The 57,671-nt window shown below is 76.7% G+C and carries 6 protein-coding genes and 1 pseudogene (1 of these 7 running past the window's edge); all 7 read right to left on the bottom strand.

Features of this window, described 5'->3' with window-relative positions:
• Positions 1-585: the start of an acyltransferase domain-containing protein gene (locus AB0F56_RS32410; RefSeq protein ID WP_362016280.1), read on the bottom strand. Its footprint begins 630 nt before the window's first position; only the first 585 of its 1,215 coding nucleotides appear in the window; the start codon lies at positions 583-585; its stop codon lies off the left edge, out of view.
• 30 nt (positions 586-615) lie between these two features.
• Positions 616-5,157 carry an SDR family NAD(P)-dependent oxidoreductase gene (locus tag AB0F56_RS32405; protein WP_362016277.1) on the bottom strand — a complete coding sequence of 1,514 codons (4,542 nt, stop codon included), beginning with the start codon at positions 5,155-5,157 and terminating at the stop codon, positions 616-618.
• 4 nt (positions 5,158-5,161) lie between these two features.
• Positions 5,162-6,328, bottom strand: coding sequence for a zinc-binding alcohol dehydrogenase family protein (locus AB0F56_RS32400; protein WP_362016274.1), 1,167 nt, complete (start codon positions 6,326-6,328; stop codon positions 5,162-5,164).
• Positions 6,329-6,419: 91 nt separating this feature from the next.
• A complete protein-coding gene (locus AB0F56_RS32395) occupies positions 6,420-16,547 on the bottom strand; it encodes a type I polyketide synthase (protein ID WP_362016271.1) in 10,128 nt (3,375 codons plus the stop codon).
• A gap of 120 nt (positions 16,548-16,667) precedes the next feature.
• Positions 16,668-41,897 (bottom strand): annotated as a pseudogene (locus AB0F56_RS32390) (type I polyketide synthase); the annotation flags it as partial.
• Between the two features lie 13 nt (positions 41,898-41,910).
• Positions 41,911-52,782: a type I polyketide synthase gene (locus AB0F56_RS32385; protein WP_362016268.1), complete on the bottom strand. Its 10,872-nt coding sequence runs from the start codon at positions 52,780-52,782 to the stop codon at positions 41,911-41,913.
• Between the two features lie 2 nt (positions 52,783-52,784).
• Positions 52,785-57,542, bottom strand: coding sequence for an SDR family NAD(P)-dependent oxidoreductase (locus AB0F56_RS32380; protein ID WP_362016332.1), 4,758 nt, complete (start codon positions 57,540-57,542; stop codon positions 52,785-52,787).
• Positions 57,543-57,671: the final 129 nt, after the last annotated feature.

Raw genomic sequence — 57,671 nt, 5'->3', positions numbered from 1 at the left:
GCGGGGCTCGCCCTCGGCGAGCCGGGCGGCCGCCGCCGCGGGCAGGCCGACGGCGGCGAAGACCACGTCCGGCACGGGCGAGGTGCCCATGTCGCCGGCCATCGCCTCGAAGGCCCGCGCGGGGAACGTGCCCGCGGCGAACAGGGCGCTCCACTCCCCCGCGCTGTGGCCGGCCACGGCGTCGGGGGTGATGCCGACGCGGCGCAGCGCGGTGTCGAGGACCCGGTTCAGCCGCAGCGCGGCCTGGGTGCGCGCGCCGAGGGAGTCGTCGTCGGCGGTCGTCGGTTCGGCGGGCAGGCCGAACCAGCCCCGGACGTCGTCGGGGGCCGGACCGGTACGGGCGTCGAGGCCGGGGAAGAGGAACACGACGCCGCCCCCGAGCCCGGGGCCCGGGGTGAACCAGAGGTCGTTGCCGCCGCGCCAGGGCTCGCCCCGGGCGACGAGCAGGGCCGCCTGCTCCACGCGCTCGGGCGTGGGGTCGAACACGGCGACGCGGCAGGGGCCGGTGCCGGCGGGGCGGCCTGAGCGCAGCGCGTCGAGCAGCTCGGCGGGCGTGCGCGCGGCGGCGAGGAGCACGTCCGTCACGGTCGCCCCCGAAACGCCGGGAGGAGTACGTCAGTCAAGGTCGCCCCCGAACGCGGTGGGGTCGCCCACGGCGTGCAGCACCTGGAGGTCGCGGCCGAACGCCAGCTCGCGCAGGAAGGCCTCCACGCCCTCGTCCGGGTCGATCAGGCCGATGCCGCTCCGCACGTACGCGCGCTCCAGCTCGGGGGTGACCATGCCGCCCGCGTCGGCGGCCCACGGGCCCCAGTCCAGGGCGAGCACCCGGTCGGCGACCCGCCCCGACCACTGGCGGGCCAGGGTGTCCAGGGCGTCGTTGGCGGCGGCGTAGTCGCTCTGGCCCCGGTTGCCCAGGACGCCCGCGATGCTGCCGAACAGCACCAGATGACGCAGCCCGGGCCGCAGGTGCTCGGCCAGCGTGCGGGCGCCGGTGACCTTGGTCCCGAAGACCTCGGCGAACGACTCCGGAGACTTGTCGGGCAGCGTCTGGTCGCGGACGACCCCCGCCGCGTGCACCACGGTGTCGAGGCGTCCGTGCCGGGCGTACACGTCGTCGAGGACGGCGCGCAGCCGCTCCGGGTCCGTCACGTCAGCACGGTGATGGCGCACCGACGCGGCCGTCCCGGCGAGGGCGTCCAGAGAGAGTCGGACCTCGCGGGAGGCTCCGTACGCGCGCACCTCGCGCTCGATGTCGGCCGGGGTGCGCCCGCCCTCGGCGATCAGACGGGTACGCAGGGCGGCCTCGTCCAGGGCGGCGTCGGCGGCGGGTTCGCTGCGGCCGATCAACTCGATGTGGCAGCCGGTGCGTTCGGCCAGGGCGGCCGCGAGGCGGGCGGTGATGCCACGGGCGCCGCCCGTCAGCAGGACGACGCTGTCGCGGTCCAGTCCGAGGTCCGCGGCCGTGACGCGCGCGGGCGGCGCGGAGGACAGTTCGGCGGCGGTGGTGCGCCAGAGGGCGCGGCGGCCTTCGAGGTGACCGACGGACGGCTGGGGCGCGTCGAGTTCGTCCGCCAGCGCCCGCGCCGCCTCGGCGGGCGAGCGGCCACCGGGCAGGTCGACCGCGACCACGGCGAGGCCGGGGTACTCGCGGGAGAGCGCACGGGCGAAGCCGTGCAGGCCCGCGCCCGCGGGTCCTTCGTCGTGGCAGGTGGCGAGGAGCAGGGTGCGTACGCCCGCCAGGACCGCCGCGCGCACGGCGGCGAAGCGGGCGGGCAGGACGGGGTCGCCGCCGTCGAGCGCGTCGAGACTCAGGAAGGTGTCGCAGTCGGCCGGGTCGTCCACGACCTCGGCGCCGCGCTCCTTCAGTAACAGGGCCAGTTCGGCGGCGACCTCGCCGCCTCCGCTGATCGCGGCGCGCTCGACCCGCCACTCCCCCGGAACGAGCGGCGTCGGCACGAGCTCGACCACGTGGCGAAGGGTGCGGGCGTCGGCGCGGGTGCCGGTGTCGCCGTCGGTACGGGCGGCCAGCCAGTCGGTCATCTCCCGGATGGTGCGCAGGTCGGAGAGGGCGCCCACGGAGTCGGCGTGCGGGGTGCCGCCGAGAAGGGTGGCGGCTATCTCCGTGCGCTTGAGCGAGTCGATGCCGAGCGCGGCCTCCAGGTCCAGGTCCTGGTCGAGCATGTCGGCCGGGTACCCGGTGCGCCGCGCGATCAGTTCCAGGACGGTCGGCGCGGAGGCCGACTCGGTGGGGGGCTTCACCACCGCGGGAGCAGGAGCGGGTGCGGGAGCGGGTGCGGGAGCGGGTGCGGGAGTGCTCGTGGTGGCTTCGCCGCCGAGGTAGCGGAGCATGACCTCCTGCTGGGCGGCGACGATGCGCTGGGTGCCCCGCAGGAACTCGATGACGGTCTCGTCCCGTTCGCCACCCGTGGTGGTGAGCGCGACAGGCGGTTCGACGGGCCGCAGGCCGCCGGGGACGGGCTCGCCGTCCGCCGTACGGACCAGGTGGCCGTCCACCGTCCACCGCACCGGAGCCGATGGTTCCGGCGCCTCTGTACGGTCCCCTGTCAGCGCCTCCGGCCGCACCGGTACCCCGCGCACGGCGAGGGCGGCGAGGGTGCCGAGCAGGTGGGGCAGGCCGGGGCGGCCGGGCGCCTCCACGGACAGGGCCGTGTGCGGGCGGTCGCCGAGGACGGCGCCGACCAGGCGGGTCAGGACCGTGCCCGGCCCGGCCTCCACGAAGACGCGGGCCCCGGCGGCGTACATCCGCTCGATCTGTTCAGCGAACCGGACGGGCCTCGCGAGGGCGCCGGCCAGCAGCGCCCGTGCGGCGTCCGGTTCGGCCGGGTACGGCTCGGCGGTGGCCCCGGACCACACGGGCACCTCGGGCGCGCGGAACTCCTGGGCCGCCAGCGCCTCGGCGAACGCCTCGACGGCGGGCTCCATCCGGGGGCTGTGGAACGCGGCGGCGACCGGCAGCCGCTTGGCCGTGAGCCCTGCGGTACGGAGCGCGGTGACGGCGGCGTCGATCCCGGCTGCGGACCCGGCGAGCACCACCTGGTCCGGAGCGTTGTGGTTGGCGAGGACCACGTCCTCGGCCAGGCCGTGCTCGGTGAGCAGGGCGGCGACCGCGTCGGCGGGCGCGGCGACGGCGGCCATCGCGCCCGCGTCCGTACCGGCGGCGGCGTGCATGGCCTGGGCGCGGGCGCCGCTCAGCGGCAGCACGGCGTCCTCGGGAAGCACGCCCGCGGCGGCGAGGGCGACGAGCTCGCCGTAGCTGTGACCGCCGAGGAGGTCGGCCTCGACGCCGCAGGCGCGCAGCAGGTCGAGCGCGGCCAGGCCGCCGATGCCGAGGGCGGGTTGCGCGAGTCGGGTGTCGACCAGGCGCGGGGCGTCACCGTCGAAGACGCCGGACGGGAACACCGCGTCGGCCAGGGCCGGATCGGCGCTCAGGAACCGGTGCAGGCGGGGAGAGGCCAGGAACAGGTCGGCGAGCATCCCCGGCCGCTGGCTGCCCTGCCCGGGGACGAGCAGCGCGACGGGCCGGCGGGTGCCGTCGCCGACGTGGACGCCGTGCTCGGGCGCGTCCTGGAGGCGCAGCGCCAGGTCGATCTGTTCGCGGAGGCCGGCCGCGTCCTCGGCGACGATCGCGACCCGTGTCGGGCCGGTCCCGGTGACGGCGGCCAGGTCGCGGAGCGCGGCGCCGTCGGCGTGCCGGTCGGCGAGTGCGCCCAGGGAGGCGCGTACCTCGTCCTCGGTGCCCCGGAACCGCAGCAGCCGGGGCTGCGAGGCGGCGGGCGCGGGGGCGTTCGTGCGCGGCTCGGCGGCGGCGACGACCGCGTGGTAGTTGACGCCGCCGAACCCGAACGCGCTGACCCCCGCGACCCGTTCGGTGTCGGTCCACGGGCGGGCGGCGGTGTCGAAGGCGAAGGGGCTGGTCGCGGCGGACCAGGCGGCGTTGGGGGCCTTCACGTGCCGCGTCGGCGGCCGTACGCCGGTGTGCACGGCGAGCACCGCCTTGATCAGTCCGGCCATGCCCGCCGCGCACTTGGCGTGGCCGATGAGCGACTTCACCGAACCCAGAGAGCACGCGCCGGGTTCGGCGCCGGCCTCGCCGAACACGCCCGTGAGCGTCTCCAGTTCGGTCCGGTCGCCCAGGACCGTGCCGGTGCCGTGCGCCTCCACGAGGCCGACCTCGCGCGGCGAGATCCCGGCGGTGGCGTAGGCGCGCTCCAGCGCGCGCCGCTGGCCCTCGGGGCGGGGCGCGGTCAGGCCGAGCCCGCGCCCGTCGCTGGCCGCGCCGACGCCCTTGACCACGGCGTAGACGCGGTCGCCGTCCCGCTCGGCGTCCTCGAGACGCTTCAGGACGAGGCAGGCCACGCCCTCGGCGAGCACGATGCCGTCGGCGGACGCGTCGAAGGGACGGCAGCGTCCCGTCGGCGAGAGCGCCTTCACCGAGCCGAACATCAGGTAGTCGTGCAGGCCGTTGTGCGTGTCGACGGCCCCGCACAGGACCATGTCGCTGGTGCCCGCGAGGAGTTCCTTGCAGGCCTGGTCGAGCGCGGCGAGCGAGGACGCGCACGCGGCGTCGACGGTGTAGTTCGGTCCGCCGAGGTCCAGGCGGTTGGCGACCCGTCCCGCGATCACGTTGGCCAGCGTGCCGGGGAACGAGTCTTCGGTGAGGTGCGGCAGCCGCGCGTCGAGCTCGGCGGGCAGCTCGTCGAGGTGCAGCGGCAGCAGGGACCGCATCGCGTACGCGGAGGCGAGGTCGGCGCCCGCCTCCGCGGCGAAGACGACGGACGTCGCCTCCCGGTCGAAGGGCCGGTCGGCGTAGCCCGCGTCCGCGAGGGCCCGGGTGGCGGTCTCCAGGGCGAGGAGCTGGGCGGGCTCGATGGCGCCGAGCGAGGCCGGCGGCACGCCGTGGCTCAGCGCGTCGAAGGGCAGGGGTGGCAGGAACCCGCCCCACTTCGACGGCGACCGCTCCCCCGACGGGGCCTCGGCGCCCGCCCAGTGGCGATCGGTCGGCCAGCGCTCCGCGTCGACCTCGGTGACCGAGTCGACGCCGGCGACGACGTTCGCCCAGTACTGGGCGAGGTCGGGCGCGCCGGGGAAGGCGCAGGCCATGCCGACGACCGCGACGTCGAAGGATCGGGCGCTCATCGGGTCAGTTCCTCCCGGCGACGGAGAACAACGGGAAGTACCCGTCGAGGTCGTCGCGGCTGTAGGCCTCGGCCAGTTCGGGTATCCGGTCGAACGGCGTGACCGGTCCGTCGGCGATGTCGGGCAGCCAGCCCGTCTCCTGCATCACGTCCCGGATGCGGGCGCCGTCCTGGAACCGCCACGCGTGCGTGTGGACGTGGATGTGCCGGGTGATGCACTCGGTGGCGCGCAGGTTCCACAGCCGCATGCCGGTCTTCCAGCCCACGGTGGACACCACGCCCTCGCGGGCCAGGCTCTTCAGCGTGGCGCGGTGGAGGCCGCCGCCGAGGTTGTCCAGGAAGACCGAGACGCCGAGGCCGCCGGAGAGTTCGCCGACGATCTCCAGGAACCGTGCCTCGGAGGCGCGGTAGCGGTCCATCGCGCCGGGCTCGCCGGACTCCTTGGCCCAGGTGTAGTCCAGGTCCGGGAACTCCCGGCGGTCGACCGGGATCGCCCCCGAGGCGGCGATGTCCTTGAGCCTGCTGTCCCGGCCGGACACCATCGCCGTACGGAATCCCTCGCGGCGGGCCAGTTCCAGTTCGGCGTAGACCACGCCGCCGCCCCAGCCGAGCACGAGCGGCTGCTCGTCCCAGGCGTCGTCGACCTGGCTCCGCCAGCAGCGGCTGGTGACCCGCCAGTTGTCCCAGGCGGTGAAGTAGCGCGCGAACGGAGCCCAGCGCTCCACGGGGTACCGGCCGTCCTCGGGCAGCGGTACGAGCCGGTCGGCGGGCACGACCATGCGCTCGGCGAGCAGGCCGGGCGAACCGGGCGCGTCGTAGGCGGAGATGGTCTCCGCGTAGCCGTTGCGGTCGATCCGGCCGAACGGGATCCACAGGCAGTCCTGGCCCTCGCGCAGGCCGCGCACGGCGGATCCGGCGGAGAGCACGCGCACCACGCCGCAGGTGCCGACGGTGATCCGCTCCTCGCCGCGCTGGCGGACGATGTCGACGGGGGTGCGGGCGAGGGCGTGCTCCATGTTCGCCTCCCAGCAGCCCACGAGGGGCTCGACGAGCACCTCGTGCTCGCCCGGCGACGCGATCGGAACGCGGGTGAGGGTCAACTCACCGCGCACCGGCCCCTTCGAACGGTCCTCCGGGCCGGCGGGCAGAACCCATGCCTTGACTGTCTCCATCAACTCCCCCAGATGTGGGTGTATTTTGCCGTCGTCCCAAGCCGTCCCGCGTCTGAGGTCGACGCTATCAGGACAGCGGTCTTGTTGATCATCAACGGTTCCACCTCGCCACGAGGCCCTCCAACAGCTCCGCGATCCGGGCCCGTTCGGGGCCGTCGGCGGGCAGTCGGGTGATGGCCTCGTCGAGTTGACCGAGCTCTTCCAAGACGAGGACGGCCGTCGCGGCGTCCTCGTCGGCGAACTCCGCCGGTGCCTCGCCGTCGGCCGGTGCCAGTTCGGCGAGCAGGTACCGGGCCAGCTCGGCCGGGGTCGGGTGGTCGAACACCAGCGTCGGCGGCAGCCGCAGTCCGGTGACGGCGGCGATCCGGTTGCGCAGCTTCAGCGCGGCCAGCGAGTCGAACCCCTGCTCGAGGAAGCGGTGGTGGACCTGGACGTCGTCGCCGCTCGGGTGGCTGAGCACCAGCGCGGCCTCGGCGCGGACCAGATCCAGCAGGAGCGCCTCCTGCTCCACGCGCGGGCGGCCGGCGAGATCGCGTCCCAGGGTGGGCGCGGCCGCGGTCGCCGCCTGCGCGGCGGCCCGGCGTGCGGGTACGCCCGAGAGCGCGCGCAGCATCGGGGGCAGTTCGTCGGCGGCGGCCCGCAACGACCGCAGGTCCAGCGCGCTCGCCGCGACGAAGGGCTCGTCGCCCCGGCACGCCGCGTCGAAGAGCGCGAGGCCGCGCGCCTCGGTCAGCGGCACCATGCCGTTGATGACGGCCGTCTCGTCCGGGGCGACCTCGTGGCCGCTCTTGGTGGCGCGCTCGGCCCACCAGCCCCAGGCCACGGACGTCGCCGTCAGACCGTGGGCCCTGCGGTGCCGGGCCAGGGCGTCGAGGAAGGCGTTGCCCGCCGCGTAGTTGCCCTGGCCGAGGCCGCCGAGCGTGCCCGCCATCGAAGAGAACAGGACGAACGCGGCCAGGTCGAGGTGGCGGGTCAGCTCGTGCAGATGCCAGGCGGCGTCGGCCTTCGGGCGCAGCGCCGTGTCCATCCGCTCGGGGGTGAGCGCGGCGACGACGCCGTCGTCGAGGACCGAGGCGCTGTGCACGACGGCGGTCAGCGGGTGCTCGTCCGGGATCGCCGCGAGCAGCTCCGCGAGCGCCTTGCGGTCGGCGACGTCGCACGCCGCGTGGGTGACCCGGGCGCCGAGCGTGCCGAGCTCCTCGCTCAGCTCGCCCGCGCCGGGTGCGTCCTGACCGCGCCGGGAGGCCAGCACGAGGTGCCGGACGCCGTGTTCGGTCACCAGGTGGCGGGCGACCAGCGCGCCGAGGTCGCCGGACGCTCCGGTGACCAGGACGGTGCCGGCCGGGTCCCACGGCGCGGGTCCTTCCGGTTCGGCGAGGCGGGCGAGGCGCGGCACCAGGGCCGCGCCGCCGCGCAGCGCCAGCTGGGGCTCCCCGGCGGCCGACGCGGCGGGCAGCGCCCGCCACGACTCGGGCTCGCCGTCGGTGTCGACCAGGACGAACCGGTCGGGGTGCTCCGACTGGGCCGAGCGCACCAGGCCCCATGCGGCGGCGCCCGCGAGATCGGACGCCCGGTCGGCCGCCGCGCCGCGGGTGAGCACGACGAGCGGGACGGCGGCGAACCGGTCGTCGGCCAGCCACGCCTGGACGGCCGCAAGCGTGGCGTGCGCGACGGAACGCGCCTCGGCGGGCACGTCGCCCTCACCGCCCACGGCGGTGACCAGGACGGCGTCGGGGATCTCGCGCAGGGCCGCCGGGTCGACCGCGCCGTCCACGGTGTGCCCGAGGCCGCGCAACTCCTGGGCGGCGCCCAGCGGATCGGCACCGAGGACGGCCCACCGGCCGGGCTTCGCCCCGGCGTCGGTCGCGGCCAGCGGTACCCAGTCCATGCGGAACAGCGCGTCGCGGCCGATCCGCGCGGAGGCGGTGCGGTCCGCCACGGCGCCGAGCCGGACCGCGTCGACCGTGAGCACCGGGTCGCCCGCGGGGTCGGCCAGGGTGAGGGCCACGGTGTCCGGGCCCGTGCGCTCGGCGCGTACCCGCACGGCCCGCGCGCCGGTCGCGTGCAGGCGCACGCCCGACCAGGCGACGGGCGCCCGGTCGGTGTCGAGGACGGTGTGCAGGGCGGCGTCGAGGAGCACGGGGTGCAGGGCGAAGCCGTCGGCCCGTCCGGCGGCGTCGGCGTCGAGCGCCACGTCGGCGAACACGTCGTCGCCGCGCCGCCACGCGGCCCGTACGGCACGCCAGGCCGGGGCGGGACCGACGCCGACGGCGTCGAGTTCGGCGTAGAGGTCGTCGACGGGCTCGGCGCCCGTCGGCGGCCAGGGGGTCAGTGCGGCGCCGGGCGCGGTGTGGGCCACGAGCGTGCCTTCGGCGTGGCGCACCCAGGCGCCGTCGGTCCGGGCGTGCACGCCGACCGATCGGGTGCCCTCTCCGTCGGGCTCGCCGACGCGCACCTGCACGGTGACGCCGCCTTCCGCGAGCGCGAGCGGAGCGTACGCGGTCAGTTCGCCGATGCCCGCGCTGCCGACCCGGTCGGCGGCGGCGAGGACGAGATCGACGAGGACCGCCCCCGGCACCTCGCCGGGCAGCCACGGGTGTGCCGCGGCGGAGAGCCTGCCGGTGAGGACGAGCCCGCCGCCCGCGAGGTCGACCTCGGCGCCGAGCAGCGGGTGCCCGGCCGAGGCCAGTCCGGCCGCCGTCATGTCGCCGGTGCCCACCGAGGGCTCCAGCCAGTGCCGGGCACGCTGGAACGCGTACGTCGGCAGCTCGACCGTGGCCGCGCCGGTGCCCTCGAAGACGGGCCGCCAGTCGACGGTGGCGCCCGCCGTGTGGGCCTCGGCGGCGGCGCGCAGGAACTGCTCGCGGCCGCCCTCGTCCCGGCGCAGGGTGCCGAGCGCGGCGGCTCCGACGCCCGCGTCCTCCAGCGTCTGCTGGAGGGCCACGGTGAACATCGGGTGCCCGCTGACCTCCAGGAACGGTCCGTGGCCCTGCTCGGCCATGGCGCGCACGGCCTGCTCGAACTCCACGGTCCTGCGCGCGTTCTCGTACCAGTAGTGCGCGTCGAGACCCGCGGTGTCGAGCAGGCCACCGGTCACCGTGGAGTAGAACGGGATCGCCGACGAGCGGGGGGAGGTCGGCGCCAGCGTCTCGACGAGGTGGTCGCGCAGCACGTCCACGTGCGCGGTGTGGCCCGCGCCGACGATCTGCCGGACGCGGCGCACGCGGACGCCCTCGCCCTCGAGTCCGGTGAGCAGTTCCTCCAGCGCGTCGAGGTCGCCCGCGACGGTGACGGAGCGGGGGTCGTTGACCGCCGCGATGTCGAGGCGCGTCCCCCACGGCTCGAGGCGCCGGAGCGCCTCCGCCTTGGGCAGCGCGACGGCCGCCATGCCGCCGGTGCCCGCCAGGGTCAGCCACGCCTTGCCGCGGGTGGCGACGATCCGGGCCGCGTCCCGCAGGGACAGGGCGCCCGCCACGTAAGCGGCGGCGATCTCGCCCTGGCTGTGGCCGACCACCGCCGACGGGTGCACGCCGTGCGCGCGCCACAGCGCGGCGAGCGACACCATCATCGTGAACAGCGCGGGTTGTACGACGTCCACGCGGTGCAGCGGCGGCGCGCCCTCGACGTCGTGGAGCACGTCGAGGAGGTCCCATTCCACGAACTCGGCGAACGCGTCGGCGCAGGCGTGCACGCTCTCCCGGAAGACCGGGAACTCCTCCAGGAGTCCCTTGGCCATGCCGGGCCACTGGGCGCCGTGGCCGGGGAAGACGAACGCGACCCGGTCGGCGCCCGCGGCGGCGCCCTGCGCCGCCGCCGGGTGGGCGGTGGCACCGGCGACGGCGTCGAGGCCGCTCAGCAGCTCGGCCGTGTCGGCGCCGAGCACGACGGCCCGGTGGTCGAAGGCGGCGCGGCCGGCCGCGAGCGACCAGCCGACGTCCGCGGGGCGGACGTCGGGAACGGCCGCGACATGGTCACGCAGCCGCGCCGCCTGGGCGCGGAGGGCGGCTTCGGTACGACCGTGCAGCGGCCACACCACGACCGGCGCGGGCGCGTCGGCAAGGGGCTCCGGCGCCTCCGCGACAGCCGGAGCGTCCGCCTCCGGCGCCTGCGCCACGGGCGCGTCCCCCTCGGGCGCCTGTTCGATGATCACATGGGCGTTCGTGCCGGACAGGCCGAACGACGAGATGCCCGCGCGGCGCGGGCGGTCCACGGCGGGCCACTCCATCGGCTCGGTGAGCAGCGAGACGGCCCCGGTCGTCCAGTCGACCTGTGCGGTGGGCGCGTCGACGTGCAGGGTCTTCGGCAGCAGTCCGTGGCGGATGGCCTGCACCATCTTGATGACGCCCGCGGCGCCCGAAGCCGCCTGCGTGTGGCCGACGTTGGACTTCACCGAGCCGAGCCGGAGCGGCTCGGTGCGGTCGCGGCCGTACGTGGCCAGCAGCGCCTGGGCCTCGATCGGGTCGCCGAGCCGGGTGCCGGTGCCGTGCGCCTCCACGGCGTCCACGTCGGAGGGACGCAGACCGGCGTCGCCCAACGCGGCGGTGATCACGCGCTGTTGGGCCGGTCCGCTGGGCGCGGTGAGTCCGTTGGAGGCGCCGTCCTGATTGATGGCGGAGCCGCGGACGAGGGCGAGGACGCGGTGGCCCTGGGCGCGGGCCCGGGACAGCCGCTCGACCAGCACGAGGCCGACGCCCTCCGCCAGGCCGGTGCCGTCCGCCGCGTCGGCGAAGGCCTTGCAGCGGCCGTCGCCGGACAGTCCGCGCTGCGCGGAGAAGCCGATCAGCGCGGCCGGGCTGGACATCACGGCGACGCCGCCGGCGAGGGCGAGGTCGCTCTCGCCCCGGCGCACGGACTGGCAGGCCAGGTGGAGCGCGACCAACGACGACGAGCAGGCGGTGTCGACCGTGACGGCCGGCCCCTCCAGGCCGAGGGTGTAGGAGATCCGGCCGGACACCACGCTCGGGACGTTGCCGGTGAGCAGCTGCCCGTCGGAGCCGCCGGCACCCGGACCGCGACTGGACGCGTAGTCACCGACGTTGGCGCCGGCGAACACGCCCGTACGGCTGCCGCGCAGGCCGGCCGGGTCGATGCCGGCGTGCTCGAACGCCTCCCACGCCGCTTCGAGGAGGAGGCGCTGCTGCGGGTCGGTGGCGCGGGCCTCCAGCGGGGAGATCCCGAAGAACGCGGCGTCGAACTCCGCGAGGCCGGGCAGGAAGCCGCCGTTGCGCACATAGCTGCGGCCCCGGGCGTCCGGGTCGGAGTCGTAGAGCGCGTCGAGGTCCCAGCCCCGGTCGGTGGGCAGGTCGCCCACCGCGTCCCCTTCCGCCACCACGAGCCGCCACAGGTCGTCCGGCGACTCGACGCCGCCCGGGTACCGGCAGCTGAGGCCGACGATGGCGATCGGGTCGTCGTCGTCCTCGGCCCGTGCGGTGACGACGGGCGCGGACGTCGCGACGGCTCCGAAGGCCTCGGCGAGCAGGTGCTCGGCGAGCGCGGCGGGCGACGGGTGGTCGAAGACCAGGGTCGCGGGGAGCGTCAGACCGGTGGCCGCGCCGATCCTGTTGCGCAGTTCGACGGCGGTGATGGAGTCGAAGCCGACGTCGCGGAACGCCCGGTCGGCGGGGAGCGCCGACGGCGAGGCGTGGCCGAGGACGGCGGCCGCGTGGTCACGGACCAGTTCGGTCACGGCCCGCGTGCGCTCCCCTTCGGGCAGCGCGGCGAGCCGTTCGCGCAGGGCCGAGGCCGTACCGGTGTCGACGACGGCGTCGCGCAGCAGGGCCGCGGCCTCCGGTACGCCCTCCAGGAGGGGCCTGCGCCGTGCGGAGCAGAACACCGGCACGAAACGGGTCCAGTCCACGTCGGCGAGCGCGACGGTGGTCTCGTCGTGGTCGAGCACCTGCGCCAGGCCCGCGACGGCCAGGTCGGGGTCGAGGAAGGGCAGGCCCTGCCTGCGGACGCGCTCCGGGTCGACGCCCTCGCGGATGCCGTCCCAGTCGTTGACGGCGGCCCAGATGCCCCAGGCGACCGAGGTCGCGGCCAGGCCCCGGGCCCTGCGGTCCTCGGCGAGCGCGTCGAGGTAGGCGTTCGCGGCGGCGTAGGGGGCGTGTTCGCCGCTGCCCCACAGGCCGGCGATGGACGAGAAGAGGACGAAGGCGTCGAGGTCGGCGTCGGCCCCGAAGAGCTCGTCGAGGTGGCGGGCGCCGAGCACCTTGGCGGCCACCTCGTCGGCGAACTCGCCCACCGGGATGTCGGCCAGCGGGCGCAGCTCCAGCGCGGTGGCGGCGTGCAGGACGCTGCGTACCGGCGTACCGGCCCGGGCCAGTCCTGCGACCAGCGCGGCGAGTTGGCCGCGGTCGGCGACGTCGCAGGCCGGGAACTCCAGGGCCGTGCCGGACCCGGCGAGTTCGGCGGTCAGTTCCGCCGCGACCGGGGCGGCCGCGCCGCGCCGGCTGGGCAGCACGACGCGCTCGGCGCCGTGGGCGGCCAGCCAGCGCACCAGGTGCGGCCCGAGCGCGCCGGTGCCGCCGGTGAGCAGCACGGTGCCGGTGGGCCGCCACCGGCGGGGGGCGGGGGTGGCGCCGAGCGGTGCGCGGGAGAGGCGGCGCACGGAGAGGCCGGTGTCGCGCAGCGCCACCTGGTCCTCGGCGCCCGCGTCGCCCGCGAGGACGGCGGCGAGCCGGCCGGCCGCGCGGTCGTCCAGTGCGGCGGGCAGGTCGACGAGGCCGCCCCAGCGGTCGGGGTGCTCCAGGGCGACGACGCGGCCGAGGCCCCATGTCTGGGCCTGCGCGGGCGCGGTGACGCGCTCGGCGGGGCCGGCCGCGATCGCGCCGCTGGTGGCACACCAGAGCGGGGCGTCGACGCCCGCGTCGCCGAGGGCCTGCACGAGCGCGACCGTCAGGGCCAGGCCCACCGGCAGCGCGGGGTGTTCGGGGTGCGGCTCGTCGTGGAGGGCCAGCAGGGACAGCACGCCGGCGGGGCGGACGTCGGCCGGGCAGGCGTCCGCGAGGCGGGCGGCGAGCCCGTCGCGTCCGGTGTCGCCGTCGGCGAGCGTGAGGGTCGTGACGTCGGCACCCCGGGCGGCGAGCACGCGGGCGCAGTCGGCGGGCAGCGGGCCCGTGTGGCCCTCGGGTACGACGAGCAGCCACGGTCCGGTCAGGCGCGCGTCGTCGGGGACGGTGCCGCGCTCCCACTCCACCGCGTACCGCCAGGTGTCGACGGTCGACCGTTCGTGCCGGTCCCGGTGCCACTGGGACAGTGCGGGCACGACGGCGCTGAGCGGTTCGTCCGTGTCGACGCCGAGCGCGCGGGACAGCGCCTCGAGGTCGGCGCGGTCCACGACGTCCCAGAACCCGGCCTCCCACGGGTCGGCGCCCGCCGCCGCGGCCACGGCGGCGCGGCGCTGCGGCGTGAGCCAGAACCGCTCGCGCTGGAAGGCGTACGTGGGCAGGTCGACGCGGCGCGGGGCGTACGGGGCCAGTTCGGCCGCCCAGTCGACGGGCGTGCCGAGCACGGCGGCCTCGGCGAGGGCCGTACGGAACCGGCTCAGGTCGCCCTTGTCGCGGCGGAGGGTGGCCACCGAGGCGACGGGGACGTCGAGGGCGTCGGCCGTCTGCTGCACGCCGACGGTGAGCACCGGGTGCGGCCCGGCCTCGATGAAGACGCGGTAGCCGTCCTGGATCGCCCGGCGGGTGGCCTCCTCGAAGCGGACCTGCTCGCGGAGGTTGCGGTACCAGTAGTCGGCGTCGAGCCCGGTGGTGTCGAGGGGTTCGCCGGTGAGGGTGGAGAGGAAGGCGACCTCGGTGCGGCGCGGCGTGATGCCGGCCAGGTCGGCGGCGAGACGCTCGCGGATCTCCTCGACCTGCGGCGAGTGCGAGGCGTAGTCGACGGGGACGCGGCGCACCCGGACGCCCTCGGCCTCCCACGCGGCCTGGGCCGCGTCGAGGGCGGCCACCGCGCCGGAGACGACCACCGCGGAGGGGCCGTTGACGGCGGCCACGCCCAGACCGGGCCACTGGGCGAGCCGGGCCCGCACCTCGGCCTCCGGCAGCGGTACGGACAGCATCCCGCCCCGGCCCGCGAGCGCCAGCAGGGCCTTCGCCCGCAGCGCGACGACCTTCGCGCCGTCCTCCAGGGACAGTGCGCCCGCGACGCAGGCGGCGGCGATCTCGCCCTGCGAGTGGCCCAGGACCGCGTCGGGCCGTACGCCCGCCGTACGCCACAGTTCGGCCAGGCTCACCATGACGGCCCAGAGCACGGGCTGGACGACGTCGACGCGTTCCAGCGCCTCCGGCGAGCGGACCGCCTCGTCGAGCGACCAGTCCGTGTACGGGGCGAGCGCGCGGCCGCACTCGGCCCAGCGGGCCGCGAAGGCGGGCGAGGAGTCGAGCAACGGCACGGCCATGCCGGCCCATTGGGCGCCCTGGCCGGGGAAGACGAAAGCGGTCCGCCGGACGCCGACCCCCGCGGTGCCGGTGACGACGGCCGGGCCGGGCCGCCGCTCGGCGAGCGCGGTGAGCCCTTCGAGCAGCCCGTCGCGGTCGTCGGCGACGACGACCGCGCGGCTGGGCAGGGCGGTACGGCCGGTGGCGGCGCTGTACGCGACGTCCACCGGGGCCAGGTCGGGACGGTCCACGAGGTGCGCGGCAAGGCGTCGGGCCTGCGCGCGCAGCGCGGGCTCCGTCGCGCCCGACAACACGACCGGGATCGCGACGGGTTCGGTCCGGTCCTCGGCGGGCACGGTGGGCGCGGTGGCCTCCGCACGTGCGGCGGGGACGGTGGCCGACGCGGGTGCGGACGGGGCGGGGGCCGGAACCACGGCGGTGGGTGCGGCCGGTGCCTGTTCCAGGACGATGTGGGCGTTGGTGCCGCTGATGCCGAACGACGACACCGCCGCCCGGCGCGGCCTGCCGACCTCGGGCCACGGGCGGGCCTCGCGCAGCGGCTCGACGGCGCCGGAGGCCCAGTCGACCTGCGGGGACAGCTCCGTGAGGTGCACGGTGCCGGGCAGTACGCCGTGGCGAAGGGCCATGACGGCCTTGATGATCCCGGCGACGCCGGCGGCGGCCTGGGTGTGGCCGATGTTGGACTTCACCGAACCGAGCCACAGCGGCTCGTCCCGGTCCTGGCCGTAGGTCGCCAGCAGCGCCTGCGCCTCGATCGGGTCGCCGAGGGCGGTACCGGTGCCGTGGCCCTCCACGAAGTCGACGTCGGCCGGGTCGAGCCGGGCGTCGGCGAGGGCCTGGCGGATGACCCGCTGCTGTGCGGGCCCGTTGGGTGTGGTGAGGCCGCTGCTGGCGCCGTCCTGGTTCACCGCCGAGCCGCGCAGGACCGCGAGGACCGGGTGGCCGAGCCGCTCGGCGTCGGCGAGCCGTTCGACGAGCAGCATGCCCGCGCCCTCGGACCAGCCGACGCCGTCGGCCTGGGCGGAGTAGGGCTTGCAACGGCCGTCGGCGGCGAGGCCTCGCTGCCGGGAGAAGTCGACGAAGACGGCCGGGGTGGACAGCACGGTCGCGCCGCCCGCGAGGGCCATCGTGCACTCGCCCGCGCGCAGCGCCCGTACGGCGGAGTGCAGTGCCACCAGGGACGACGAGCACGCCGTGTCGAGCGTGACGGCCGGGCCCTCCAGGCCCAGGACGTAGGCGACGCGACCGGAGGCGATGCTGCCGGCGGTCCCGAGGCCGAGGTAGCCCTCGACCCCCTCGGGCAGCGGGTCCGCGCCCGTGCCGTAGTCGTGGTACATGACGCCCGCGTACACGCCGGTACGGCTGCCGCGCAGCGACGCCGGGTCGATGCCGGCCCGCTCGATCGCCTCCCACGCGGTCTCCAGGAGCAGGCGCTGCTGCGGGTCCATCGCGAGGGCCTCGCGCGGCGAGATGCCGAAGAAGGACGGGTCGAACTCGCCCGCGTCGTGCACGAAGCCGCCCTCGCGGGCGTGCGAGGTGCCGGGCCGGTCGGGGTCGTCGGCGAAGAGCGCGCCGAGGTCCCAGCCGCGGTCGGTGGGGAAGCCCGCCACCGCGTCGCGGCCCTCGGCCACGAGCCGCCACAGGTCGTCGGGGGAGGCCGTGCCGCCGGGGTAGCGGCACGCCATGCCGACGATCGCGATGGGCTCGTGGCCCCGGTCCTCGGCCTCGCGCAGGCGCTGCTTCGTGCGGCGGAGGTCGGTGGTGAGCCGCTTCAGCGTTTCCAGGACCTTCTGGTCGCCGCTCTGTTCGTTGGACAACGCTTCTGCTCCTCGTACCCTGCGGTCTGTGCGGTTCGTACGGTCTGTGCCGTGTGGACGGTCGGGGCCGTGTGTGCGGTCCGTGCCGTGTGTGCGGTCCGTGCGGTCGTGCTCGGTCATCTAGAGGTCCCTCAGCTCCTGGTCGGCGAGGTCGAGCAGCTCGTCGAGGCTGACCTCGTCCAACGCGTCGTCGCCGTGCGCGTCGTCGACCGTGTCGCCGCCGTCGTCCTCCAGCGTCCGCAGCAGCGCGCGCAGCCGGGACCGCACCGCGTCGCGGAGCTCCAGGTCGGCGGCCAACTCGGCGGACGCTCCCTCCAGTTCGGCGAGGGTGCTGGTGCGCAGCGAGGACACGGTGACCCGGCCGGGGGTGAGACCGGCCATCAGGTGCGCCGCGAGCGCGGTGGGGGTCGGGTGGTCGAAGATCGTCGTGGCGGGCAGCCGCAGCCCGGCCGCGGCGCTGAGACGGTTGCGCAGCTCGACCGACATCAGTGAGTCGAAGCCGAGTTGCTGGAAGCCGCGGCCCGGGTCGACGCCCTCGGGCGCCGCGTGGCCGAGCACGTCGGCGGTGTGCCGCAGCACGGCGTCGAGCGCCGCCCGCTCCCGCTCGGCGGCGGGCAGCGCGGCGAGCGTCCGCATGAGCGGCTCGGCGGTCTCGGTCACCGGCCGCGCGGGCGCGGGGACCAGGGACCGCAGCACCGGCGGCAGTTCCGCCGCTCGGGCCCGCATCCCCGGCAGGTCGAGGCGTGCGGCGAGCGTGACCGGAGCCCCGCCCCGCGCGACGTCGAACAGGGCCGGGCCCTGCGCGGCGTCGAGCGGCAGCATGCCCGCCCGGGCCGCCCTGCGCGTGTCGACCTGCCCCGCCATGCCCTCGGCCCACGGGCCCCACGCGATCGAGGTCGCGGACAGGCCCTCGGCCCGCCTGAGCCCCGCGAGGGCGTCGAGGAAGGCGTTGGCGGCGGCGTAGTTGCCCTGGCCGGGCCCGCCGAGCAGGCCCGCGGCGGACGAGAACAGCACGAACGCGTCCAGGTCGCGGGTCAGTTCGTGCAGGTGCCAGGCGGCGTCGGCCTTGGGCCGCAGCACCGTGTCGAGCCGGTCCGGGGTGAGCGACTCCACCACACCGTCGTCGAGCACGCCCGCGGCGTGCACCACGGCCGTCACGGGGTGCTCGGGCTCGACGCCCGAGAGCAGGGCGGCCAGGGCCGCCCGGTCGCCGACGTCGCACGCCGCGAACTCGGCGACGGCGCCCGACTCGGCCAGCTCCCGGGCCAGTTCCGGGTGCTGCCCGGACCGGCTGACCAGCAGCAGCCTGCGTACGCCGTGTTCGGCCACGAGGTGGCGGGCCACCAGCGCGCCCAGCGCACCGGTCGCGCCGGTCACGAGGACCGTGCCGCGCGTGCCCAGCGGCGCGGCCGGCTCGGTGGTGGCGGAGCGGACCAGGCGGGCCGCCCGCACGCCGCCGGCGCGGACCACGAGCTGGGGCTCTGCCGTCGCCAGGGCGGCGGGCAGGGCCGCGAGCGACGCCGGGGCGTCGTCGGTGTCGACCAGGACGATCCGGCCCGGGTGTTCGGACTGCGCGGCGCGGACCAGGCCCCAGGCGGCCGCTGCCGCCAGGTCTGGCCGCTCGCCGTCCTCGGCGGCCACGGCGCCGCGGGTGAGGACGACCAGGCGCGCGTCGGTGGCGCGCTCGCCCGTCACCCACGACCGCACCAGCTCCAGCGTGTCGCCGAGGACGTCCCGTACGGCCGACGGCACGTCACCGGAGCTCTTCGCCGGCAGCGGGGCGACCACCACGGCCACGCCCTCGCCCACGGAGTCGAGGTCCTGATGCTCCTCGACGTCGGCCACCGGGCGCAGCGCGTCGGACATACCGTGCTCGTCCCCGCCGAGCAGCGCCCAGCGGCCCGGGGTGGCGCCGGTGGCGGCGACGGGCACCCAGTCGAGGTCGAACAGCGCGTCGGCCGCGGTGGGCCCGGCGCGCAGGTCGTCCGGGCCGAGCGGCCGCAGGCGCAGCGACTCGACGGTGACCACCGGGTGGCCGTCGTGGTCCCAGGCGTGCAGGGACACCTCGTCCGCGCCGACCGGTGCGAGCCGTACCCGCACCGAGCGGGCGCCCGTGGCGTGCACGGTGACGTCGGTCCAGGAGAACGGCACGCCCTGGGCGCGCAGTTCACCGGCGCCGACCGCGTGGAGCGCCGCGTCCAGGAGCGCCGGATGCACTCCGAAGCCCGCCGGTTCGGCCAGGTCCGGCAGCTCGACCTCGGCGAACACCTCGGCCGTCGCGTCCGTACCGCGCCGCCAGAGGGCGCGCAGGCCGCGGAAGACCGGTCCGTAGCCGAACCCGGCCGTGGCCAGGTCGTCGTAGACGCTGTGGGTCGGCATCGGCTCGGCGCCTGCCGGCGGCCACTCCCCCGCGCCCGGGGCGGGCGCGGGGGCGCTCGCCGCGAGGACGCCGGTCGCGTACCTGGTCCACTCCTGCGCGCCGTCGGCGCGACCGGACACCGTGACCGGCCGCTCGCCGTCGGCGGGAGCGCCGACCTGGACCTGCACGAGCACCGAGCCGTCCGCCGGCAGCACCAGGGGTGCGGCCAGGGTCAGTTCGCGCACCCGGGGCGAGCCGACGTGTCCGCCCGCCGCGACGGCCAGCTCGACGAAGGCGGTCCCGGGCAGCAGGACGCTGCCGAGCACGGCGTGGTCGGCCAGCCAGGGGTGGGTCGCCGCGCCGAGGCGGGCGGTGAGCGTCACGCCGTCGGGGGACTCCACGACGGCACCCAGCATCGGATGGTCCGCGACGGCGAGCCCGGCGGCGGAGAGGTCGCCGACGCGCGGCGCGGACTCCAGCCAGTAGCGCGTGCGCCGGAAGGCGGTCGTGGGCAGTTCGACGCGCCGGGCGCCGAGGCCCGCGAAGAACGCCGCCCAGTCCACGTCGGCGCCCCGGTGGTGCAGGGTGCCGAGCGCGGTGACCGCGGCGGGCACCTCGGGACGTCCGGCGCGCAGCACGGGTACGGCGGCGGCGGTGTCGGGCAGCAGTTGGGCGGCCATCGCGGTGAGCACGGCGTCGGGGCCGAGCTCCACCAGGGTGTCCACGCCGGCCGCGTCGAGGGCGCGCACGCCGTCGGCGAAGCGCACGGCGTCCCGCACGTGCCGCACCCAGTAGGCGGGGGTGGCGAACTCCTCGCCGGCGACCTCACCGGTGACGGTGGACACCACGGGGATGCGCGGCTGCCGGAACCCGACGGAGGCGAGGACCTCCGCGAACTCCGCGACCATCGGCTCCATCAGCGGCGAGTGGAACGCGTGGCTCACCTTCAGCCGCCGTGTCCTGCGCCCCCGTTCGGCCCAGAGCGCGGCCGTGGCGAGGACGGCGTCCTCGGCGCCGGAGACGACGACCGAGGCCGGGCCGTTGACCGCGGCGACGACCGCCCCGGTCACCAGCTCGGCGGCGACCTCGGCCTCGGGTGCCTCGATCGCGGCCATCGCGCCGCCGGCGGGAAGCGCGGCCATCAGGCGGCCCCGCGCGGCGACGACGGTCACCGCGTCGCGCAGCGACCACACGCCCGCCAGGTGGGCGGCGGCCAGCTCGCCGACCGAGTGGCCGAGCAGGAAGTCCGGCGCCACGCCCCAGGAGCCGAGCAGCCGCGCGAGGGCGACCTCGAGCGCGAAGAGCGCGGGCTGGGCGTACGCGGTGTCGTCCAGCCCCTCGCCGGAGGCGACGACCTGCCGCAGGGGCCGTTCGAGCTGGGCGTCGAACTCCGCGCACACCTCGGCGTAGGCCTCGGCGAACACCGGGTACGCCGCGGCCAGTTCCTCGCCCGAGCCCGCGCGCTGGGCGCCCTGGCCGGTCAGCAGGAACGCCGTACGGCCGGTGCCCTGCCCGGTGGCAGGACCGCCCCGCGCGGCCAGGCCCGCGAGCAGCTCGGCGCGGGTGCTCGCCACGACCGTGGCCCCGCGTCCGAGGCGTCCCCGGCCGGTGGCGGCGGAGTAGGCGATGTCGAGCGGGGTGAGCGCCGGATCGGCGGTCAGCGCGGCGGCGAGCCGGTCGGCCTGCAGGCGCAGCCCCTCGTCCGTGCGCGCCGACAGCGTCACGGGGACGACGGCGGTCGGCTCCACGGCCGACCCGTCGGTGGACCCCTCCGTGGGGGTCTGGTTGGGCTCTTCGGCGGGCCGCGGCCGCGGCTCGCCCTGTTCGAGCACCACGTGGGCGTTGGTGCCGCTGAGGCCGAAGGACGACACCGCCGCGCGGCGGGGTCCTTCGCCCTCGGGCCACTCCCGGGCCTCGGTCAACAGCTCCACCGCGCCCGCAGACCAGTCCACGTGCGTCGACGGCTCGTCGACGTGCAGGGTCTTGGGCAGCACGCCGTGCCGCATGGCCTGGACCATCTTGATCACGCCGGCCACGCCGGCGGCGGCCTGGGTGTGCCCGAGGTTGGACTTCACCGAGCCCAGCCACAGCGGCCGGTCCCGTTCCTGGCCGTACGTGGCGAGCAGGGCCTCGGCCTCGATCGGATCGCCCAGCGACGTGCCGGTGCCGTGGCCCTCGACGGCGTCCACGTCGGAAGGCCGCAGGCCGGCCTCGGCCAGCGCGCTGCGGATGACCCGCTGCTGCGAAGGGCCGTTCGGTGCCGTCAGACCGTTGGACGCACCGTCCTGGTTGACCGCCGAGCCGCGTACGACGGCGAGGACGGGGTGGCCGTTGCGGCGCGCGTCGGAGAGCCGCTCGACGAGCAGCATGCCCGCGCCCTCGGCCCAGCCGGTGCCGTCGGCGCCGGTGGAGTAGGACTTGCAGCGGCCGTCGGCGGCGAGGCCGCGCTGCCGGGAGAAGTCGACGAACACGCCAGGGGTCGCCATCACGGTGACACCGCCCGCGAGCGCGAGGTCGCTCTCGCCCGAGCGCAGCGACTGGATGGCCCAGTGCAGCGCGACCAGCGAGGAGGAGCACGCCGTGTCGACCGTCACCGCGGGCCCTTCCAGGCCCAGGGTGTAGGCGACGCGGCCCGAGGCGACGCTGCCCGAGTTGCCGGTGCCGAGGTAGCCCTCGACGCCCGCCGGCAGCGTGCCCACCCCGGCCACGTAGTCGTGGTACATCACTCCCGCGTACACGCCGGTACGGCTGCCGCGCAGCGACGCCGGGTCGATGCCGGCCCGCTCCACGGCCTCCCAGGAGGTCTCCAGGAGCAGCCGCTGCTGCGGGTCCATCGCCAGGGCTTCGCGCGGCGAGATGCCGAAGAAACCGGCGTCGAACTCGCCCGCGTCGTGCAGGAAGCCGCCCTCGCGGGTGTGGCTGCTGCCGGGCCGGTCGGGGTCGTCGGCGAAGAGCGTCGCGAGGTCCCAGCCGCGGTCGGCGGGGAATCCGGACACGGTGTCGACGCCCGCGGCGACCGTGGCCCACAGCTCGTCGGGCGACGCGATGCCACCGGGGTAGCGGCACGCCATGCCGACGATCGCGATCGGCTCGTCGGCCGGGGCGAGCGGTGCCGCGATCCGTTCGACGGGCGGCGTGGTGCCGAGGAGGCGTTCCAGGAGGTGCGCCGCCAGGGCCGCCGGGGTCGGGTAGTCGAACACGGCGGTGGTGCCGAGCCGCAGGCCGAGCGCGGCGCCGAGCCGGTTGCGCAGCTCCACGGCGGTCAGCGAGTCGAACCCGAGGTCGAGGAAGGCGCGGTCGGCGGCGACCGCCGTCGCGGACGCGTGGCCGAGGACCGCCGCCACGTGCTCGCGTACGAGGTCGACGGCGGCGCGCTCCCGCTCCGCCTGGGACAGACCGGCGAACCGGTCGGCCCCCGCGCCGGCCCCCGCGCTCGCGGCCCGGCGGGCGGGCTGCCCGACGAGGCCGCGCAGGAGCGGCGGGAGCGCGTCGCCGGCCGCCCGCAGCGCGGGAAGGTCCCAGAGCGCGGCCACGGACAGGGCGTCGCCGCCGTGGACGGCGGCGTCGAACAGGGCCGTACCGTCCTCGGCGCCGAGCGGCCGCATGCCCGCGCGGCCGACGCGGCGCACATCGGCGTCGCCGAGGCCCGCGGTCATGCCGCCGCGCGCCTCCCACAGTCCGTACGCGAGGGCCACGCCGGGCAGGCCCTGGGCGCGGCGCCGGGCGGCGAGGGTGTCGAGGAAGGCGTTGGCGGCGGCGTAGTTGCCCTGGCCGGGGGCGCCGAGGACGCCGGCGGCCGAGGAGAACAGCACGAACGCGGTCAGGTCGAGGCCCGCCGTCAGTTCGTGCAGGTTCCAGGCGGCGTCGACCTTGGGCCGGAGGACCGTCCGTACCCGCTCGGGGGTCAGCGACTCCACGGTCGCGTCGTCGAGGACGCCCGCCGCGTGCACCACTCCGGTGAGCGGCGGCTCGATGCCCGCGAGCAGGTCGGCGAGGGCGTCCCGGTCGGCGGCGTCGCAGGACACGACCCGGGCCGTGGTGCCGAGGGCGGCCAGGTCGGCCACGAGCTCGGCGGCGCCGGGGGCGTCCGGGCCACGACGGCCCGTCAGGACCAGGTGCCGTACGCCGTGCTCGACGGCGAGGTGGCGGGCGACGACGGCGCCGAGGGTGCCGGTGCCGCCCGTGAGGAGCACGGTTCCGTCCTGGTCGAAGACCGCCGTGGGGGCGGACGCGGGCAGCGCGCGGGCCAGTCGGGGCGTCAGGACGTCCGCGCCGCGTACGGCGAGTTGGGCCTCGCCCGTGCGGATCGCGGCGGCCGCGTCGGAGGCGTCGCCGTCCGGGGCCAGGTCCACGAGCGTGAACCGGTCGGGGTGCTCGGACTGGGCCGAGCGCACCAGGCCCCATACGGCGCCGGCCACCGGGTCGGGCGCCTCGTCGGCACCCGCCGCGACGGCGCCGCGCGTGACGAACACCAGGCGCCCGGGGCGGTCCTCGGCGAGCCAGGCCCGGATCCGGACCAGCGCGTCGACGACGGCCGCGTGCGTCTCGGCCACCGTGTCACCGTCGGGCGTCCCGCCGGGGACGACGAACTCTGTGGTGTCGGAGGCGGCGTCGTCGGAGGCGACGGTGCCGGGCGCCACGGGCGTCCACTCGATCCGGTGCGGTCGCGCGGTCCTACGGGTGGCGGGCGCGTCGGCCACGGGTCGCAGGCGGACGCCCTCGACCGTGACCACCGGCTGCCCGGTGGGGTCGGTGGCGGTCAGCGTGATGCCGCCGCCCTCGGCGGTGAGCCGCACGCGCAGGGCCCGCGCGCCGACGGCGTGCACCCGTGCGCCGGTCCAGGCGAACGGCAGCCGGCCGCGCCCCCAGTCCGCGACCAGGTCGCCGAATCCGAGCGCGTGCAGGGTGGCGTCGAGCAGCGCGGGGTGCACGCCGTACTCGTCGGTCGACCCGGCGTAGTCGGGCAGCGCGACGTCGGCGTACACGGCGCCGTCACGCCCCCATACGGCGCGCAGGCCGCGGAAGACGGGGCCGTAGTCGAAGCCCGCGGCGGCCAGGTCCTCGTACAGGTCGCCGATCGGGAGCGGTTCGGCGCCCGCGGGCGGCCACTCGGTCAGGGTCTCGGGGGCCGGGCCGCTGTCGGGGGCGAGGACGCCCGCCGCGTGCCGGGTCCAGGCGTGCTCGTCGTCCTCGGGCCGCGAGTAGACGCCGATCTGGCGGCGGCCGTCGGCCTCGAGGGCCTCGACCCGGACCTGCAGGCGCACCGCGCCCTGCGCGGGCAGCGGCAGCGGGGCCTCGAGGCCGAGGTCGTCCACGCGGGGGCAGCCGATGTGGCGGCCGGCCGCGAGGGCGAGGTCGAGGAACGCGGTGCCCGGCAGCAGCGCGGGGCCGAGGATGGCGTGGTCGGCCAGCCAGGGGTGGGTGCGCAGCGACAGGCTGCCGGTGAACACGACCGCGTCCGCGCCGGGCAGTTCGACGGCCGCGCCGAGCAGCGGGTGCCCGACGGTGGTCAGGCCGGCGCCCGCGAGGCCCGCCGGGGTGGTCGCGGGCGGCGTGAGCCAGAACCGCGCGTGCTGGAAGGCGTACGTGGGCAGGTCGACGCGGCGGGCGTCCGTGCCCGTGAAGTACGCGGCCCGGTCGACCCGCGCGCCGCCGGCGTGCAGGGCGGCGAGGGCCGCCACGGCGGTCGCGGCACCGGGCCGGCCCGCCCGCTGGACGGGGACGGCGAGGACGTCGTCCACGGTCTCGGCGGTCGGCGCGCTGAGCGCGGCGTCCGGGCCGAGTTCGAGGAACGCCGTGACGCCGGCGGCGCGCGCGGTCCGGACGGCGCCGGAGAACCGTACGGCCTGCCGGGCATTGCGCAGCCAGTAGCCGGGCTCGGTGACGTCGTCGTCATCGGCCACGGTGGACACGATCGGGACGGTCGGCGCCTCGCTCCGCACCGAGGCCAGGACCTCGGCGAACTCGGCGAGCATCGGTTCCACCCGGTGGGAGTGGAAGGCATGACTGACCGTCAACCTCTTGGTCCTGCGACCCTGTTCCGACCAGTGGGCCGCGACGGCGAGAACCGCGTCCTCGTCACCGGAGACGACGACCGCCGACGGCCCGTTGACCGCCGCGATCCCCGCACCCACGACCAGCGACGGAACGACCTCCTCCTCGGAGGCCTCCACGGCCACCATCGCACCACCCACGGGCAGCGCCCCCATCAGCCGCCCACGAGCGGCGACGACGGTCACCGCGTCCCGCAGCGACCACACACCCGCCACATGCGCGGCCACCAACTCACCGATCGAATGACCGATCAGCATGTCCGGGACCACACCCCACGACTCGACCAACCGGAAGAGAGCGACCTCGACCGCGAACAGCGCGGGCTGCGCGTACGCCGTGTCATCCAGACCCTCACCCGAAGCGATCACCTCACGCAACGGACGATCAAGGACCGTGTCGAACTCCGCGCACACCGCGTCGAACGCCTCCGCGAACACCGGAAACGCCACAGCCAGTTCCTCGCCCATACCCCGACGCTGCGCGCCCTGCCCCGTGAACAGGAACGCCGTACGGCCTTCCCTGGCCACCGTCGGCACGGCCGCGTCGAGCGCGGCGAGCAGCTCGTCCGTCCGCTCGCCGACGGCGGCGACGCGGTGCGCAAGCGCGGCCCGGCCCGTCGCCAGGCCGAGACCGATGCCGGCCGGGTCGGCGTCGGGGTGCGCGGTGACGAACGCCCGCAGCCGCTCGACCTGTGCCCGCAGCGCGTCCTCCGTACGCCCGGACACGAGCCAGGGCACCGGGACGGTCGGCCGCTCGGGCGCGGGGACGGTGTCGGAGGGCGCCGTGGGGACGGCGGCCTCGACGGGGGCGTCGGCGTGGGCCGGGGCCTCTTCGATGATCACGTGCGCGTTCGTTCCGCTGACGCCGAACGACGAGACGCCCGCCCGGCGCGGCGCGCCGGTCTGCGGCCACTCCCGGGGCTCGGTCAGCAGCTCCACGGCGCCCGCCGACCAGTCGACGTGCGACGACGGCTCGTCCACGTGCAGGGTCCGGGGCAGTTCGCCCGCGTTCAGCGCGAGCACCATCTTGATGACTCCCGCGACGCCCGCGGCGGCCTGGGTGTGGCCGATGTTGGACTTCACCGAACCGAGCCACAGCGGCTCGTCCCGGTCCTGGCCGTAGGTCGCCAGCAGCGCCTGCGCCTCGATCGGGTCGCCGAGGGAGGTGCCGGTGCCGTGGGCCTCGACGGCGTCCACGTCGGACGCCCGCAGCCCGGCGGCGGCCAATGCCGCGCGGATGACGCGTTGCTGCGCGGGGCCGTTGGGCGCGGTGAGGCCGTTCGAGGCGCCGTCGGAGTTCACGGCGGAGCCGCGTACGACCGCGCGCACCGGGTGGCCGAGCCTGAGCGCGTCGGAGAGCCGCTCCACGAGCAGGACGCCCGCGCCCTCGCCCCAGCCGGTGCCGTCGGCCCCGGCGGCGAAGGCCTTGCAGCGCCCGTCGGCCGCGAGGCCGCTCTGCCGGGCGAACTCGGCGAACGCGCCCGGTGTCGCCATGACGGTCACGCCGCCCGCGAGCGCCATCGAGCACTCGCCCGAGCGCAGCGCCTGGATCGCCCAGTGCAGCGCCACCAGCGACGAGGAGCACGCGGTGTCCACGGTGACGGCGGGGCCCTGGAGGCCGAGCGCGTAGGCGACGCGGCCGGAGAGCACGCTGGCCGAGTTGCCGGTGCCGATGTGGCCCTCGTGCGCCTCGGTGACTCCGCCGAGCAGGGCCGCGTAGTCCTGCCCGTTGGTGCCGAGGAAGACGCCGACCGAGGTGCCGCGGGCCCCGTGCGGGTCGAGGCCCGCGCGCTCGAAGGCCTCCCACGCCGTCTCGAGGGCGAGCCGCTGCTGCGGGTCCATCACGAGGGCCTCGCGCGGCGAGATGCCGAAGAAGTCGGCGTCGAACCCGGCGGCGTCGGTGAGGAAGCCGCCCTCGGCGTAGGCGTCGGCGGTCTCCCAGCCCCGGTCGGCGGGGATCGGGCCGACGGCGTCGACGCCGTCGGCGAGCAGCCGCCAGAGGTCCTCCGGCGACTCGACGCCACCGGGGAACCGGCAGGCCAGGCCGACGATGGCGATCGGCTCGTCCAGGTCCACGGACATGGACATGGACGCAGACCCCGGCATGGACCCCGACGGGGACGCCGACGCCACGGTGGCCGGGGCCAGGAGCGCGAGGACGTGCGCGGCCAGGGCGCGGGCGGTCGGGTGGTCGAAGACGGCGGTCGTGGCGAGCGACGCGCCCGTCGCGGCCGTGAGCCGGTTGCGCAGCTGGACGGCGGCGAGCGAGTCGAAGCCGAGGTCGCGGAAGGCGGCGTCGGGGTCGACGTCGGCGCCGCCCGCGTGGCCGAGGACGGCGGTAACGTGCGCGCGGACCAGTTCGAGCGCGGCCCGCTCACGGTCGGGGCCGAGGAGCTCCGCGGCCGGCTCGACCGGTGCGGGTGAGGCCAGTTCGGCCAGCAGGGGTGCGGCCGCGAAGCGGTCCCAGTCGGCATCGGCCACGACGAGGTGTGCGTCGTCGCCGCCCACCGCGAGGTCGAGCGCGACGAGGGCGCGGTCGGGGTCGAGCGGGGTCAGGCCGGCGCGGCGCATCCGGCCGGCGGCGGCCGCGTCGAGCATCCCGCCGCCCGCCCACGGGCCCCATGCCACGGCGGTGCCGGGCAGGCCGAGGGCGCGACGGTGGGCCGCGAGCGCGTCGAGCACGGCGTTCGCGGCGGCGTAGGCGCCCTGACCCAGGTTGCCGAGGGTGCCCGCGAGCGAGGAGAACAGCACGAACGCGTCGAGATCGAGACCGGCGGTCGCCGTGTGGAGCGTGAGGGCGGCGTCCGCCTTGGCGCGCAGCACGGCGGCGACGCGGTCGGGGGTGAGGGTGTCCAGCGGCGCGTCGTCCAGGACGCCGGCGGCGTGGACGACGGCGGTCAGCGGTTCGTCCTCGGACAACCGGTCCAGCAGGGCGGCCAGTTCGGCCGGGTCGCCGGCGTCGCAGGCGGCGAGGGTCACCCGGGCGCCCGCGGCCTCGATGGAGCGGACCAGTTCGTCCGCGCCCTCGGCGGCGGGGCCGCGCCTGCTGACGAGCAGCAGGTGGGCGGCGCCGCGCTCGGCGAGGCCCCGGGCGACGTGGCCGCCGAGCGCGCCGGTGCCGCCGGTGACCAGGACCGTGCCCCGGGGGTGCCACTCGTGGCGGGGGCTGTCGGCGGCGCGGACGAGACGGGCGGCGAAGGTGCCGCTCGCGCGGACCGCGCACTCGTTCTCGGTGCCCACGAGGACGGTGGCGAGGCGTCGTCGGGCGCGCTCGTCGAGGGCGCCCGGCAGGTCGACCAGGCCGCCCCAGCGGTCCGGGGCCTCCAGGCGGACCACCCGGCCGAGCCCCCACACGCCCGCCGCGGCGACGGCGGTGTCCGGGATCGCGTCCCAGGAGCCCACGGAGACGGAGCCCGAGGTGGCGCACCACAGCGGCGCGCCCACCCCGGCGTCTCCCAGGGCCTGGACGAGGGTGAGGGTGGCCCGTACCGGGTCGGCGGAGAGGGCGAGCAGCGAGAGCACTCCGGCGACGTCGGGCGTGTCGAGGAGGGCCGCGACGGTCGCGCGGTCGGCGCCTTCGGGCAGTTCGACGTACGTGACGTCGGCGCCGTGCTCGCGCAGCGCGGCGGTGCAGTCGGTGGCGAGCGGCAGGCCGCCCGCCGGGACGACGAGCAGCCAGCGGCCGGTCGGCGTCGCGTGGGACCGGTCGGCCGACGGCGTCCACCGGACCCGGTGGCGCAAGGCGTCCACGGCGGCGGCGGTACGGTCCCGGTCACGCCAGTTCGACAGGGCGGGCAGCAGCGCGTCGAGGCCCGCGTCGGCGGCGACGCCGAGCAGGTCGGCGACGTCGCCGCGTTCGACGGCGGCCCAGAACGTGTCGTCCGCGAGGGCTTCCCGCGGCGCCGGGACGTCGAGCCAGTAGCGCGTGCGCTCGAAGGCGGTGGTCGGCGGGTCGACCCACAGTCCGCCCGTGTCCGCGAAGAACGCGGACCAGTCGACCGGGACGCCCTCGGCGTGCAGGCGGGCCAGTGCGGCGACGGCCGTACGCTCGCCGGGCCTGCCGTCGCGCTGGGCGGCGACGGCCACGGCGTCCGCGCCGGCGGCGTCGGCGACCAGGCCGGACAGCACGGCGTCGGGGCCGAGTTCGAGGAAGAGGGTGGTGCCCGCCTCGGCGGCGGTCCGCACGGCGTCGGAGAACCGTACGGCCTCGCGGACGTTGCGCAGCCAATGGCCGGGCTCGGTGAGGTCACCCCCACCGGGCACCGTCGACAGGACCGGGATGGTCGGCGCGGCGAAGCCCACCGACTCCAGGACCTGCGCGAACTCCGCGAGCATCGGCTCCATCAGATGCGAGTGGAAGGCATGGCTGACCGTCAGACGCCGTGTCCTGCGGCCCTGTTCGGACCAGCGGGCCACGACGGCGAGGACCGCGTCCTCGTCGCCGGAGACGACGACCGCCGACGGCCCGTTGACCGCCGCGATCCCCGCGCCCACGACGAGCGTCGGAGCGACCTCCTCCTCGGAGGCCTCCACGGCCACCATCGCACCGCCCTCGGGCAGCGCCCCCATGAGCCGGCCCCGCGCGGCGACGACGGTCACCGCGTCACGCAGGGACCACACGCCCGCGACGTACGCGGCCGCCAACTCGCCGACCGAGTGGCCGATCAGGAAGTCCGGACGTACGCCCCAGGACTGGAAGAGGCGGAAGAGGGCGACCTCGACCGCGAACAGCGCGGGCTGCGCGTACTCCGTGTCGTCCAGACCCTCACCCGAGGCGATCACCTCGCGCAGCGGGCGGTCGAGCACCGCGTCGAACTCGGCGCACACCTGGTCGAAGGCGTCGGCGAACACCGGATGCGCGGCCGCCAGCTCCTCGCCCATGCCGATCCGTTGACCGCCCTGCCCGGTGAACAGGAGCGTGGTGACCGCGTCCGCGCGGGCCCGCGCGGACTCGACGTGCGCGGCGGGCCGGTCGGCAGCCAGGGCGGCCAGGCCGTCGGCGAACTCGCCCCGGTCGGCGCCGACGACGACCGCGCGGTGCGGGAGCGCGGCCCGGCCGGTGGCCAGCGAGAAGCCGGTCGCCACGACGTCGGTGTCGTCGCGGACCCAGTCCAGGATCCGCGCGGCCTGGGCCCGCAGTCCGGTCGCGGTACGGGCCGAAAGGACCCACGGCACGGCCGCCGGGGCCCGCGCGGGCTCCGGGGCCTCGGGGACGTCCGGTGCGGCCTCCAGAACGACGTGCGCGTTGGTTCCGCTGACGCCGAACGAGGAGACGCCCGCCCGGCGCGGCGCGCCGGTCTCGGGCCACTCCCGTGCGTCGGTCAACAGCTCGACCGCGCCCGCCGACCAGTCGACGTGCGACGACGGCTCGTCCACGTGCAGCGTCTTGGGCAGCACGCCGTGCCGCATCGCCTCGACGGCCTTGATCACGCCCGCCATGCCGGCGGCGGCCTGGGTGTGCCCCAGGTTCGACTTGACCGAGCCGAGCCACAGCGGCCGGTCCTGGCCCCTGTCCTGCCCGTAGGTGGCGAGGATCGCCTGGGCCTCGATCGGGTCGCCCAGCGTCGTGCCCGTTCCGTGCCCCTCGATCAGGTCCACGTCGCCCGCGGTGAGTCCGGCGTCGGCGAGTGCGCTGCGGATGACCCGCTGCTGCGACGGGCCGTTCGGTGCCGTGAGGCCGTTGGACGCGCCGTCCTGGTTGACGGCGGAGCCGCGGACGACGGCGAGGACGCGGTGGCCGTTGCGTTGTGCGTCGGAGAGCCGCTCGACGAGCAGCATGCCGACGCCCTCGGACCAGCTCGCGCCGTCGGCGGCGTCCGCGAAGGACTTGCAGCGGCCGTCGGGCGCGAGGCCGCGCTGCCGCGAGAACTCCACGAACGTGCCGGGGGTGGCCATCACCGCGACACCGCCCGCGAGCGCGAGGTCGCACTCGCCGGAGCGCAGCGCGCGGGTCGCCCAGTGCAGGGCGACCAGGGAGGACGAGCACGCGGTGTCGACGGTGACCGCCGGGCCCTCGAGACCGAGGGTGTAGGCGATGCGGCCGGACGCGACGCTGCCGGAGTTGCCCATGCCGAGGTAGCCCTCGAGGCCCTCGGGAGTCGCGCCGAGCCGCGCCGCGTAGTCGTGGTACATCATTCCGGCGAAGACGCCCGTCCGGCTGCCGTGCAGCGCGGTGGGGTCGATGCCCGCCCGTTCCACGGCCTCCCACGCCGTCTCCAGAAGGAGCCGCTGCTGCGGGTCCATCGCCAGCGCCTCGCGGGGCGAGATGCCGAAGAAGCCGGCGTCGAACTCGCCCGCGTCGGCGAGGAAGCCGCCCTCGCGGGTGTAGCTCGTGCCTTCGTGGTCCGGGTCGGCGTGGTAGAGCGCGTCGAGGTCCCAGCCTCGGTCGGCGGGGAAGCCGGAGATGACGTCGCGGCCCTCGGCGACGACGCGCCACAGGTCCTCCGGCGACGCCACGCCGCCGGGGAACCGGCAGGCCATGCCGACGATGGCGATCGGCTCGTCCACCCGCGCGAGGGCGGTCGGTGCCGTGGGTCCTTCGGCGGCGGCGCCGAGCAGCTCGGCGAGGATGTGCCGGGCGAGGGCGGCGGGTGTCGGGTGGTCGAAGACCGTCGTGGCGGGCAGCCGCAGGCCGGTGGCCGTGCCGAGCCGGTTGCGCAACTCCACGGCGGTCAGCGAGTCGAAGCCGAATTCGAGGAACGGCCGGTCGGCGGCGACGGCGTCGGCCGAGCCGTGCCCGAGTACGGCGGCGGCCTGACCGCGCACCAGCTCCAGTACGGTCCGGGTGCGTTCGGCGGTCGGCTGGGCGGCGAGGCGCTCGCGCAGCCCGCCCGGGTCCCCGTCGCGGGCGACCCGGCGGCGCGGCGCGCCCGCGAGGCCGCGCAGGGCCGCGGGCAGACGGGTGCCCTGGTCGCGCAGGGCGGCCGGGTCGAGCCGGGCGGCGACGGTCGGTCCGCCGCCCGTGACGGCCGTGTCGAACAGCGCCAGGCCTCGGTCGGCCGGCAGCGGCAGGACGCCGCCGCGCGCCATGCGCGAGGTGTCGGCGCGGCCCGTCATGGCGCTGGCCGGGGCCCACAGACCCCAGGCGATCGACACGCCGGGCAGGCCGAGGGTCCTGCGGTGCTCGGCGAGCGCGTCGAGGTAGGCGTTGGCGGCGGAGTAGTTGCCCTGGCCGGGGCCGCCGAGGACGCCCGCGAGGGACGAGAAGAGGACGAAGGAGCGAAGGCCGAGCTCCGCCGTCAGCTCGTGCAGGTGCCAGGCGGCGTCGACCTTGGGACGGAGCACCGCGTCCACCCGCTCGGGGGTGAGGGACTCCACGGTCGCGTCGTCCAGGACGCCCGCCGCGTGGACGACACCGGTGACCGGGTGCGCGGCCAGCACCTGGGCGAGGGCGTCGCGGTCGGCGGCGTCGCAGGCGGGGAAGGAGACCCGGGCGCCGAGCGCGGTCAGTTCGGCGACCAGGTCGGCGGCGCCGGGTGCCTCCGCGCCCCGCCTGCCGACCAGGACGAGGCCGCCCACGCCGTGCGCGGTCACCAGGTGCCGGGCGACGAGGCCGCCGAGGGTGCCGCCCGCGCCGGTGACGAGGACGGTGTCGTTCGGTCCGAAGGGGACGGTCCCGGTCTCGTCGGAGGCAGGGGTGCGGGCCAGGCGCGGGACGAACAGCTCGCCCGCGCGCACGGCGACCCGCGGCTCGTCGGCCAGGGCCGCCGCGGTCGGCACGGCCCGCGAGGAATCGGCGTGCTCGTCGATCTCGACATGAACGAACCGGCCGGGGTGCTCGGCCTGGGCCGCACGCAGCAGACCGCCGACGGCGGCACCCACCAGGTCCGTGGCGCGGGTGACGACGACGAGGCGCTCGGGCCTGTCGTCGGCGATCCAGCGCTGGACCTCGGCGAGCAGTTCGTGCACGGCCCGGCGGACGTCGTCGGGTTCGCCGGACCCGTCGGCCTCGTCGAGGCGCAGCAGTACGACGCCGGCATCGGCGGGGGCTCCGGCCGCTCCGGATGCTTCGGGCGTTCCGGCTGTCCCGGCCGCTTCGGCCGCATCCGGGGTGGACACCGGGAGCCAGTCGAGGTGCAGAAGGGGGTCGCCCGCCGTGCGGGCCGCGGCGACCTGCGCGGCGGTGACGGCACGCAGCCGCAGCGCCTCGACGCCCGCGACGGGCGCGCCGGTGCCGTCGGCCAGGTCGACCGACACGGCGTCACCGCCGAGGGCGGCCAGCCGGACCCGCACCGCGCGGGCACCGACGGCGTACACGCGCATGCCCTGCCACGCGAACGGCAGCCCGCCCGTGCCGACGAGACCGCCGAGGCCGATCGGGTGGAGGGCGGCGTCGAGCAGGGCGGGGTGCAGCAGGAAGCCCGTCGGGTCCTCCGACTCCAGCTCGACCTCGGCGAACACCTCGCCGCGCTGTCCGGTCCCGCGCCGCCACGCGGCGCGCACGCCCCGGAAGACGGGGCCGTAGTCGAGACCGCGGTCGGCCAGGTCGGCGTAGAGCTCCGACACGTCGACCGGCTCGGCGCCGGTGGGCGGCCACTCGGTGAGCGGCATACCGGTGTCGTTGCCCGTGGGCGCGAGGGCGCCGGTGGCGTGCCGCGTCCACGGGCCGTCGTCGCCGACGAGGCGTGTGTGGACGCCGACGGCACGGCGGCCGTCGGGCTCGGCGGGGCCCACCCGGACCTGGAGCTGGACAGTGCCGTGCTCGGGCAGCGCCAGCGGCTCGCCGATCACGAGCTCGTCGAGCACTCCGCAACCGAGCCGGTCGCCCGCGGCGAGCACGATCTCGGCCACCGCGGCGCCGGGCAGCAGCACGGCGCCGAGGACGACATGGTCGGCCGACCACGCGGGCGTGCCCGGGGCGAGACGCCCGGTGAGGACGAGTCCGCCGTCCTCGGCGAGGTCGACGGCCGCGCCGAGCAAGGGGTGCCCGGCGGCGGCGAGACCGGCGCTCGCGAGGTCGCCCAGGGCGGGCCCGGTCGGCGCGAGCCAGAAGCGTTCGCGCTGGAAGGCGTACGTCGGCAGGTCGACCGCCCGCGCGCCCGTACCGGCGTGGAAGGCGGCCCAGTCGACCCGTACACCGCCGACATGGGCCTCGGCCAGGTGGCCGAGGAGCGTGGCCATTCCGCCCTGGTCCCGCCGGAGCGAGCCCACGACCACGGCGGTCGCGTCGGCCGCGTCGACCGTCTCCTGCGTGCCGACGGTCAGCACCGGATGCGGGCTGGACTCGACGAAGCCCCGGTAGCCCTGGGCGAGAAGACCGGCCACCGCGTCGGCGTACCGCACCGGCTCCCGCAGGTTCCGGAACCAGTACTCGGCGTCCAGCGCCGTGCCCCCGATCCAGTCCCCCGTCACGGTCGAGAACAGCGGGACGGTTCCGGCCGTGGGGGCGACGTCGGCGAGGTCGGCGAGCAGACGCTCACGCAGTACGTCGACGTGGGCCGAGTGGGACGCGTAGTCCACCGGGATCCGCCGCGTCCGCACACCATCGGCCGCGCAGGCCGCCGTCAGCTCGTCCAACGCGTCCGGATCACCCGACACGACGGTCGCGGCGGGTCCGTTGAGCGCCGCGACCGAGACACGACCGGCCCACGGAGCGATCCGCTCGGCCACGTCGTCGGCCGACAGCGCGACCGACAACATCCCGCCCCGACCGGCCAACACCTCACCGATGACCTGGGAGCGGAGGGCGACCACACGGGCCGCGTCGGACAGCGACAGCGCGCCGGCCACGCACGCGGCGGCGATCTCTCCCTGCGAGTGCCCCACCACCGCCGACGGCTCCACACCGTACGAGCGCCACACCTCGGCCAGCGACACCATCACGGCCCACAGCACCGGCTGCACGACATCGACGCGGTCCAGGCCGGGGGCTCCCTCGGCCTCCCGCAACACGTCCAGCAGCGACCACTCGACGAACGGGGACAGCGCGGCCGCACACTCCGCCATCCGAGCCGCGAACACCGGGGAGGCGTCGAGGAGTTCCGCCCCCATGCCCACCCACTGCGAACCCTGCCCGGGGAAGACGAACGCCACACGACCGTCGCCGCCCGCCACCCCCCGCACCACACCAGGCGCCTCAGCACCCGTTGCCAGCGCGGACAGACCGGCCAACAGCTCCGCCCGGTCCCCACCCAGAACCACAGCCCGATGCCCCAGCACCGAACGCGTCGTCCCCAGCGCGAACGCCACATCACGCGGATCGGCTTCGAGCGCAGAGCCGTGCGCGGCCAGACGCTCCGCCTGCGCACGCAGGCCCGCGGCCGAATCGGCCGACAGGATCCAGGGAAGGACCGGCAGATCCCTCTCCGCCGGCCGGGCCGAGGGTTCGGCCGTGACCGGGGGCTCTTCCAGAACGACGTGCGCGTTCGTGCCGCTGACGCCGAACGAGGACACACCCGCCCGACGCGGAGCACCCGTCTCCGGCCACTCCCGCGACTCCGTCAACAACTCCACCGCGCCCGCCGACCAGTCCACGTGCGGCGACGGCTCATCCACATGCAGCGTCCGCGGCAGCACACCATGCCGCATCGCCTGCACCATCTTGATCACACCCGCCACACCCGCAGCAGCCTGCGCATGGCCGATGTTCGACTTCACCGAACCCAACAACAACGGCCGCTCACGACCCTGCCCATACGTCGCCAACAGCGCCTGCGCCTCGATCGGGTCACCCAGCGTCGTGCCGGTGCCGTGGGCCTCCACGGCGTCCACGTCCGAGGACGCGAGACCGGCGTCCGCCAGCGCGCGACCGATGACCCGCTGCTGCGAGGGGCCGTTCGGGGCGGTCAGGCCGTTGGAGGCGCCGTCCTGGTTGACGGCGCTGCCGCGCACGAGCGCGAGGACGGGGTGGCCGTTGCGGCGGGCGTCGGACAGCCGCTCGACGAGGAGCACGCCCGCGCCCTCGGCCCAGCCGACGCCGTCGGCCGAGGCCGCGAACGACTTGCACCGGCCGTCCGGGGAGAGGCCGCGCTGCCGCGAGAACTCCACGAACGTGCCGGGGGTGGCCATCACCGTGACGCCGCCCGCCAGTGCCATCGAGCACTCGCCCGACCGCAGCGCCTGGATCGCCCAGTGCAGCGCGACCAGGGACGACGAGCACGCCGTGTCGACCGTGACCGCCGGGCCCTCGAGGCCCATGGTGTAGGCGACGCGGCCGGACAGCACGCTGCCCGCGGTGCCGAGGCCGAGGTAGCCCTCGACGCCCTCGGGCAGCGTGCCCGCGCCGCTGCCGTAGTCGTGGTACATCAGGCCGGCGAAGACGCCCGTGGCACTGCCGCGCAGGGTCGCGGGGTCCAGGCCCGCACGCTCGATCGCCTCCCAGGAGGTCTCCAGGAGCAGGCGCTGCTGCGGGTCCATCGCGAGGGCCTCGCGCGGCGAGATGCCGAAGAAGCCCGCGTCGAACTCGGCGGCGTCGAGCAGGAAGCCGCCCTCACGGGTGTAGCTGGTGCCCGCGCGGGACTGGTCGGGGTCGTACACGCCGCCGAGGTCCCAGCCCCGGTCCTCGGGGAAGCCGGTGACGGCGTCGGTGCCGTCGAGGACGAGCCGCCAGAGATCTTCGGGGGACGCGACGCCGCCGGGGTAGCGGCAGGCCATGCCGACGATCGCGATGGGCTCGTCGACCGGGGCGACGGCCGTCAGGACCTGCGGTGCCCCTTGGCCCGTCCCGAGCGTCTCGGCGAGCAGGTGGTCCGCCAGGGCGGTGGGCGTGGGGTGGTCGAAGGTGACGGTCGCGGCGAGCCGCAGGCCCGTCGCGGCACCGAGCCGGTTGCGCAGCTCGACGGCGGTCAGCGAGTCGAAGCCCAGCTGCAGGAAGGCCCGGTCGGCCGCGATGGCTTCGGAGCCCGCGTGGCCGAGCACGGCCGCCGCGTTCTCGCGGACGAGCTCCAGCGCCGCGCGGCGCCGGTCGGCCTCGGGGAGCGCGGCGAGCCGGTCGGCGAAGTCGCCGGTGCGTGCGGCGGCCGCGGTACGGCGGTCGGGGGCGGGGACGAGACCCCGCAGGACGGCGGGCAAAAGACCGTGCTGCGCCCGCAGTACGGGAAGGTCCAGGCGCGCGGCGACGGTCAGGGAGGCGGGGGCGGCGCAGGCCGCGTCGAACAGGGCGAGGCCGTCGGCGGGCGGCAGCGGGGCGACGCCGCCACGGGCGAGGCGGGCCGTGTCGACGCGGTCGAGGCCGCCCGCCATGCCGTCGGACCACGGACCCCAGCCGATCGAGGTGGCCGGCAGGCCGAGGGCGCGCCGGTGGGCGGCGAGGGCGTCGAGGAAGGCGTTGGCGGCGGCGTAGTTGCCCTGTCCGGGGCTGCCGACGGTGGCGGCGAGCGAGGAGAACAGGACGAATGCGCTCAGGTCGAGGCCGGCGGTCAGCTCGTGCAGATGCCAGGCGGCGTCGGCCTTCGGGCGGAGCACGGTGTCGAGCCGCTCGGGGGTCAGGGACTCCACCGTGGCGTCGTCGAGCAGGCCCGCCGCGTGGACGACGGCGGTCAGGGGGCGCTCGGTGGGGATGCCCGCGACGGCGCCCGCGAGGGCGTCACGGTCCGTCACGTCGCAGGCGACGACGTCGGCGGTGGCGCCGAGGGCCGCGAGTTCGGCCACCAGCTCGGTGGCGCCGGGCGCGTCGGCGCCGCGCCTGCCGAGCAGCAGGAGCCCGCGTACGCCGTGGTGTTCGACCAGGTGCCGCGCGACGAGCCGGCCCAGCGCACCGGTTCCGCCGGTGACGAGGACGGTGCCGTCGAAGCCGAGGGTGCCGGTGCCGTCCGCCGCCGGTACGGCGGCCCGGGCGAGCCGGGGAACGCGCAGGGCTCCGCCCCGTACCGCGAGTTGGGGTTCGCCGGTGGCGAGCGCGCCGGGGAGGGCGGCGGCGGCTTCGGGGGTGTCCAGGTCGATCAGGACGACCCGGCCGGGGTGTTCGGACTGGACGCTGCGGAGCAGACCCCACACGGCGGCGCCGGCCAGGTCGGGCACGGTGTCGCCCTGGTCGGCGGCGACCGAGCCGTGCGTCACGACGACGAGCGGGACGTCCGTACGGTCCTCGGCCAGCCAGGTGCGGACGAGCGCGAGGGCCTCGTGCGTGGCGGCCCGCACCGCGTCGGGAACGGACCCGGCCGTGGCCCCGGAGACGGAGACCACGACGGCGTCCGTGCCGGTCGCGTCGAGGGTGTCGCGGGTGGCGACGGTGGCGAGGTCCGCGGTGGTGGCCTCGGCGCCCGCGTCGGTCAGCGCGGCCGCGATGCCGTCCGCGTCGGCGCCGAGGACGGTCCAGCGGGTGGCGGTCGACCGCCCGGCAGGGCGCGGCTCCCACTGCACGCGGTGCAGGGCGTCCGCGCTCGTGCTGCCGCCGACCTCGACGGCGGGGCGCAGCCTGAGGTCGGCCACGGTGGCGACCGGCCGGCCCTCGGCGTCGGCCATGGTGACCGCGACGGCGTCCGGTCCCGTGGGCGTCAGCCGCACGCGGAGGGACCGCGCGCCGACGGCGTGCAGCCGCACACCGGTCCAGGTGAACGGCAGTCCGCCGCGCTCCACCACGCCGCCGAGGCCGAGGGCGTGCAGGGCGGCGTCGAACAGGGCCGGGTGCAGGCCGAATCCCGCCTCGTCGGTGCCGTCGGGCAGGTCGACCTCGGCGAGCAGCGCACCGTCGTGGCGCCAGGCGGCGCGCACGCCCCGGAAGGCGGGGCCGTAGCCGAAACCGGCGGCGGCGAGGTCGTCGTAGAGCGCGTCGACGGCGACCGGCTCCGCGCCGGCGGGCGGCCACGTCGCGAGGACGGCGGCGGGCTCGGGGTCGGCGGGGGCGAGCGTGCCGGTCGCGTGGCGGGTCCAGCCGGTGCCGTCGGCGGGGGCGTCGTCGGGCCGGGAGTGGATCGTGACCGCGCGCAGGCCGTCGCGGTCCGGGGAGTCGACGCGTACCCGCAGCCGGACGGTGCCGGAGCCGTGCAGGGCCAGCGGGGCGGTCAGCACGAGTTCGGTGACCGTGCCGCAGCCGATCCGGTCGCCGGCGGCGGCGGCGAGTTCGGCGAACGCGGTGCCGGGGACCAGGGGCGTGCCGAGGACGGCGTGATCGGCCAGCCACGGGTGGGTACGGAGGGAGAACGTACCGGTGAACACCACGGCGCCCGGGGCGTCCGGCCGGTCGGAGTCGGCGGAGTCCTCGGCGGGCAGCTCCACGGCGGCCCGCAGCAGCGGGTGGCCGGCGGCGGCGAGCCCCGCGGTGCCGAGGTCGTCGGCGGGCTCGGCGGCCAGCCAGTAGCGCTCGTGCTGGAAGGCGTACGTCGGCAGGTCGACGGGGCGCGTGCCGGGGCCGAGAAAGGCCGCCCAGTCCACGGGTCCGCCGTGGGTGTGCACGCGGGCGAGCGCGGTGACCAGGGTCTCGGCCTCGGGCCTGTCGGCGCGGGCGGCGGCCACGGCGAGGACCTCGGGCCGGTCGGAGTCCTCCGGCAGGGCGTCGGCGACCAGCGCGCTGAGCACCGCGTCCGGGCCGACCTCGACGAAGGTGTCCGTGCCCTCGTCGGCCAACGCGCGGACGCCGTCGGCGAAGCGGACCGTGTCGCGGACGTTGCGCACCCAGTACTCGGGGTCGCACAGCTCCTCGCCCACCGGCGCTCCGGTCACGGCGGAGACGAACGGCACCCGGGGCGGGGTGAACGTCACCGCTCCCAGGACCTGCCGGAAGCGGTCGAGGACCGGCTCCATCCGGTGCGAGTGGAACGCGTGGCTGACCCGCAGCCGCCGCGTCTTGCGGCCGAGCGCGGCGAACCGTTCGGCGGCGGCGAGCACGGCGTCCTCGTCGCCCGAGAGCACGACCGACGCGGGCCCGTTCACGGCGGCGAGGGCCACGGCCGGGCCGAGGTCGTCCGCGACCTCGGCCTCGCTCGCCTGGACGGCGACCATCGCGCCGCCCGTGGGCAGCGCCTGCATGAGCCTGCCGCGCGCGGCGACCACGAGGACGGCGTGCCGCAGCGACAGCGCACCCGCGACGTGGGCGGCGGCCAGCTCGCCGACGGAGTGACCGAGGACGAGGTCGGGGCGGAGGCCCCACGAGTCGAGGAGCGCGGACAGCGCGACCTCGAAGGCGAACACGGCGGCCTGCGCGTACACGGTCTGTTCGAGGGCGTCGCCGCCCTCGGCCACGACCTCGCGCAGCGGCCGGGGCAGTACGGCGTCGAACTCGGCGCACACCTCGGTCCAGGCGGCGGCGAACGCGGGGTACGCGGTGGCCAGTTCCTCGCCCATGCCCGCACGCTGCGAGCCCTGTCCGGTGAAGAGCATCGCCACGGTGCGGTCGGGCCGCGCCTCGCCCGCGACGGCGGTGGGCGCCCCGGCCGCGAGCGCGGCGAGACCGGCCACCAGCCGCTCGCGGTCGGCCCCGACGACGGCCGCGCGGAAGGGCAGCGCGGCGCGCTCGGTGGCCAACGCCGAGGCGATGTCCAGGGGTTCGGCGTCGTCGGGGAGGCCGGCCGCCAGCCGCTCGGCCTGCGCCCGGAGCGCGGCCGGGGTGTGACCGGACAGCAGCCACGGCAGACTCGGGTGCACGAGCCGCCCGGACTGGGGAGCGTCCTCGGGCTCACCGGTGGGCTCGGGGGCCTGCTCCAGGACCACGTGGGCGTTGGTGCCGCTCACGCCGAACGCGGAGACCGCCGAGCGGCGCGGGGCGCCGGTCGCGGGCCAGGCGCGGCCCTCGGTCAGCAGCTCGACCGCCCCCGCCGACCAGTCGACCTGTGGCGTCGGCCCTGTGACGTGCAGGGTCTTGGGCGCCACGCCGCGCCGCATGGCCTCGACCATCTTGATGACACCCGCGACGCCCGCCGCGGCCTGCGTGTGCCCGAGGTTGGACTTGACCGAGCCGAGCAGCAGCGGCCGCTCCCGCTCCTGCCCGTAGGTCGCCAGCAGCGCCTGGGCCTCGATCGGGTCGCCGAGCCGGGTGCCGGTGCCGTGTCCCTCCACGACGTCCACGTCGGAGGGCGAGAGCCGGGCGTCGGCGAGCGCCTGCCGGATGACCCGCTGCTGCGAGGGGCCGTTGGGCGCGGTCAGCCCGCTGCTCGCGCCGTCGGAGTTGACGGCGGAGCCGCGGACGACGGCGAGGACGCGGTGGCCGTTGCGGCGCGCGTCGGAGAGCCGCTCCAGGAGCAGGACGCCGACGCCCTCGCCCCAGCCGGTGCCGTCCGCGTCGGCCGAGTACGCCTTGCACCGGCCGTCGGTCGCGAGGCCGCGCTGCCGGGAGAACTCGACGAACACGCCGGGCGTGGCCATGACGGTCACTCCGGCCGCGAGGGCCATCGTGCACTCGCCCGCCCGCAGCGACCGCACCGCCCAGTGCAGGGCCACCAGGGACGAGGAGCAGGCGGTGTCGACGGTGACCGCCGGGCCCTCAAGGCCCAGGGCGTAGGCGACGCGGCCGGAGACGACGGCGGTCGCGGCTCCGGTCACGAGATAGCCCTCGGCGTCCTCGGGGGCGCGGGCGCCGAGGCCGTAGCCCTGGCCCCAGGTGCCGGCGAACACGCCGGTGCGGCTGCCGCGTTGGGTGTGCGGGTCGATGCCCGCCCGCTCGTACGCCTCCCAGGAGGTCTCCAGGAGCAGCCGCTGCTGGGGGTCCATGGCGTGCGCCTCGCGCGGCGAGATGCCGAAGAAGGCCGGGTCGAAGTCGGCCGCTCCGGTGAGGAATCCGCCCCGGTCGGTGTAGCTGCGGCCGGAGCGCTCGGGGTCGGGGTCGTGCACGTCGAGGTCCCAGCCCCGGTCCTCGGGGAAGCCCGACACCAGGTCCGTACCCGCCTCGACGGCGTCCCACAGCTGCTCGGGGGAGCTTATGCCGCCGGGGAAACGGCAGGCGGTGCCGACGATCGCGATCGGCTCCGACGCCGCGTCGACGAGCGTGCGGTTGCGCTGCCGCAGCCGCTCGGCCTCACGCAGGGATCCGCGCAGCGCAGAGACGAGTTCCTCGTTGTTGGTGCTCATTGGTGCTTGTCCCTCAATCCCTGCGGAGCTGATTGTCGTTCGCGATCTTGAGCAGGTCGTCGATGCCCATGGAGTCCAGCGAGTCCAGGAGCGCGGCGGGGTCCCGCGTGCCGTCCTGCGTGCCGTCCGGGTCGGACGGGCGGGCCGGCGGCGGCACCGTGACTCCCGCGAGACGGGCCAGCTCGTCGAGGAGTCCGGCCGATCGGAGCCGGTCGAGCGGGATGGCCGCGATGGCGCGGCGCAACGCGCCGTCCTGGTCGTCGTCCCCGTCGCGGCCACCGTCGGCGCCCGTGTCGCCACCGGCAGCCGGGCCCGCGCCCGCCGGTGTCCGGCCGGCCTGCGACGGCACCACGAGTTCCGCCAGGATGTGCCGGGCCAGGGCGTCCGGGGTCGGATGGTCGAACACCACGGTCGCGGCCAGCCGCAGTCCGGTGGCGTCCTTCAGCCGGTTGCGCAGCTCGACGGCGGTGAGCGAGTCGAAGCCCGCGTCGAGGAAGCCACGCGTGCTGTCCACGGCCGAGGCCCTGGCGTGGCCGAGCACCGCCGCCGCGTGCCCGCGGACGACGTCGAGCACCGCACGGCGTCGCTGCTCCTCGCCGAGAGGGGCGAGCCGCGCGGGCAGTGCGGCTGCGTCGGTGCGCGGCGCCCGGGCGGGCGGACGGACCAGGCCGCCGAGGAGGGCGGGCAGCGGGCCCGCCTGCCGGAGCAGCGCCGCGGTGTCGAGGCGGATCGCGGCGAGCGCGCCGGACCCGGTGCGGCAGGCGGCGTCGAGCAGCGCCAGCGCGTCCGCGGAGGCCAGCGGACGGATCCCGCCCCGGGACATCCGCGCGCGGTCGCCGTCGCCGAGACCGCCGGTCATGGCGCTCTCGGCCGCCCAGGGACCCCATGCCAGGGAGACGGCGGGCAGTCCGAGGGCCCTGCGGTGTTCGGCGAGCGCGTCGAGAGCGGTGTTGGCGGCGGCGTAGTTGCCCTGGCCGGGGCCGCCGAAGGTGCCGGCGGCCGACGAGAAGAGGACGAACGCGGAGAGGTCCACCGCACGGGTCAGCTCGTGCAGATGCCAGGCGGCGTCCGCCTTCGGCCGCAGCACGGCGGAGAGCCGCTCGGGGGTGAGCGAGCCGACGACGCCGTCGTCGAGCACGCCCGCCGCGTGCACCACGGCCGTCAACGGCGGCTCGATGCCCGCGAGCAGGGCGGCCAGCGCGTCCCTGTCGCCCACGTCGCAGGCCGCCACCCGTACGTCGGCGCCCAGGGCCGTCAGGTCGGCCGTCAGTTCGGCGGCGCCGGGAGCGGTCGCGCCCCGTCGGCCGGCGAGGACGAGGTTCCGTACGCCGTGCCGGGCGACGAGGTGCCGCGCCACGAGCCCGCCGAGCGTGCCGGTGCCACCGGTGACGAGGACGGTGCCGTCGCCGTAGGGAGCCGTGGTGAGCACGACCTTGCCGATGTGGCGGGCCTGCGCCATCAGCCGGAACGCCTCCTTGGCCCGGCCGACGGGCAGCTGACGGACCGGCAGCCGCGTCAGGGCGCCGGCCGCGAACAGCTCGACGACCTCGGTGAGGATCTCCTGGATGCGGTCGGGGCCGGCGTCCACCAGGTCGAAGGCCCGGTAGGAGACGTCGAGGCCGGTACGGATGTCGGTCTTGCCGAGTTCCGCGAACCGGCCGCCCGGCGCGAGCAGGCTCAGGGACGCGTCCACGAACTCGCCCGCGAGCGAGTTGAGGACGACGTCCATCCCGCGCCCGCCGGTCGCCGCCTTGAAGCGCTCGGCGAAGTCGGTCGTACGTGAGGAGGCGATGTGGTCGTCCGCCAGACCGGCGGCGCGCAGCACGTCGTGCTTGCCGGGGCTGGCGGTGCCGAAGACCTCCGCGCCCCAGAGCGTGGCGAGTTGGGTGGCGGCCATGCCCACACCACCGGCGGCGGCATGGACGAGCACCCGGTCTCCGGGGCGTACGTCTGCGACGTCGCGCAGGCCGAACCAGGCGGTGAGGAACGCGGACGGCACGGCGGCCGCCTCGGCGAAGCCCCACCCGGCGGGGACCGGCACGACGAGGCGCCGGTCGGCCACGCAGGAGGATCCCAGCGACCCGGGGAGCAGGCCGAACACCCGGGCCCCCGGGGCCAGGTCGTCCACGCCGGGCCCGACCTCGGTGACCACGCCCGCCGCCTCGACGCCGAGCGGCTGGGGGTCGCCCGGGTAGAGGCCGAGCACGGTGAGCACGTCGCGGAAGGTCACGCCGGTGGCCCGGACGGCGACGCGTACCTCGCCCACCGCGAGCGGCGGTTCGGGGCAGGGGGCGGCGGACAGAGCGTCGACCGTGCCGTTCGCGCCGGCTTCGAGGCGCCACCCGCCGGCGGGCAGGACGATCGCGTCGGAGCCCGCGCGTGCGAGCCGTGGCGCGGTGACCGCGCCCGCCCGGACGGCGACCTGGGGCTCCCCGCAGGTCAGCGCGGACGCGAGGGCGCGCGCCGACTCGGGGGTGCCGTCGAGGTCGGCGAGGACGATCCGGTCGGGGTGCTCCGCCTGGGCGGAGCGCACGAGGCCCCACGCGGCGCGCGCGGCGAAGTCGGCGGGTTCGTCGGCGGACACCGCGACGGCGCCGCGCGTGACCACGGCGAGCCGGGCGCCGGCCCCGTCCCCGTCGTCGGTGAGGAAGTTCCGCAGGACCGCGAGGACTTCGGCCGTCACCCGGTGCGAATCCGCCACGGGATCGGCACCGGGGTCCGCGACGACCGGGAGGAGTACGGTGTCGGGCGCCTTCGCGCCGACCTCGGCGCCCGCGGCCCGCAGCCCGTCCACGAGCGTGGAGACGTCGGGCGAGTCGGCACCGGTCGACGTGCCTGCCGGAATCCCGGTCAGGGCGAAGCGACGAGCCGGGGCACCGGTGGGCTCGACGGGCACCCAGTGGGTCTCGAAGAGCGCGTCGGGCACGGCGGGCGCCGCGGCGGGCCGCAGGCGCAGCGAGCCGATCGCCGCCACCGGCAGGCCGTCGGCGTCGGACAGTTCCACCGCGAGGGCGCCTGCCTCACCCGTACGGGAGAGACGGGCGCGGACGGCCCGGGCGCCACGGGCGAACACCCGTACGCCGGTCCACGCGAACGGCAGACCGCCGTGCGCGGGGTCGGTGATCAGGCCGCCGACGCCAATGGCGTGCAGGGCGGCGTCGAGCAGGGCCGGGTGCACCGCGCAGCGGTCCGCGTCGGCGACCCCGGCGGGCAGCTCGACCTCGGCGAACACCTCGGCCGCCGGGCCCTCGCCACGTCGCCACGCCGCGCGCAGGCCCTGGAACGCGGGCCCGTAGCCGAAGCCCGCGTCGGCGAGCCCCGCGTACATCGCGGCGACGTCGGCGGGCTCGGCGCCCGCGGGCGGCCACTCCCCCGCCGCAGGCCCGGCCTCGGGCACCTCGCCCAGCACGCCGGTGGCGTGGCGGGTCCAGTCCCCGTCGGTACGCGCGTGCAGGGCGACCGCCCGGCGGCCGTCGTCCTCGGCGGCACCGACGGTGACGCGTACCTCCACGGCGCCGTCCACGGGCAGGACCAGCGGCGCTTCGAGCGTCAGTTCCTCCACGCCGCCCGCGCCGGTCCGGTCGGCGGCGGCGAGCGCCAGCTCCAGCAGGGCCGTGCCGGGCAGCAGCACCGCGCCGCGCACGACGTGTTCGGCCAGCCACGGCCGCGCCGACGGGGACAGCCGCCCGGTGAGCACGGCGCCGCCGTCCGGCAGGTCGACGGCCGCGGCCAGCAGCGGGTGTCCGGCGGCGGACAGACCCGCGCTCCGGAGGTCGGCGGCGGGAGCGGCGGGCAGCCAGTAGTGCTCGCGCTGGAAGGCGTACGTGGGCAGGGCGACGCGCGCGCCGCCCCGGCCGGCGAAGTACGCGGCCCAGTCGAGCGGGAGACCGTCGGCGTGGGCACGGGCCAGCGCGTCGGTGAGCGCGGCCGTGTCGGGGCGGTCGGCGCGCAGCAGCGGCACGGTCAGCGGCTCACGCTCCTCACCTGCCCCGGCGCCGTCGGACTCGGCCAGGGTGCCCTGCGCCATCGCGGTGAGCACACCGTCCGGGCCGATCTCCAGGTAGCGGACGGCGCCCGCCGCTCGCAGCCCGAGGACCGCGTCGTGGAAGCGCACGGTCTCGCGCACGTGCCGCGCCCAGTGGTCGGGCGAGCGGACGTCGTCGGCGGTGAGCGGGCGACCGGTCAGCGCCGAGACCACCGGCACCGTCGGCGTACGGAACTCGAGGCCCGCCACGACCGAACGGAACTCCGCGAGCATCGGCTCCATCAGCGGCGAGTGGAAGGCGTGCGACACGCGCAGCCGCCTGGTCCGGCCCCCTTCGGCGGCAAGCCGCGCGGCTGCGTCCGTGACGCCGGCCTCGGCGCCGGACAGGACCAGCGAGCGCGGTCCGTTGACGGCGGCGAGTGCGACCTCGTCGCCGAGGAGCGGTCGCACCCGCTCCTCGGTCGCCTCCACGGCGATCATCGCACCGCCCTCGGGCAGCGCACCCATCAGCCTGCCGCGCGCGGCCACGAGCACCGCCGCGTCGGGCAGCGTCAGCACGCCCGCGAGGGCCGCCGCGGTGATCTCGCCGAGCGAGTGCCCGGCGATCAGGTCGGGGACGACACCCCAGGAGCGCAGCAGCGCGGCAAGCGCGAACTCGACGGCGAACAGCGCGGGTTGTGCGTACTCCGTACGGTCGAGCACCTCTGCGGGGCCGGTCAGGACCAGGTCGCGCAGCGGGCGGTCGAGCAGGCGGTCGAACTCCGCGCACACCGCGTCGAACGCGTCGGCGTAGGCGGGGTGGGCGGTGTACAGCTCGGCGCCCATGCCCACGCGCTGCGCGCCCTGGCCGGTGCACAGGAACGCCGTACGCCCCTGGCGCGCGGCGACGGGCCGGGCTCCGGCGAGGCCTGCGAGCAGCTCGTCGGTGCCGGAACCGGCGGCGGCGAGGCGGTACTCGAAGGCGGTACGGGTGGTGGCGAGCGCCCGGGCGACCGCCACCGGGTCGGCGTCCGCGTGCACGGCGACGTGGGCGCGCAGCCGCTCGGCCTGGGCGAGCGCCGCCTCGGGCGACCGGCCGGACACCACCCACGGGACGTCCCCGGCGGGGTCGAGAGGCCCGGAGGGCCTGATGTCCTCGACGGGCGGGGCCTGTTCGAGGATGACGTGCGCGTTGGTGCCGCTGACGCCGAACGAGGACACACCCGCGCGGCGCGGCGCGCCCGTCTCGGGCCACGGCGTCTCCTCCGTGAGGACGGAGACGGCTCCCAGGCTCCAGTCGACGGCCGTGGAGGGGCGGTCGACGTGCAGGGTGGCGGGCAGGGTGCCGTGGCGGAGCGCGAGGACGGTCTTGATGACGCCCGCGGCGCCGGACGCGGCCTGCGTGTGGCCGAGGTTCGACTTCACCGAACCGATCAGCAGCGGACGGTCCCGGTCCTGCCCGTACGCCGCCTGCAGCGCCTGTGCCTCGATGGGATCGCCGAGGGCGGTGCCGGTGCCGTGGGCCTCCACGGCGTCGACGTCGGACGGCGCGAGTCCCGCGCCCGTCAGCGCGGCGCGGATCACGCGTTGCTGCGACGGGCCGTTGGGCGCGGTCAGCCCGTTGGAGGCGCCGTCGGAGTTCACGGCGGAGCCGCGCAGCACGGCAAGCACCTCGTGGCCCCTGCGGCGCGCGTCGGACAGCCGCTCGACCAGCAGCAGGCCCACGCCCTCGCCCCAGCCGGTGCCGTCGGCGGCGTCGGCGAACGCCTTGCAGCGCCCGTCGGCGGCCAGGCCGCCCTGCCGCCCGAACTCGACGAAGACGCCGGGGGTGGCCATCACGGTGACGCCGCCCGCGAGCGCGAGGTCGCACTCGCCGGACCGCAGCGCGGCGGCGGCCCAGTGCAGCGCGACGAGCGACGACGAGCAGGCGGTGTCGAGGGTGACCGCCGGGCCCTCCAGGCCCAGTACGTAGGCGAGCCGGCCGGAGACCACGCTGCCGGACGTGCCGGTGAGCAGATGGCCCTGCAGCTCGTCGGGCGTGCCGTAGAGACTGGTCAGGTAGTCCTGGCCGCCGTAGCCGACGAACACACCGGTCTTGCTGCCCCGCACCGAACGGGGGTCGATGCCCGCGCTCTCCAGGACCTCCCACGCGGTCTCCAGGAGGAGCCGCTGCTGCGGGTCCATGCCGACGGCCTCGCGGGGGCTGATGCCGAAGAACCCGGCGTCGAAGGCGCCCGCCGAGTCGAGGAAGGCGCCGACCTTCTCGTAGCCCGCGTCGGTGACGTCCCACCCTCGGTCGGCGGGGAAGCCGCCCATCGCGTCGCGGCCTTGGAGCACCAGCTCCCACAGCCGCTCGGGCGAGTCGACGCCGCCGGGGAACCGGCAGGCCATGCCGACGATGACGACCGGGTCGTCCTCGATCGCGGTCCGCGTGGCCGGCTCGGCGACGACGGCGCCGGTGGCGGCGCCCGGCAGCCGGTCGAGCAGATGGTCGACGAGCGCCTCGGGCGTGGGGTGGTCGAAGACGAGGGTGACGGGCAGTTTCAGGCCGGTCGCGTCGCGCAGGCGGTTGCGCAGCTCGACGGCGGTCAGCGAGTCGAAGCCCAGCTCCTGGAACGCGCGGCCCTCGGGGAGCGAGGCGGCCGACGTGTGGCCCAGTACGGCCCCGGTCTCACCGAGCACCAGGTCGAGGAGGGCCGCCCGGTCGAGGGGTACGGCGCCGTCCCGCGCCGGCTCGGGCGCGGCGGGCTCGGCGGCCTCGGGCAGGCCGGCGAGCAGGGGGCTGCGCCGGGCCACGGTGAACGTCGAGGCGAACACCGGCCAGTCGATGTCCGCGACGGCCAGCGCTGCCTCGTCCCTGCCGAGCGCCCCGCGCAGCGCCGCGACGGCGCGCTCGGGTGCCATGGCGGGCAGGCCCCAGCGGGCCATCTGCTCGCGTGCGGGTCCATCGGACATGCCCGCGCCGCCCCAGTGGCCCCAGGCCACGGCGGTGGCGGGCAGCCCCTCGGCGCGGCGCCGCAGCGCCAGCGCGTCGAGGTGGGCGTTGGCGGCGGCGTACGCGGACTGGCCGCTGCTGCCCCAGACGCCCGCACCCGAGGTGAACAGCACGAAGGCGGAGAGATCCTGGTCGCGGGTCAGTTCGTCCAGGTGGCGTGCGCCCGCGACCTTGGCGGCGGCGACCTCGGCGAGGTCGTCCGGGGTCACGTCGGCGAGCGGCTTGTACCGCTCGATGCCCGCGAGATGGAAGACGGCGCCGACGGGGTGCTCGGCGAGCAGCCGGGCCAGCGCGTCGCGGTCGGCGGAGTCGCAGGCGACGACGTCGACCGCCGCGCCCAGCGCGGTCAGTTCGGCGACGAGGTCCCGTGCGCCGGGCGCGTCGGGGCCGCGCCGGTTGGTGAGCACGAGCCGCTCGGCACCGGCGCCGGCGAGCCAGCGGGCGACGTGTGCGCCGAGGCCGCCGGTGCCGCCGGTGACCAGGACGGTCCCCTCGGGACGCCAGTCGGCGCCGCCGGGGCCGCCCGGGGCGCGGCGCAGCCTCCTGCCGAACGCGCCGGACGCGCGGACGGCCACCTGGTCCTCGTCGCCCGCCAGGACGGCCGCGAGCCGGTCGGCCACGCGTCCGTCGACCTCGGCGGGCAGGTCGACGAGACCGCCCCAGGCCCGGGGCCGCTCCAGGGCGGCCACCCGGCCGAGACCCCAGACCTGCGCCGTCGCCGGGTCCCCCACGGCGTCGGAGGGCCCGACGGCGACCGCGCCGCTGGTCACGCACCACAGCGGAACGCCGTCGAGGGCCTGCACCAGGGCGAGTACCCCGGGCAGCGGCTCGGGATCGCCGGGCGCGACCAGGACCAGGACGCCCGCGTAGCCGCCCAGGTCACCCACGCCGGCGAGCAGATCGGCCGTGGTACGGACGAGGTCCATACGGGCGGACAGGGCGGTGGCCACGGTGTCGGCCCAGGTGTCGCCCTCGGGGAGCACGGCGAGCCAGCGGCCGGCCGGGGCGCCGGAGACGGTCAGGGGCGTCCAGTCGACGCGGTAGCGCCACGAGTCGACGGCGGTCTCGTCCGCGTGCCGCTCGTGCCAGGCGGCGAGGAGCGGGTGGACGGCGGCGAGCGGCTCCCGCTCGGTGTCGCCCGCGCCGAGCGCGGCGGCGAGGTCGTCGGCCGAGCCGCGCACGGCGGTCCAGAACTCCGCGTCCCCGCCCTGGTCCTGGGCGGGCACGTCGAGCCAGTAGCGCTCGCGCTGGAAGGCGTACGTCGGCAGCGGCACCGGCCGCGCCCCGGGCAGGGCGGCCGTCCAGTCGACCGGCACGCCCCGTACCGCGGCCTCGGCGAGCGAGGCGAGGAACGTGGCGGGGCCACCGTCGCCGCGGCGCAGGGAACCGACGGCGAGGACCCTGTCGTCGGCCTCCTGCACGGCGGCGGTGAGCACGGGGTGCGGGCTGACCTCGACGAACGTGCCGTAGCCCGCGTCGAGGAGCGTGCGCGTGGCGGTGTCGAAGCGGACCGGCTCCCGCAGGTTGCGGAACCAGTACGCGGCGTCGAGGCCGGTCGTGTCGAGGAAGCCGCCGGTCACCGACGACACGAACGCGACGTCGGCGGCGCGGGGCCGGATCGCGGCGGTGGCGGCGAGGACCTCGGCGCGTACGGCCTCGACCTGCGCGGAGTGCGACGCGTAGTCGACGGGAATCCGCCGGGCCCTCAGTCCGTCGCGGTCGGCCGCGGCCGTCAGTTCGTCCAGGGCCGAGGCGTCGCCGGACACGACGGTGGCGGCGGGGCCGTTGACGGCGGCCACCGACAGCCGCTCGCCCCACGGCGCCAGCAGCTCGCGCGCGGCGTCCTGGGCGAGCGGCAGCGCCACCATGCCGCCCCGGCCCGCGACCGCGCGCAGGGCCCGCGCGCGGGCGGTGACCAGCAGGGCGGCGTCCTCGAGGCTCAGCGCGCCCGCGACGCAGGCGGCGGCGATCTCGCCCTGCGAGTGGCCGACGACGGCCGCCGGCTCGACGCCGTGGGCGCGCCAGAGCGCGGCGAGGGACACCATCACGGCCCACAGGGCGGGCTGGACGACGTCGACGTTCTCCAGCGCGGCCGGGTCGGCGAGGACCTCGCGCAGCGACCAGTCCACGTGCGGGGCGAGCGCGGAGGCGCACTCGTCCAGGCGGCCGGCGAACTCGGGCGAGGCGGCTGCCAGTTCGAGGGCCATGCCGACCCACTGGGCCCCCTGCCCGGGGAAGACGAAGGCGACCCGGCCGGGTCCGCCCGCGAGGCCTCGGACGACGCCCGCCGCGGGGTTCCCGGCGGCGAGGGCGGCGGTACCGCGCAGCAGCTCTGCCCGGTCCGCGCCGACGACGACGGCGCGGTGCTCGAAGGAGGACCGGGTGGTGGCCAGGGCGAGGGCGATGTCGCGCGGCTCGGCGGTGGGCCGCTCGGCCAGGTGCGCGAGGAGCGCGGCGGCCTGGCCGCGCAGGGCGTCCTCGGTGCGGCCGGACAGCGCCCACGGCACCGGCCCGGCCGCGTCCGCGCGCTCGGGCTCGGGCTCGGCGGCGGGCGCCTCCTCCACGATGACGTGCGCGTTGGTGCCGCTGACGCCGAACGCGGACACGCCGGCCCGGCGCGGCCGGTCGCCCGCGGGCCAGGCGCGGGCCTCGTCGAGCAGCCGTACGTTGCCCGCCGACCACTCGACCTTCGGCGTGGGGGCGTCCACGTGCAGGGTCTTCGGCAACACGCCGTGCCGCAGCGCGAGTACGGCCTTCAGCACGCCGGCGACACCCGCCGCGGCCTGCGTGTGGCCGAGGTTGGACTTCACCGAGCCCAGCCACAGCGGCTCGGCCCGTTCGGCGCCGTACGCGGCGAGCAGCGCCTGCGCCTCGATCGGGTCGCCGAGGACCGTGCCCGTACCGTGCGCCTCGACGAGGTCCACGTCGGAGGGCGAGAGCCTGGCGTCGGCGAGAGCGGCCTTGATGACCCGCTGCTGTGCCGGGCCGTTCGGGGCGGTGAGGCCGCTGCTGGCTCCGTCCTGGTTGACGGCCGAGCCGCGCAGCACGGCGAGGACCGGGTGGCCGAGGCGGCGGGCGTCGGAGAGCCGCTCGAGGAGGAGCACGCCCGCGCCCTCGCCCCAGCCGGTGCCGTCGGCGGCGGCCGCGAACGGCTTGCACCGGCCGTCGGGCGCCAGACCGCGCTGGCGGGAGAACTCGACGAACGTGGCGGGCGAGGACATGACGGTCACACCGCCCGCGAGCGCCATCGCGCACTCCCCCGACCGCAGGGACCGCATCGCGAGGTGCAGCGCCACGAGCGACGCCGAGCAGGCCGTGTCGACGGTGGCCGCCGGGCCCTGGAGACCCAGGACGTAGGCGAGGCGTCCGGACAGGACGCTGGCCGCGTTTCCTGTGCCCGCGTACCCCTCGACGCGGTCGAGGACGGGCCGCGCGGCGGAGATGTAGTCCTGGCCGTTGGTGCCGAGGAAGACGCCGACGTCGGCGCCGCGCAGCGACCTCGGGTCGATCCCCGCGCGCTCGACGGCCTCCCAGGCGGTCTCGAGGGCGAGCCGCTGCTGCGGGTCCATCGCCAGCGCCTCACGCGGCGAGATGCCGAAGAACCCGGCGTCGAACTCCGCCGCCCCGTCGAGGAACCCGCCCTCACGCACGTACGACGTACCCGCGTGCTCCGGATCCGGGTCGTACAGGCCCTCCACGTCCCAGCCCCGGTCGCCCGGGAACGGGGACAGCGCGTCACGGCCCTCCGCGAGCAGCCGCCACAGGTCCTCGGGGGACGCGACGCCGCCGGGGAAGCGGCAGCCCGCGCCGACCACCGCGACGGGTTCGGCGGCGCGTTCGGCCGTCTCGCGCAGCGTCCGGCGCGCCTGGGTCAACTCGCCCGTGACCCACCGCAGGTGGTCGAGCAGCTTGCTCTCGTTCTCCACGTTCAGGACTTCCCGAGCTCGTTTTGGATGAAATCGAAGATCTCGTCGGCGGATGCCGTGCTCAACTGGTCGGCGGCGGCCGGGGACCCGGCGGTCACCGGCGTCCACTCGCCCAGCAGGCGGCGCAGCTCGGCGGTGACCCTCGCGCGGGTCGCCTCGTCCGCCGCGGCCGGGTCGAGCCCGGCGAACCGGTCGAGGTCGGCCACCGACGGCGCCGTCCCGGCGGGCGCGAGCCCGGCCGCGAGATGCGCGGCCAGGTCGTCCCCGGTGGGGTGGTCGAAGACCAGCGTGAGCGGCAGCGTGAGCCCGGTGGCCCGGGTCAGCCTGTTGCGCAGCTCCACCGCGGTGAGCGAGTCGAACCCGAGGTCGAGGAAGCCGCGTTCGGTGTCGACGGCCGCCGGGTCCCGGTGCCCGAGCACGGCGGCGACCGAGGTACGGACCAGGTCGAGGACGACCCGCCCGCGTTCGGCGGCCGACAGGCCCACGACGCGCTGCCGCAGCTCCGCCTCGGCGGGAGCCGCGCCCGCACCCGGCGCGACGGCACGGTGGGCCTCGGGAATGCCGGAGATCAGCGGGCTTGGCCGTACGGCGTGCAGGGAGGGCGCGAGCCGCGCCCAGTCCACGTCCGCGAGGACCACGGCCGGGTCGCCGCCGGCGATCTCCCGGCTGAGCGCTTCGACGGCCCGCTCGGGGTGCATGGACCTCAGGCCGTCGCGGTCCAGCCGCCTGCGCACCTCGTCCGCGTCGGCCATGCCGCCGCCCGCCCACGCGCCCCACGCCACCGAGGTGGCGGGCAGGCCCGCGGCCCTGCGGCGCTCGGCGAGGGCGTCGAGGTGGGCGTTGGCCGCGGCGTAGTTCGCCTGTCCCGCACCGCCCACGACACCGCCGAGCGCGCCGAACAGCACGAACGCTTCCAGGGGCAGACGCTCCGTCAGCTCGTGCAGCGCGGTCGCGGCGTCGGCCTTGGCGCGCAGCACCGTCGCCAGCCGCTGCGGGGTCAGGGAGTCGTGCACGCCGTCGTCGAGGACGCCCGCCGTGTGTACGACGGCCGTCAACGGCGGTCCGTCGGCGGCGATCCGGTCGAGCAGGGCGCCGAGCGCGGTGCGGTCGGCCGCGTCGCAGGCCTCGGCCACGGCTCGGGTACCGAGCGCGGTGAGCTCCGCCACCAGCTCCGCCGCACCCTTGGCGGCCGGTCCTCGCCTGCTCACCAGGACGACACGGTCGGCGCCCGAGCGGGCCGCCCAGCGGGCCACGTGCCCGCCCAGGGCGCCCGTACCGCCGGTGACCAGGACGGTGCCGGTGGGACGCCACCCCTCGGGTGCGGGGGTGGTCGCGCGGACGAGCCTGCGGCCGAGGACGCCCGTGGCGCGCACGGCCACCTGGTCCTCGCCGTCGATCCCGGCGAGCACGTCGCACAGCAGGCCGACGGCGTCGCCGTCCGGGTCGGCGGGCATGTCGACCAGGCCGCCCCAGCGGTGCGGCGCCTCCAGGCACAGCACCCGGCCGAGGCCCCAGACCTGCGCCTGCGCCGGGTCGGCGACGTCGCCTTCGGCCACGCCCATGGCGTCGGCGGTCACGCACCACAGCGGTGCGGACGAGTCGGCGTCGCCCAGCGCCTGCGCGAGCACCAGGGTGGCGGCGGTGCCGTCCTGGCCGAGCGCGAGCAGCGACAGGACACCGTCCACAGGGCCCGCGACCCGCTCGGCGAGCCGGGCCCGGTCGGGAGTCTCGGGTACGACCAACTCGACGGCGTCCACGCCCCGTTCGGAGAGACCGCGCAGGGACGCCCGTACGAGCGGGTGATCCGCGCGGGCGGCCGGGACGGCCACCACCCAGCGTCCGAGCAGCGGCTTCTCGGACCGGCCGTCGACCCGCTCCCAGCGCACGCGGTAGCGCCACGACGCGACGGGGTCGGCCGACGGCCGCTCGGGAGTCTCCGGCCAGAAGCGGGTGCGCTGGAACGGGTACGTCGGCAGGTCGACCTGGCGCGCCCCGGTGCCGGCGAAGAAGGCCGGCCAGTCGACGGCCGCGCCGGACCGGGCGAGCCCCTCGACCAGGGCGAGCGCCTCGGGCCTGCCCTTGCGCAGCAGGGCCACGGCGCCCTCGGTCAGCGCGGCGAGCACACCGTCCGGGCCGACCTCGACGAGGGTGGTGGCCCCGGCGGCCCGCAGCGCGGCGACACCGTCGGCGTACCGCACGGCATCCCGCGCGTTGCGCAGCCAGTACCCGGGTGTGCCCATGTCGTCGACGGCACCGGTCACCGTGGACACGACCGGGATCGCGGGCGTGCCGTAGGCCACGGTGTCGAGGACGCGCTCGAACTCGGCGAGCATCGGTTCCACCCGATGCGAGTGGAAGGCATGACTGACCGTCAACCTCTTGGTCCTGCGGCCCTGTTCGGACCAGTGGGCCGCGACGGCGAGAACCGCCTCCTCGTCACCGGAGACGACGACCGACGACGGCCCGTTGACCGCCGCGATCCCCGCACCCACGACCAACGACGGAACGACCTCCTCCTCAGAGGCCTCCACGGCCACCATCGCACCACCCACGGGCAGCGCCCCCATCAGCCGCCCACGAGCGGCGACGACGGTCACCGCGTCCCGCAGCGACCACACACCCGCCACATACGCGGCCACCAACTCACCGATGGAGTGGCCCACAAGGTGGTCCGGGCGTACGCCCCACGACTCCAGGAGCCGGTAGAGGGCGACCTCGACCGCGAACAGCGCGGGCTGCGCGTACGCCGTGTCGTCCAGACCCTCACCCGAAGCGATCACCTCACGCAACGGACGATCAAGGACCGTGTCGAACTCCGCGCACACCGCGTCGAACGCCTCCGCGAACACCGGAAACGCCACAGCCAGTTCCTCGCCCATACCCCGACGCTGCGCACCCTGCCCCGTGAACAGGAACGCCGTCGAGCCGTCCTCCCCGGCCACGACCGGGTCGAGGTCGGCCAGGCCGGCCAGCAGTCCGTCGTGGTCGGCGGCGGCCACCACGGCGCGGTGCTCGAAGCGGGACCGCGCGGTGGCCAGCGTCAGGCCGATGTCGGCCGGACGCACCTCGGGGTGGGCCGTCACGAAGGCGTGCAGCCGCTCGGCCTGTGCCCGCAGGGCCGTCTCCGTACGCGCCGACAGCAGCCACGGCACCACGGCGTCGGGGCCCGACGCGACAGGTGTCGCGGCCCCCACGGGTGCGACCGGCTCGGTGGGCTCGCCCTCCTCGATCACGACGTGCGCATTGGTCCCGCTCACGCCGAACGACGACACACCCGCGCGGCGGGGACGCCGCCCCGCCGGCCAGGGCCGCGGCTCGGTGAGCAGCCGTACCGCGCCGGCCGACCAGTCGACCTTCGGGGACGGCTCGGTGACGTGCAGGGTGCGCGGCAGTTCGCCCGCGTTCAGCGCGAGCACCATCTTGATGACGCCCGCGACGCCCGCGGCGGCCTGGGTGTGGCCCAGGTTCGACTTGACCGAGCCGAGCCACGCGGGTTCGGCGCGGTCCTGGCCGTAGGTCGCCAGCAGCGCCTGCGCCTCGATCGGGTCGCCCAGCGTGGTGCCCGTGCCGTGCGCCTCGACGGCGTCCACCTCGGACGGTTCGAGACCCGCGTTGGCCAGCGCCTGGCGGATGACCCGCTGCTGGGAGGGGCCGTTCGGCGCGGTGAGGCCGTTGGAGGCGCCATCCTGGTTGATGGCCGTGCCACGGACGACCGCCAGGACCTGGTGCCCGTTCCTGCGCGCGTCCGAGAGCCGCTCCACAAGCAGCATGCCCGCGCCCTCCGACCAGCCCGTGCCGTCGGCGCTCCCGGAGAAGGCCTTGCACCGGCCGTCGACGGCCAGGCCGCGCTGGCGGGAGAAGTCGACGAACACGTCCGGGGTCGCCATCACGGTGACACCGCCGACGAGCGCCATCGAGCACTCGCCGGTACGCAGCGACTGGACGGCCCAGTGCAGGGCGACCAGCGAGGACGAGCACGCGGTGTCGACCGTGACGGCGGGGCCCTCCAGGCCGAGGACGTACGAGATACGGCCGGAGAGCACGCTCGCGGAGTTGCCGATGCCGACGTACCCCTCGGCGCTCTCGACGCCCGGCCGGAGCAGGGACACGTAGTCCTGGCCGTTGGTGCCGAGGAAGACGCCGACGTCCTTGCCGCGCAGCGACTTCGGGTCGAGGCCCGACCGTTCGACGGCCTCCCAGGCGGTCTCGAGGGCGAGCCGCTGCTGCGGGTCCATCGCCAGCGCCTCACGCGGCGAGATGCCGAAGAACCCGGCGTCGAACTCCGCCGCACCGTCGAGGAACCCGCCCTCACGCACGTACGACGTCCCCGCGTGCTCCGGATCCGGGTCGTACAGGCCCTCCACGTCCCAGCCCCGGTCGCCCGGGAACGGGGACAGCGCGTCACGGCCCTCCACGAGCAGCCGCCACAGGTCCTCCGGCGTCTCCACGCCGCCGGGGAGGCGGCAGGACATGCCGACGACGGCGATCGGGTCGTCGCCCGCCGTGCCGACGGCGACGGCCGCGACCGGTGCGCTCCGCTCGCCCAGCAGCTCGCCGCGCAGGTGCTCGGCGAGCGCACGCGGGTTCGGGTGGTCGAAGACCAGCGTCGCGGGCAGCCGCAGACCGGTCGCGGCGGCGAGGCGGTTCCGCAGTTCCACCGCCGTCAGCGAGTCGAAGCCCAGCTCCTTGAAGGCGTGACCGGGTGTCACGGCGTCGCCGTCCGCGTGGCCGAGGACCACGGAGGCATGGCCGCGGACCAGGTCGAGCAGGAGCCGGGGGGGGGGGGGGGGGGCGGGGGGGGGGGGCCCCCGGGGGGGCCGGGGGGGGGCGGGCGCCGGCGGGGGGGGGGGGCGCCCCGGGCCCCCCCCGCGGGCCCCCCCCCCCCCCCC

Origin of the sequence: Streptomyces sp. NPDC026092, assembly GCF_040638605.1 — a bacterium.
Taxonomy (GTDB): domain Bacteria; phylum Actinomycetota; class Actinomycetes; order Streptomycetales; family Streptomycetaceae; genus Streptomyces.
The sequence above is the reverse complement of the archived record's forward strand: the minus strand, read 5'-3'. Positions and strand labels throughout refer to the sequence as shown.

Bases quoted from the DNA above. Each gene is read 5' to 3' on its own strand.
- AB0F56_RS32405 (WP_362016277.1), bottom strand. From the start codon at position 5,157: ATGAGCGCCCGATCCTTCGACGTCGCGGTCGTCGGCATGGCCTGCGCC.
- AB0F56_RS32400 (WP_362016274.1), bottom strand. From the start codon at position 6,328: ATGGAGACAGTCAAGGCATGGGTTCTGCCCGCCGGCCCGGAGGACCGT.